This window comes from Thalassospira mesophila (genome assembly GCF_002115755.1).
Lineage (GTDB): Bacteria > Pseudomonadota > Alphaproteobacteria > Rhodospirillales > Thalassospiraceae > Thalassospira > Thalassospira mesophila.
In genome coordinates this window covers 173015-228795 of the sequence record NZ_JFKA01000006.1, presented here as the reverse complement: position 1 = coordinate 228795, position 55781 = coordinate 173015, and the positions used below count along the sequence as shown (strand labels likewise).

Here is a 55781-nt window from a genome sequence, read left to right as displayed (position 1 = left end):
AACCTGTAAACACCTTTTTGTAGAAAAAAGGCAAAAAATGTAACGACGCAAAAATTTAGCGTTCAAATCCATATATGCGCCACATATGACCCCTTCAAGGGCCTTGATGGTGGAAATTTTGCCTGACGTCTTTTGCGCCATAGATTACAAATAAGAACTGCTTTTCCATTGCGGCCTTCCCGCCCTGCCCTGTTCCTTTATCGGAGACGGCCCTTATGCCTGATTGCCCTGAGACTTTGTTTTTCCCCGGCCAGCAGAACCCGGTTGATATCATTGATATGCATACCGGCGGCGAGCCATTGCGGATTATTACCGGCGGACTTCCGCCCGTATTGGGCAATGATATTCTGGCCAAACGGCGTTACGTTCGCGAACATCTTGACCATTTGCGGCAGTTTTTGATGTTCGAGCCGCGCGGACATGCCGACATGTATGGCGCCTTGCTTGTGGAACCTAGCCTGCCTGACGCCGATCTTGCGGTACTGTTCTTGCATAATGAGGGCTATTCCACCATGTGCGGCCATGCCATGATTGCCCTTGGTCGTTATGCTGTGGATTACGGGCTGGTCAAGGCCGTTGAACCCGTCACCGTGGTTAATATTGAATGCCCATGCGGGCTGGTTCGAACCGAGGTTGAAGTGACGAACGGGCGCACGGGGAATGTCAGCTTTTCTTCCGTCCCGTCGTTTTTGTTTGGTCGGGATTACCAGTTAAGCCTGAGCAATGGACAACCCTTCACGTGCGACGTCGCCTATGGCGGGGCGTTTTATGCCTTGGCTGACGCAGGTCAGTTTAATCTGTCGGTTCGACAATCGAACGTCCGCGATATGGTTGATATTGCCGGGCAAATCTGTGACGCGGTGAATAAGGCCGTAAAGTTGCATCATCCTGATCATGACGACCTTGCTTTTTTATATGGCGTCATATTAACCGACGGGAACGACGCCGACATTCACACAGCAACAGCCAATATTTGTGTGTTTGCGGAAAATCAGGTCGATCGTAGTCCGACCGGGTCCGGGGTGAGCGCCAGACTGGCCGCACAATTTGCCAAGGGGCAAACTGGCCAACATCAGCCCCGCATGTTTGAAAGTGTGATCAGGTCGCAATTTACCGGCGAAATAGAAGCCGTTACCAGGTGCGGCGATTTTGATGCCGTTATCGCCCGGGTGAGCGGCATCGCCCATTATAGTGGGCAAAGCCGGTTTTGGCTGGATGAGGGCGACGAAATTGGCAAGGGATTTCGAGTCCGATAGAACCCACCCCCGCATCATTGCCGTTTGCTATCCCTGGAATTCAGGCGTCGTTCCCGGCACGGGCGACACGCAGACATTCGATCAGGCTTTTGCAAGAATCAGAAATGTGCTGATCGAGTAATGAAACCGCGAGCGCCACATTCCCGGCACGGCAGGCATCGAGAATGTCGTGATGTTCACGCTCTGCCTGCTCTGTCGCCCCGGAAAGGGCGAGTTGGGCGCGGGTGAAGCGCACAGTGTTGTTGCCGATGGTACGAACAATTTCGAGTGTTTTGGGGCGATTGGAGGCCTGATACAGCCGTTCATGGAACTGGCGGTTCAAATCCCCCCAGCGGGCAATATCACCGGCACGCAAGGCATCATCATAAATATCAAGAATTTCGGTGGCCGCACGAATATCGTCCGCGCTGAGGCGTGGTACCGAATGGCGCAGCAATTCACATTCCAGCAAACGCCGCACTTCAAACAATTCTTCAATTTCGTCAAGCGAGAGTTGCGCGACAATGGCCCCTTTATGCGGCTGGAACGTGACCAGCCCTTCGGCATCCAACCGTTGCAGGGCCTCGCGCACCGGGATCCGCGATACATTATATTCGGTTGCAATGGCATCCTGCCGCAATTGCGTTCCCGCCAGAAAATCACCGGACAAAATACGTTCGCGCAGATCTTCGGTAACCTGGTCGGTTATCGTCCGTCGGGTAAAGCGGGGGGATGCAACCATGTTGTTTTGTATCTATCTTATTGCCTTGGCCAAGATGGAAGACCGCGCAGTGGCCTTCCTTGGGAATAGTCATAACGGCGGGACTGGTATGTGGCAATAAAATTACCGGTTTAAGCCGACCGCGGTGACAAATAATCCCTGTTCCTGGCTATTTGACGATGAAACCATGCGCGTAGGGATCGCGGTCATCGATAAAGATAGTGTTGAACCCGTGAATACGCGCCCAGCCACCAACGGAGGGTACAATCGCCGGGTAATCCCCGACCATTGTGTGTTCAACGACAAAAGCTTCAAACTGCGAACCAATGATGCTTTCGTGGATAATTTTGCCATCGTCTGGCAAGCGCCCCTGCGCGGCAAGCTGTGCCAGACGGGCCGATGTGCCCGTTCCGCAAGGCGAACGGTCGATACCCTTGTCACCGTAAAACACAGCATTGCGGTGTGTGCTGTTGGGTTGAGTTGGCACCCCCGTCCACTGGATATGAGACAGCCCGTTAATCTCGGGATGCAGCGGATGGATGAAGGTTTCAATATCATTGAGGCGGCGGCGGAGTTCGGGGCTGATGCACTGAAAGTCCCCCACCGTGAAATCGGCCATATCGCGGAAGTTTTCCTGTGGTTCAACAATGGCGTAGAAATTGCCACCATAGGCCACATCAACCCGGATCGGCCCGAGATCGGGACAATCAACTTCGATCCCTTCTTTATAAAGAAACGACGGAACGTTGGTCAGGCGGACATTTTCAACATATTCGCCAACCTGGCTATAGTGCGCAATGACCAGTCCGGCGGGGGTATCAAGCCGCAAGACACCCGGCGTTTTTGGTTTTACCAACCCCTGTTCGATCGCCATGGTAACAGTACCAATGGTGCCGTGCCCGCACATCGGCAGACACCCCGATGTTTCAATAAACAGGATGGCAACGTCGCAATCATCGCGAGTTGGTTCATAGAGGATGGAACCGGACATAATGTCATGCCCGCGAGGTTCAAACATCAGCCCGGTACGGATCCAGTCATATTCCGCGAGAAAATGCGCGCGTTTTTCGCGCATATTGGCACCCGAAAGGCGCGGCCCGCCGCCCGCAACAACCCGCACCGGATTGCCGCATGTGTGACCATCAATACAAAAGAAACTGTGCTTTGCCATGTCTGGCGTGCTCCGCCTAAAAACGGTTAATGCGATAAGGGGTCAGATCGAGGGTTGCCGGGTTACCCGCAACCAGATCGGCCAGCAACCGCCCGGTTGTGGCCGCCATCGTCAGGCCCAAATGGCCGTGACCAAAGGCAAAAAAAGCATTGTCGTGGCGTGGGCTTGAGGAAATAACCGGTTTGGAATCCGGCATTGAGGGGCGAAAGCCCATCCATTGGGTGCCGCCCTCATCACGCAACCCTGGCAGCACCTGTTGGCCCTTGGCAAACAAAGCTTTGGCACGGTCGTAATTCGGGGCGGCTTTTAACCCGGCCAGCTCAACCGCCCCACCAACCCGGATGCCCATTTCCATCGGGGTCAGCACAATGCTGTCATCGGCACTGATCACCATGTGATTAAGCGTTACGCCATGATAGGGCACGGTCGTGTTATAGCCCCTTTCGGTATCGAGCGGCACCTTGTTGCCCAGACGCGCGGCCAAATGTTTGGACCACGCCCCGCAACAGATTACGACCTTGTCGAACGATATGTTGTCGCCACCACGATTAATTGCCGCATGCGGACGGCCATCGCGATACACAAAATCGGTAATTTCGGCAGTCTGGAATTTCCCGCCACGATCGAGAAACAGCTGATAAAGACCGGTTACAATTTTAAACGGGTCCAGAACCCGACCCCAGTCTTCTTCCAGCACACCACAGGCGAAAATCGGCGCAAGGTCTGGCTCGATCTCGTGAATTTGGTCGCGGGAAACATCTGTTAGGGTAACGCCATTACGACGGCGCAAATCGATAGAATAGTCTGCCGCGCGACGCCCCTGATTGCTGCGATAAACCGCCAGCGCACCATCACGAAAAACGGCATCTTGCAATTTGGCATCGCGGATCAGGGGATCGTAATCATCCCAGGCGCAATGAAGCAGTGCAGCCAGTTCGGTTGCGATTTTTTCAACCCGCCCCCGTCGCCCCGCTGCAACAAAACGCACCAGCCACGGCAATAGATACGGCAGATAGGATAAGCGCAGCGACAGCGGCCCGTTTGGATCCCTCAACCAGCCGGGAACATGGCGCAACGTGCCGGGCATGGAGATGGGCGCACATTCGGTAGCGGCAATGGCCCCGGCATTGCCAAAGGATGTGCCTTGCCCCGGTTCGCCGCGATCCGCCAATGTAACGGCAAACCCCTGTTTTTGCAGGGCAAGGCCGACATTAACACCGACAATCCCGGCACCAATGACAAGAACGTGCTGTGGCTCAGACATGGCACCTCATCCGTCAAACAAGGAGGTTAATCCGATAGATGAAGCCCCGCCGGACTATGATTAGCATTAAGAAAATACCGGCAGGGCTTCAATAACTTACATGCAGGCAATCACACTGATGGGCGCGTGTCGATGGCCTTCTGGATAATTTTAGTGATGGTTTCGCGTTCTTCGCCGACCAGTGTCAGACGCGGGGCGCGCACATATTCCTTGCCAACACCGGTCATGGCCTGTGCCAGCTTAATGTACTGAACCAGCTTGGCATGTACATCCATATGCAGCACCGGGGCAAACCAGCGATAAATGGCCAGGGCTTCAGTGTATTTACCTTCAGAAAGCAGTTTCCACAAACCGACTGATTCTTTGGGGAAGGCATCGGTGAAACCTGAAATCCAGCCAACAGCGCCCAGAACCTGGGTTTCCATCACAAGATCGTCCATGCCGCAAAACAGAACGAAACGGTCGCCACAGGCATTGTAAATGTCGGTAATGCGGCGCGGATCACCGGAACTTTCCTTGATCGCGACCAGATTTTTAACATCGGCAAGCTGGTTGAACTCTTCGGGTTTAATATCGACGCGGTAGGCCCCCGGGTTGTTATAGATCATGATCGGAAGCGACGTTTTGGCAGCAACCGCACGGAAATGTTCAAGGTTTTCGCGGGTATCGGCGGTATAAATCATGCCGGGCAGCAGCATCAGGCCATTGGCACCCAGATCTTCACATTTTTGGGCATATTTGATGGCGGCTGCCGTGGTCGTTTCGGCAACACCGGAAAGAACAGGGATACGGCCCTTGGTAAGGTCAACCGCGAGTTTGAGAACGGCGATTTTCTCGTCCATTTCAAGGGCGGTGTTTTCACCGACAGACCCCAGCATGACCAGCCCGTCAACACCGGCATCGATCAATGCTTCGATCTGGGTGGCGGTCATATCATAGTCGATAAAACCATCTTCAAACATCTGGGTTGCGACAGCGGGAAATACGCCAGTCCAGTTTACCTGCATGATCAAAAATCCTTTTGTTGGTGCGAGGCCACACCAAACTGTGAGCCCGCAATTCATTGCCTGACATCACATATCTCACATTTGAATATTGTATACAATATCAAAGGCGTTAAATTATCTCATTTTTTAAAGGACTGATCCGCCTCTATTACAGCAAGGGTCTTCTCGACCACAATCGCGTCACAAAGTTCATCCTCAACCATTTTCCGGGCTTGCTGCCCAAACCGGCGACGAGACGCATCGTCTTCCATAAGGGTTTCAATTGCATCTGCTAACGCCGGTTTATCACCCATGGGGACAAGTAAACCGGTTTCTTCGTGCTTCACAATCTCGCGGCATCCCGGCACGTCGGTTGCGACCATGGCAAGGCCACAGGCGGCCGCTTCCAACAGCGATTTCGGCAACCCTTCGCGCCACGATGGTAAAATCGCCAAATCGGATTGGGTCAACAGCGCCGGGATATCGCTGCGTCTTCCCAGCCATTCCACCAGTCCGTCATTTTGCCATTGCTCCAGATCGCTGACATTTGCGCTATCGGGGTTAGCAAGATCGACATCCCCCACCAGCCAAATACGATAATGACGCCCTTTTTGCTGAAGCAACCGGGCTGCACCAATAAGCTCGCCCAATCCTTTCGACCACAACATACGGGCTACAAAAATTGCTGTCTTGGGATTATCACCTTCCCGCATATCCGAAACGGGAAGGTATTTTTGCAGATCAACGCCAGAGCCCTTGATCAACGACAGTCCGGATTTTGAAAACCCCAACTGGCGCATCAATTCGTAATCATCATGATTTTGCACGATCACTTTGATCGACGGGAAAAGGGCATAGACGCGTAAAACAGCCGAAATAATCGCCCGGACGATACGGGCTTTGCGACCGTTAGAAACAAAAACAAAACCCAAGCCGGTGACCATATTTACCGACCGGGAAACCCCTGCAAGCAACCCCGCGAGGGCAGACAGAATAACGCACTGAATGGCGACATTTACAACAATATCAGGTTTTTCTTGCCGCATCAGTCGCCACAAAGAAAAAACCGTTGCCAATGACTTCACCGGGTTTAATCCGCCACGCGCGATATTCAGATCAATCACCCGAAAACCTTCTTCGCGAAGGCCGATTGCCGCTTCATTGGCGCGACAGGCAACGATAATTTCCCAACCGCGCACCTGTGCCGCACGGGCCAGCGCCATGCGGTGCGAAACGAAATACCAGTCCTCGCTACAGACAAAAAGCAACTTCTTGCGCTTTTTCGGCGGGGCATCGGCAGATGAGCGGGACATGGCGACTTCCGGGCTGCGGCCGGTACAACAACGACGTTGCGACAGGCCATTAAATTTAAGTTTATGTGCTGTTGCTACTGAGGGTTCGCTCATCCGTCAATGACAGATCGACCCCGACATAGCAGTATGGTTTAATTCGATCTGAAAATTACACCCTCTACGGGTACAAATCGGGGAAGAAAAGACAGCAATGACGACCATGCGCGCCTTGTTACGGTTTCCGGGTGAAAAGCGAATATCGGTTACCGATTGCCCTGTCCCTGTCCTGCGCCCCGGTTGCATTCTGGTCAAAACCACCCGATCCCTGATCAGCACGGGCACCGAAACCATCCAAAACCACGAAACCCGCCTGCCCCTGATCGCCAAAGCCTGGCAACGCCCCGATTTAACCGCGCAGGTGATCGATAAAGTGCGTCGGGACGGCATCACGGCAACACGCAATGCCGTTTCGCACCGGCTGGACCGCCCGATTGCCGCGGGATATGCCAGTTGCGGCATTATCACTGCCGTTAGCGCCGATGTGCAAGGCTTTACGCCAGGTATGCGGGTCGCCTGTGGTGGTATTAACCATGCCTGTCATGCCGAATGGAATATCATTCCACAAAATCTGGCCTGCCCTGTGCCATCCGGTGTCGCCGACGATGATGCCGTTTTCACCACATTGGCCAGCATCGCCTTGCATGCATTGCGCCAAGGTGACGTTGGCATTGGCATGACAATCGCCGTGATTGGCTGCGGGCTGGTCGGCCAGTTGGCCCTTCAACTGGCACTCGCCGCCGGGGCCCGCACCATTGCCATTGACCCCCAAATATCCCGGCAGGATCTGGCACGCCAAAATGGTGCCATCGCCAGTTTTACCGAAGCGAGCGCCGTCGCCGATCATACCCTTGGCGCGCTAACCCATGACATCGGCTGCGATGCGGTTTTGATTTGCGCGCCAGACCGGCACGGCACACTGATTGACGCAGCAGCACGCCTGTGCCGTGACCGCGCCACCATTGTGTGCGTTGGCGATGTAAAACCCCAAGCCACCCGTAATTTGCTGTTCCGCAAGGAAATAACCCTGCGCCAGGTGCGATCCTATGGGCCCGGTCGATATGATGACAATTACGAACAGCACGGGCAGGATTACCCGGCCGGATATGTCCGCTGGACAATAAAGCGCAACATGCGGGCGGTTCTGGACCTGATGGCGGATAACCGCATCAATCCGTCCGCATTGATTGGTGCCAGAATAACCCTTGAAGAGGCCGACAATCCGGCATCAACCGACACTGCCCCGTTGGCGACCGTTATTTTATATGACACCGTGCTGCAAAGCCACACGCACACTGCGGACACGATTCTGCCAAAGACTTCAGGCCCAAAACCGCCAAAGCGCTCCCCAAACTCAGCGGTCACGCTTGCCCTTATCGGGGCGGGGAATTTTGCCGGGGCGACCTTGTTACCCGCGCTGAAATCCATCGCCGATGCGCAAGTTTCCTATGTTGTCAGCCCCAACGGCCTGGCCGCAATGGGGGCCTGTCGCCGCATCCCGCATGCAATACCGGCCAGCGATAGCGAGGATGTTTTAAATGATGCAGCGCTTGATGCCGTCATAATTGCCACGCGCCATGACAGTCATTGCACCCTTGCGACCCGCGCACTGGAACAAGGCAAACATGTGTGGGTGGAAAAGCCCCTCGCAATTGACCTTGCGCAATTAGCGATACTGGAAAAAACCGTCGCCAAACATCCTGATCGTATTTTGATGGTCGGCCATAATCGCCGCTATGCCCCGTTCACCAAAACCATTGCGGATCATTTGCCCGACGGTCCCAAACATTTCACCTATCATGTCCGCCTGTCGCCATTGCCATCCGGTCACTGGCTGCGCCACCCGGCACAGGGTGGGCGCGCCATTGGCGAAGTCAGCCATTTTATCGATGTTATCTCAAAACTGGCAAAATCACCGTTGATCGACCTGCAATGTTACTGGGTTGACCGTGCAATCGGCGACAGTATCTGGAACATGCGATTTGCCGATAACAGCCACGCGAGCCTGCATTATGGCCAAGGCGGCACAAAACGGGATGCCAAGGAAACGCTGATTATCACAGCACCCGATACCACCATGACCCTGACGGACTGGCACCGTTTAACGATCCATCAATCAGGCAAAAAAACAATCCACAGAACAGGGCGCTTTTGGGGCCGCGGCCCGCAAAAGGGCCATCAGCAAGCGCTGCAGAATTTTATCAGTCGCATTCACCACGCCAGCGGCACCGTCGTCATGGCAACCGACATTAACAATCATCCCTCCGCCGCCGATGAAATCGGTTTATGCCGCATGATCTTGCATGCTGCTTATGGTGCACCGGCATAAAGAACGAGCAAAGGCAGCGTAATCACACTGATCAGGGTGGTGATCAGGATGGTTGTGGCGGAACGGTCAATGCAAATTTGATAGTTGCCAGCCAAAATTGCCACATTGGCACCCGCAGGCAAGGCCGCCATAAGGGTCACCACCGCCAACCACAGCGGCGGCAGATCAAAGATGAAATAAGCAACCGAAAAAACCAGCAGCGGCTGGATGAACATTTTAGCACAGGTGCAAATCAGGCTGGCCTTTAAATTCCCGCGAATGCTTTGCCCGTAAAGGCCGCAGCCAACCAGCAACAAGGCCACCGTTGGCCCGGCAACACGAAAGCGTTCCAGCGTATTATTGGCAATTTCGGGCAATTTCAACCCGACCAGTGATGCCGCAACACCGGCAATAATCGCGATGATGATCGGATTTTTCAAAACCCGAACCATGCTGATGGCAACATTGGCCAACCGGGTTTCGCCCGACGTACGGCTCCCTTCAACCAGAAAAATCGTGATGCCCAAAAGCGTTAACGGATGGATCGCCAATACGATCAAAAGCGGCACCAATCCTTCTTCGCCGTAAACAGCCTGCACCAGGGGAATGCCCAGCAAAACGACGTTTGAAAACACACCCCCAACGGCCGTAATCGCCGCTTCGTCATTTTTGGCATTCAACGTGAAACGGGCGATGAAATACACCAGCGCATAATTTAGCAGCGCCCCGGCATAATAGGCCCCCCACAGGCGCAAATCGAAATGAGCCCGGATATCGGATTGCGACAGGGTTTGAAACAGCATTGCCGGAATGAAAACATTCATCGCAATCCGGGCGAGAACCGGGATACCCTCGCGCGATAAAATGCGGGTCCGCATCAGTAAATAACCGCACAGGATCGTCAAAAAGACGGGCCCCACTTTACTGAAGATCAAATCCAGCATTCTTCCCCCAAACGCATCATCAAGCTGCGCATCACCCCATTTATCAACAGAACATCGTTGCTGCTGCACAAATTAAAGGCGGCACAGCGACTGTGCCACCTGATTTTGCATGATCTTATAGGGGGTTTTGCTTTCTGACCAGTCAGCTTGACGCAACCCTAATCGTCGTAGCTGCGCACCCTTTCAACCGCGCCCTTCCAACCAGCAAGGGCGTGATCCCGCTGGGGTTGTGCCATTTTTGGAGAAAACCGCGCATCAAGCTGCCAGCGACTGCGAATTTCGTCCAGATCAGCAAACAAACCGGCCTGCAAACCGGCAAGGCAGGCTGCCCCCAGCGCCGTTGTTTCGGTAATTTGGGGCCTCTCCACATCAATCGCCAGAATATCGGCCAGATATTGGCAAATCCAGTCATTGGCGACCATACCGCCATCGACCCGCACGGCCTTTGGTGCCACACCATCGGCTGCCATGGCTTCAAACAGATCAAAGGTTTGATAACAAACACTTTCAAGGGCCGCGCGCACAAATTCGCGCGGGCCGGTATCGCGGGTTAGCCCAAAAATAGCGCCGCGTGCATCAGCATCCCAATAGGGCGCGCCAAGCCCGGTAAAGGCCGGGACCATGTAAACACCACGATTATCGGCAATATCGGCGGCCAACCCTTCGGTTTCGGCAGCAGATTTGATAATACCCAAACCATCGCGCAACCATTGCACCGCCGCCCCGGCAACAAAAATGGCCCCTTCCATCGCATAGCTGATTTTGCCGTTCAGGCGATATCCGATGGTGGTTAACAAACGGTGTTGCGATGTCACGGCTTCATCGCCGGTATTTAAAATCACAAAACAGCCCGTACCATAGGTGCTTTTAATCTCGCCCGGGTTAAAACAGCACTGGCCAAATGCGGCCGCCTGCTGATCCCCGGCAATACCGGAAACGGGAATTGCCGACCCAAACAAATCGGCATCTGTCACACCAAAATCGGCGGCACAATCCTTTACGTCGGGCAACATCTGGCGCGGAACGCGGAAAATGTCGCACAGCTCCGTATCCCAGCGATCTTCGCGGATATTGTAAAGATTGGTCCGTGCGGCATTGGTGGCATCGGTCGCATGTGCACGGCCCGCCGTCAGGCGCCATAACAAAAAGCTGTCCACGGTACCAAAGGCCAAATCACCCTGTTCGGCCCGGGCACGCGCGCCCGTCACATGGTCTAAAATCCAGGCAATTTTGGTGGCCGAAAAATACGGGTCAATCAACAAGCCGCTTTTGGCATTAATATGCTGTTCAAGCTGCGCATCCTTATGGCGCAAATCCCGGCACAGGGCAGCGGTTCGGCGATCTTGCCACACTATGGCATTGTAAACCGGCTTACCGGTTTTGCGATCCCAGACAATGGTGGTTTCGCGCTGATTGGTGATGCCAATCGCCGCAATCTCATTCACATCAATATGGGAAATGGCTTCGCGGCAGGTTTCAACCACCGTATCCCATAAATCTTCGGGGTCGTGTTCAACCCAGCCGGAATTGGGAAAATGCTGGGGAAACTCACGTTGCGCAACGGCAACTGATTTGCCATCCCGGTTAAAAATAATCGCACGCGAACTGGTCGTTCCCTGATCAATCGCAAGGATGTATTGTTTATCGGACATTTTATTCCTCCCGGTGCGTCGAGCCACGTTACAACTGGTTGCAGACCGCGCACATTTGGTTTTTCTAAAAGTCAGATAACATCACCGCCAAGTCAAGGAATTTTCATTAATCAACACAAAAACACATAACTGGTTCATTATCGAAAATTATACGCCGACACGGCGAAATCAAGAAACAAACCCTCGTGACCAGATGAACATTTATGCATACTCATCAATGCGTTAACACCTGAGATATAGATAAAGTCCATTTTTATGATTGTTGATCTGGTCTATGGCACGCGCCCCAACATCATCAAGGCCGCCGCCCTACATGCCCAATGGCGCGAAACCCGCGAACAATGGCCCTTTGAACTCCGCCTGATCGACACCGGACAGCATTGGGACGACACTTTGTCGGCCGATCAATGTCGCGCACTTGGGCTTCCAACACCTGCCTTTAATTTGCAGGCAGGGCACCGCCAAAGCCATAACGGGAATATAGCCGGATCGCCGCACACATCCCAACGCAGCCCCTTCATTAGTACGGTGGCGCAGGCCTATGGGGCCTTGCTAACAACAATACCTCCGACCGCCACGATTGCCATTGGCGACGTTAATGGCTCGGTCGGGGTGGCGCGGGCCGCGCATCAGCATCATGTACCCTTATTTCATCTTGAAGCCGGTTTGCGCGGCGGTATTGATGCAAAGGCCGAGGAAGCCAACCGTTATGAATTGGACCAGATATGCGATTATTTATGGGCACCAGACGATGTTGCCGCAGCCAATTTAGGGAGCGAAAACATTCCCAAAAACCGCATTACGGTTACCGGCAATATCATGATCGATGCCCTGCTGCGATTTGCTCCGCTTGTTCCACCCGATGACATCACCCAGCGTCCAAACAGGTCCTCCGTTCTGGTTACCCTGCACCGGGCGGAAAATATTGATGACCCCGTCCGTTTTAAATCCATTGTCCGGTCAATCACTGAAATCGCGCAAACCCGCCGGGTCATCTGGCCACTCCACCCGCGCACAAAACCGGTGTTGACCCAACTTGGCCTGCCCGCGACAACCGGCTTAACCCTGCTGCCGCCCCTGCCCTATCCGGCTTTTACGGCGCGGTTAAATGCTGCATCAATCGTCGTTACAGATTCCGGCGGGATACTGGAAGAATGTGCCTATCTTGGCAAACCCGCCGTAATCGTCCGCCCACACACCGAGCGCCCCCATGCCGTGGCCCATTGCGGGTTTGAACAGTGCGAACCGACCGATATGGTAAAACATCTCGACCAAGCGCTGCGCTGCCCGCCAACGCCCTTTCGCCCACAGGGCTGGGATGGCAAAGCGGCAATGCGGATGTTGCAGGATTTAACAGCAAGGCTGCAAAACCTGCCTGCTTAACCGGCATGTAAATTGCTTATATATCGGCTAATTCAACCATATATGGCAATTTTTACCGGGATAACGCCATGACTGCATTTCAACCTGTATCGGGTTTACTCAGCACCGCTTCGCAAACCACCAGTACGTCTACAAATGGGCCGGTCGCGTCGAGCAGTACCGGTTACGCGCCAAAATCGGCTAAAAACCAGCATTCCGACGAGGTCAACTATATCCGCGAGCATGGCTTTACCGCCTATGTGAAGGAGATAGAAGAACAAAAAATCAAGGAAATGCGGGAAAAAATTTTGCAATCGATGGGTCTGGACGCGGAAAAACTTGCCGCCATGCCGGCCGACCAGCGCGCAGCCATTGAAACCGCCATTACCGAACGCATTGCGCAACAGTTAAACGGCGGCAGCATCGCCAATCAGTCAGATGATGACGATAACAAAGCTGGCACCAGCAAACTTGATCAAAACGTTGCGCAAATATCGTTTGATCCAAAAATGTATGCTGTTTTGACCATGATTCAGGAACAGGACCAGCAGGCTGACGCGATGGCACATAATCAGCCTTCGGATGCGGATAAACCGGCAGCCTGACAATTTATTTGATCCAGATATTGGTATGTCACATGAGACAAAAGCCCCAAACGACTATTTCGTTTGGGGCTTTTCGATATTAATCGTTTAGTTGACGGTCAGAATATCAAGCGTCGAGACCACCCATGCAGACATATTTGGTTTCCAGATAGTCTTCCATACCGTATTTGGAGCCTTCACGCCCGTTACCGGACTGTTTATAGCCGCCAAACGGCGCAACCTCGGTCGAAATCACCCCGGCATTTACACCGACCAGACCACTTTCAAGACCCTCGGCCATTTTCCAGATCCGGCCAATATCACGGGAATAGAAATAGGATGCGAGGCCAAACTCGGTATCGTTTGCCATTTCAAGCACTTCATCATCGGTTTTAAACCGGATCAGCGGTGCCATCGGGCCAAAGGTTTCCTCGCCAAACACCTGCATATCGCGGGTGGCATCCACAATCACGGTCGGCTCAAAGAAGGTACCACCTTTTTCGTGGCGCTTGCCGCCGGTCAGAATACGGCCACCTTTTTCCAGCGCGTCCTTGATATGGCTTTCCACCTTTTGCACCGCTTTTTCCGTAATCAGCGGCCCAATTTCAACGCCATCCTCGGTGCCTGCACCGACTTGCAATTTGGCCACTTTGGCTGCCAGCTTTTCAGCAAACGTGTCATAAACCGCGTCATGAACAAAAATGCGGTTGGCACAAACGCAGGTCTGGCCGGTATTGCGATATTTCGATGCCATCGCCCCTTCGACAGCCGCATCCAGATCGGCATCTTCACAAACGATGAACGGCGCATTACCGCCAAGTTCGAGGCTGACTTTTTTAATGGTATCGGCACATTGACGCATCAGCAAACGGCCCACCTGGGTCGACCCGGTAAAGGTCAGTTTGCGGACAATGTTGCTTTCGGTCATTTCCAGGCCAATTTCCTTTGCATCCCCGGTCACGATAGAAAGCAGGCCCTTGGGCACCCCGGCCCGTTCGGCCAATACTGCCATTGCCAGCGCCGAATAAGGCGTTTCAGATGCCGGCTTTACCACCATTGAACAGCCAACAGCCAACGCCGGTGCCGCCTTGCGCGTGATCATGGCGGTGGGAAAGTTCCACGGGGTAATTGCGGCGCAAACACCGACCGGTTCTTTTAAAACGATAACGCGTTTATCGGCGGCAAAAGTCGGAATAACGTCGCCATAAACCCGTTTGGCTTCTTCGGCAAACCATTGCAGGAACGACGACCCATAGGCAATTTCACCGCGTGCTTCATTAATCGGCTTGCCCTGTTCGGCAGTCATCAACTGCGCCAGATCTTCCTGATTTTCCATCATCAGGTCGTACCATTTCATTAAAACACTGGCACGGTCCTTGGCTGTCCGTTTTTTCCACAATTTCTGGGCTTTTTCAGCCGCTTCAATCGCCTGTTTGACAATATCACGCCCCAGAACAGGGATCGTTCCCAGCTTTTCACCGGTGGCCGGGTTGGTGACATCTTCCGTCTTGCCATCGGCCGCATCGACCCATTCACCAGCCACATAGGCCTGTTGACGAAACAGCGACGGATCTTTGAGCGAAACCATGTTTCCTCCTGATATTTTGAAACCTGGGGCACGAAACGGCCCCGTAACATGATCGGTATGTGACGCGGTTTCAGGCGGTTTTGCAACCCAAATTGCCACGATCATCCTGAAAATACATGTCCGAGAAACGCAAGCGGCCAGACGCAGTTCCAAAAACCGGGAAAATTAACGGCCCCGTTGGCAGCACACCACACAACCCGACCTGACCGATAAAACATCGCTGCCGCCACAGATGCCACACGAGCACGTATCATGATCGCCTTGCGACAAGACTGGTCGCATGATACATTTAAAACCGTCATATGAAGATACCGACCATCGAGAGAACAGGCCATGACCGTTCAAACAGCTATCGCCCTTAACCCGATTTACTCCTTTGTCGGTTTGCCAGAACGCGATACGTCGCCGCACGCCCTGCTTGACCAGATTGAAAAGGGTATTCCGGTTGCCGGGGTCCGTAAACTGGCGGAATTTCTATTTCCCGATGCTGGCAGTCGTGCCGTCGAACATCTGGTGTCACGCTCAACCATGGAGCGGATCAAACGCAGAAAAAACCTGCGTTTTTCACGCGCAGCAACCGAACAAATCTATCCCGTTATCAAGGTAACGGCCAAGGCGATGGAACTTTACCCTGATGAGCCGGAAAAAGCGGTCCGTTTCCTGCAAAAGCCGCACCCGATGTTAGGCGGGATCTCCCCGCTTGAACTTGCGCGTAAATCAGGCGCAGGGGCAGATATGGTTATGAATTTGTTTAACAGAATTCAGGCGGGTCTGCCGGTATGACCTCCCGCCAGTTACCGGGCACCCGTTATGGCTATCGCATTGGTGACCCGCATGGAATTTATCCGGTATATTCCGCGCAAGGTGCCCGCCTGTTTGCCGGGCGCTGGCACGATATTGGCCAGCCGGTGATTTACACCAGCGAACATTATTCAACCGCGATGCTGGAAAAGCTGGTGCATTTCAACGGTGAAGTGCCCAAAGGCCAGCATTTCATCAAAATCACCTATCCGGTCGGGCTATCTTACGAAGTTTTTAGTTCCGGCCATCACCCCGGATGGCACGACGCAAATGAACAAGCCGCCCGTCAGTTTGGCAGCACGTGGTTTCGGGAGGGACGGTCCTGTATCTTGTTTGTTCCTTCTGTTGTCGCCCGCGAAGAACATAACGTTCTGATTAACACCACCCATCCCGACTTCCCCCAAATTACCACCGATCTTGAACAGCCGATCTGGTGGGATGAACGCCTTTATCGGTGAGGCAATAAATCCGTCGCGACACCCACTCCGCCCCCTTTGGTAAACTCCCCGGTAGTCCCCCCAAAACGGCCTCGCTCGTTAGGGTGTCACAAGTGACATGCTTCATTTGTGAATAAATCATGAGCCCAAAACAAAGGGGTGGCACGCGGCCACCCCTTTAAAATTGTGAAATGCGAAAACGGATATCCAATCCGATAATCACACACCCGCAGGCATATTTTCCGCTTTGCGTTCCACCCTGCGCGGGGCCGTAATTTCTTTCCATTTGGAAAGCGCCTTGTTCACGGCAGGAAAAGCATCACGGCGGACAAATTCGCCATCACCACATTTGGCAACAACAACGCCTTCTTCGGCAGCAATCCGCCCCCGGCAGATGGTGTAACGCGGCAAACCGGTGACTTCCATGCCTTCAAACACGTTATAGTCAATCGACGAAACCTGATGTTTGGCCGTAATGGTTTTTGACGCCTTGGGATCCCACACTACCAGATCCGCATCGGCCCCAACCAGAATGGCACCTTTGCGCGGATAGATATTCAAAATTTTGGCGATGTTGGTTGATGTTACGGCAACAAATTCGTTGGGTGTCAAACGGCCGGTATTTACGCCATTGGTCCACAGAAGCGGCATGCGGTCTTCAAGGCCACCGGTGCCATTGGGGATTTTGGTAAAATCGCCCATCCCCATGCGCTTTTGTTCCGATGTAAAAGCGCAATGGTCGGTTGCCACCACCTGAAGGCTGCCCGAGGCAAGCCCGTTCCACAAACCATCCTGATGCAGTTTGCTGCGGAACGGCGGCGACATAACACGGCGTGCCGCGTGGTCCCAATCGGCATTGGCATATTCGCTGTCATCAAGCACCAGATGCTGGATCAGCGGCTCGCCAAACACACGCTTGCCGTTCTGGCGCGCGCGGCGAATGGCTTCGTGGGCCGGTTCGCACGATACATGCACAATATAAAGCGGCACATTGGCCATATCGGCAATCATGATGGCGCGGTTGCATGCTTCGCCTTCCACATCGACCGGGCGGGAATAGGCGTGCGCTTCTGGCCCGTTATTTCCCGCATCAAGCAACCGTTGCTGCAAGGTGGCAACCACATCGCCATTTTCGGCATGCACCAGCGGCATCGCACCGAGTTCCGAACAGCGCGAGAAGGATGCAAACATTTCATCATCATCCACCATCAGGGCCCCTTTATAGGCCATGAAGTGTTTGAAGGTGTTAATACCCTTTTCCTCGACGACGATTTTCATTTCGTCAAAAATCTGCTCGCTCCAGGACGTAATCGCCATGTGGAACGAATAATCACATACTGCTTTCGATGATTTGTTATCCCATGCCTGCAAGGCTTCCAGAAGCGACTGGTCGGGCGATGGCAAACAGAAATCCACCACCATGGTGGTGCCCCCCGCCACAGCGGCCTTGGTGCCATGTTCAAAATCATCGGCGGAATAGGTGCCCATAAAAGGCATTTCCATATGGGTGTGCGGGTCAATCCCGCCGGGCATGACATAACAGCCGTCAGCCTCAATCACCTTGTCGCCCGAAAGGCCCTTGCCAATCGCGGCAATCTTGCCGTCTTCAACCAGAATATCGGCTTCATAGGTCAGGTCTGCGGTAACGATGGTTCCGCCACGAATAACCATGGACATGGGTGGCTCCTTATCTATCGGGATCGGGGATGGAGGGGTGCTCGCGGGCACCTGTTCCCTGAAAAATCAGGGAAGATCACCCGGCAACAAACGGGGCTGTCGCCGGGTGTCATGGAAATTATAATATGCCCGCAGGCTTACATCTTGTCGGTAACCGCGTGGGTCCAGGCACCTTCCGGTTTTTTGGTAATAACCGGGGCCGATCCACCCGACATCAGGCTGTCAACGGTGCGGGTATAGGCATCTTCACTTAAAACACCATCATTACTCAGAAGTTTGCCAACTTCCTTCATCATGCGGATCTGGTGTTTTTCGGTCTGGGCGCCGGTGGCATCATGATCAAGAACAATCATAGCCGCATCTTCGGGGTGTTCCTTGGCCCAGGCCCAACCCTTCATGCTGGCATTAACAAACCGGGCCATTTTATCAACAAAAGCCGGTTTTTTCAGTTTGTCTTCCATCACGTAAAGGCCGTCTTCAAGGGTGGCGACACCCTGGTCTTCATATTTGAAAACAACCAGATCATCGGCTGGAATACCGGCATCAATAACCTGCCAATATTCGTTATAGGTCATGGTTGAAATACAATCGGCCTGCTTTTGCAAAAGCGGGTCCACGTTAAAGCCCTGTTTCAGAACCGTAACGCCTTTGTCACTGCCATCGGTGGGAATACCCAGTTTCGACATCCAGCTTAAGAACGGATATTCATTACCAAAGAACCACACACCAAGCGTCCGCCCCGGAAAATCCTTGGGCGAGGTAATGCCGGTATCTTTCAGGCAGGTCAGTTCCATGCCCGATTTGGCAAAGGGCTGGGCAATATTAACCAGCGGCACACCTTTTTCGCGCGCAGCCAATGCTGATGGCATCCAGTCCACAATCACATCGGCCCCGCCCCCCGCAATGACCTGCGCCGGGGCAATATCCGGGCCACCGGGATTGATGGTAACATCAAGATCGGCGTCTTCGTAAAACCCTTTGTCACGGGCGACATAATAACCGGCAAACTGGGCCTGCGTGACCCATTTCAGCTGCAAGGTTATATCATCTGCTGCCATCGCCGAAAACGATGTCAGGCCAAATGCCATCCCCAGAGCCGTCGCAAACACTTTTTTCATTTTGTTGAAGCCTCTCCACAGGTTGAAGTTCATTCCTCCCGACGGGTCGTCTTTTTTGCCTTAATGGCGACGTACCCGAAAAGACGGATGCCACGACGTTACCTTGCGCTCGGCAAGGGCCACGGCCCCGTAAAAGGCAGTCCCGGCAAGGGCTGCCAATGCAATTTCCGCCCAGACCATATCAAGGTTCATCCGCCCGACTTCTGTCGAAATGCGAAAGCCCATGCCAACGATCGGGGTGCCAAAAAATTCCGCCACAATCGCGCCAATCAGCGCCAAGGTGGAATTGATTTTAAGGGCGTTAAATATAAACGGCAAAGCCGCCGGGAGCCGCAACCGAAACAGGGTCGACCAATAGCCAGAGGCATAGGTCGCCATTAAGTCCCTTTCCAGGCGCCCGGCCGCATTCAAACCCGAAACCGTATTCACCAGCATCGGAAAAAACGTCATGATCACGATGACCGCGGCCTTTGACTGCCAGTCAAAACCAAACCACATCACCATGATCGGCGCGACACCGATAATCGGCAAAGCCGATACCATATTTCCCAGCGGTAAAAGACCCCGTTTTAAAAACGGCACCCGGTCCACGGCAATGGCAACAATCAACCCGCCGCCACAGCCCAAAACATAACCGGCAATCACGGCTTTTAAAAATGTCTGGCGGAAATCATCCCACAGGATACCGGTGGAATTAACAAAGCGAACCCCGATCATGCTGGGCGGCGGCAACAATACCTGTGGCACGCCACACCCTGCCGTGGTCACTTCCCACAAAAACAATAACCAGATGCCAAAGGCAACCGGCACAATAAGATTAGCCGTTTGCTGTTTGCCATTTTCCAGCGTGTGATAATTGGCAATTACGTCAATCGCCCGCCATACCAGCGCCCATAACGACAAAATAAACATCCAGAAACCATAGGATGCGTATCCGGCCAGGCCGCCATGATAAAGGGCCGCGACAGCCTGCCATGCGCCAAACACAACAATCAGCAACAAAATGCTGGCCCGGACCACACTGGTGACCCCGTACCAGGTAAAAATGACCCCCACGACAACGCAGGCGACCATGGCACTGGCCAGCCCCGGCAGGTCGGCAACAAAGGCGACGTTTTTGCCGGTCTCGATATGCACACCCGATAACGGAAACACCAGCGACAGCAGCGCAAATACCGCTGCAACCAAACAGAATTTATCAAGCTTCCCGGTCATGCCCGCACCCCCATGCGTTCAAGAACCCGTTTTTCCATAAGGCCGACAATCACCACCAACATCGCCGCAACGAAGGCAGCGGTTAACAAGGCCGCCCATATTTGCACCGTTTGCCCGTAATAGGACCCGGCCAGCAAACGCGCGCCAAGGCCCGATTGCGCCCCGGTCGGCAATTCACCGACGATCGCGCCAACAAGGCTAATGGCGATGGCAACCTTTAGGCTGGCAAACAAAAACGGCATCGCCGATGGCCAGCGCAAGGCAACAAATGTTTGCCAGCGCGAGGCATTATAGGTACGCATCAGATCAAGCTGGATATGGTCGGGCGAACGCAAGCCTTTAACCATGCCGATGGTAACGGGGAAAAAACACAAATAGGTCGATATCATCGCCTTGGGGATCAAACCCTTAAGGCCAATTGCCCCCAGCACCACAATGATCATCGGCGCGATGGCCAAAATGGGAATGGTTTGAGAGGAAATCACCCATGGCATCAGGCTTTTTTCAAGCGTTTGCACATGAACAATCCCCACAGCCAGCACAATGCCCAGCAATGTGCCCATGCCAAAGCCCAAAAGGGTAGAGGATAACGTCACCCAGGTATGATAAACCAGCGAGCGTTTGGAGGTGATTTTGGTGGCGAAAATGGTTTTATACATTTCCACCGCCACCTGATGCGGAGCAGGCAGCACCGGGCGGTCCTGAGCAAGCGTTGCTTCAATCAGTTGCGACGCCGTCCAGTCCTGTTTGGCGCGCGCGTAACGGTCGATCTGGCCAGGCATGTTTAAAAAAACCGCCCCGACATACCACAGCACAAACAACCCGATCAGCATCACGCAAACCGGTCCGGTCTGGCCTTTCATCATCCGGCCCCACAGGGTTGGCCCGGCAGCAGCAGTTGGCAAGGTTGCGGCATCAATCGTCATAGCTGTGCCCTGCCCGCAACCCTTCGCGAACGCGATGGGCTACTTCCAGAAATTCCGGTGTTTCGCGCACATCAAGGGTGCGGTCCCTGGCGAAATCGGTTTCAATAATATCAATGATCCGGCCCGGACGCGGCGACATCACCACAATTTTCGACGACAGAAAAACCGCTTCGGGGATCGAATGGGTGACAAACGCCACGGTCTTGTTGGTGCGCGCCCATAATTTCAACAGCTGTTCGTTCAAATGATCGCGGACAATTTCGTCAAGCGCGCCAAACGGCTCGTCCATCAGCAACAAATCAGCATCGAAGCTAAGCGCACGCGCAATCGAGGCGCGCTGCTGCATCCCGCCCGATAGCTGCCACGGGAATTTCTTTTCAAACCCGTTCAGTTCCACCAGTTTCAAGGCGTCATGGCCGCGTTTGATGCGTTCTTCCCTGGAAATCTCCATAATTTCCAGCGGCAGGGTCACATTGCTTTCAATGGTGCGCCACGGCAGCAATGCTGGTGCCTGAAACACATAGCCATAGGCACGCTGCTCGCGCGCTTGCTGGGCCGGGACCCCGTTGACCAGAATATCACCGCCCGTTGCCCGTTCCAGATCGGCAATCACGCGCAAAAGCGTTGTTTTGCCACAGCCCGACGGGCCAATGAACGATACAAACTCGCCGCGACTGATCGTCAGATCCACCTCGGAAAGGGCATAAACCGGGCCATCTGCGGTTTGAAATGTCAGCGACATTTTTTGAATATCAACAACCACATCCTTCGATGCGGTCATCGGCGCCACATTATTGACGACTGCCTTTAACGTCATGGGTGTTCCCCTGATCGATGTCTCTCAAAAACCTCCCTCAGGGACATTGCCCCGAACTTTGCCGGTTTATTTTATGGCCCCCTTCGTATCAACGACGTGCGGGCACTTTACCGGTCAAAGCAGTCCGGCGAACAGGCGGGCTGTTCACCTTAAATTTTGTTTAGTTCCCGTCGGTTAAACGGGTATAGGTCGACGGGCGACGGTCGCGGAAGAACTGCCAGTTATTGCGGGCTTCACGGACCATATCCATGTCCATGTCATGCACAATCAGTTCGTCCTGATCGCGTGATGCCTGTTTTTCAATGACGCCGCGCGGATTAACAAAATAGCTTTGCCCGTAAAACTCGCCAATATCCCACGGCTGTTCACGGCCAACCCGGTTAATCGCGCCAATATAACAGCCATTGGCAACGGCGGATGCCGGTTGTTCCAGCTTCCAGATATATTCCGAAACCCCGGCCACCGTGGCCGACGGATTGACAATATATTCCGCGCCATTAAGGGCCAATGCCCGCCAGCCTTCGGGAAAATGGCGGTCATAACAAATGTAAACACCCAGCTTGCAATATTGGGTTTCAAAAACCGGCCAATTTGATGCACCGGGCTTGAAAAAGAATTTCTCCCAAAAACCGGACACCTGCGGGATATGGGTTTTGCGGTATTTACCCAAATAGGTGCCATCGGCATCAATCACGGCGGCGGTGTTGTAATACACCCCGGTAATGTCTTCCTCATAAATCGGAACAACAATGACCATCTTGTATTTAGCCGCCAGTTCACACATCAGCTGTGTGGTCGGTCCATCGGGAATTTTCTCTGCTGCCGCGTACCATTTGGTATCCTGGCTGGGGCAGAAATAGGGTTGGGTAAATACTTCCTGAAAACACAGAACCTGCACGCCCTGTTTGGCAGCATCCGCGATATAGGGCAGGTGCGCCTCGATCATGGCCTGGCGAATTTCTTCGGGTGACTGGTCCGTGCTGCCCTTAAGCGACATCTGGATCAACCCGCCTCTCAGCATCGACATGCGAGATACCTCCTTGATAATTTTTCGTCCCTGCCCGCTTGTGCCGGTCTGTCTGGACGTTGGTGTGATGTTCGCCGATCAAAATGCCCGCGACCATCAAAGCAAAGGCCGATACGCAAAACAGTACCGGCAAACAAAGCGGCGCGGCCCGATAGGGGCCACGCCTGCCTTTTTACCCGTTCGACGGGAAGTTAAATTCCGCACCCGCACGAATGCCGGTTGGCCAGCGCATGGTGACGGTTTTCAGTTTGGTATAAAAATGCACCGCTTCGGGGCCGTAAATTCCGTGTGACCCGAAAATGGAGCGTTTCCAGCCGCCAAAGCTGTGATAACCGACCGGCACCGGGATCGGCACATTCACGCCGACCATGCCAACCTGAATACGGTCAATAAAGTTACGCGCCGCATCGCCATCACGGGTGAAAATCGCGGTGCCATTGCCATATTCATGCTTGTTGATCAAATCAACCGCCACGTCATAGCTTTCAGCGCGCACAACCGACAGAACCGGGCCGAAAATTTCGTCTTTATAAATCGACATGTCCGGGGTGACGCGGTCAAACAATGTGCCGCCAACAAAATAGCCGTTTTCATAGCCCTGAAGCGTAAAGCCCCGGCCATCAACCACCAGATCGGCACCTTCCTTGATGCCTGCGTCAATGTAACCCAGCACCTTGTCCTTATGCGCCTGGGTAATCACCGGGCCCATATCGGCATCACTATCGGTTGAGGGGCCAATTTTAAGGGCGGCAACCTTGGGTGCCAATGCCTTAACCAAACGATCGGCAGTTTCTTCGCCCACAGGTACGGCAACCGACACCGCCATGCAGCGTTCGCCCGCCGCACCATAACCAGCGCCCATCAGGGCATCAACCGCTTGGTCAATATCGGCATCGGGCATGACGATCATGTGGTTTTTGGCACCACCAAGCGCCTGAACCCGCTTGCCGTTCGCCGTGCCGGTTTTGTAAACATATTCGGCAATCGGGGTGGAGCCAACAAAGCTGATCGCCTGAACATCAGGGTGATGGAGCAAGCCATCAACCGCCACCTTGTCGCCGTGCAACACGTTACAAACGCCCTTGGGCAGGCCTGCTTCATGCAGCAGTTCAACAATCAGGTTCGCCGCAGACGGGTCGCGTTCCGATGGTTTAAGGATAAAGGTATTGCCGCACGAAATCGCCATCGGGATCATCCACAACGGCACCATGGTCGGGAAGTTAAACGGGGTAATCCCGGCAACAACACCTAAAGCATGGCGATCAGCACAGGCATCAACAGCGGTTCCCACATTGCGGCTGAACTCGCCCTTTAACAAATGCGGAATGCCACAGGCAAATTCTACCACTTCTAACGCACGCGCTACTTCGCCCAAGGCGTCGGGGTGGGTTTTGCCATGCTCGGCGGAAATAGCACTGGCAATGTCATCGGCCCGTTTTTCCAACAGGCCCTTAAAGGCAAACATTACCTGGGCGCGTTTGGCCGGCGGCACGCTGGACCAGCTTTCAAACGCTTTTTTGGCTGTCGCAACAACGGCGTTTACATCGGCTTCGGATGCCAAAACAACTTCGCCGGTTTGCTCGCCCGTGGCAGGATTGAAGATGGCGCCGGTGCGCGTGCTTTCACCGCTGGTATGTTCGCCGCCAATGATATGTTCAATACGTTTCATAATTCTTCTTTCCGTGCAGGATCAATCAAGGTTTTTCAGAACGTCGCGAAGGGTTCCAAACAACTCGTCGATATGGGATTTTTCAATGATCAGCGGCGGTGACAGCGCAATGATATCGCCCGTGGTGCGGATCAGGATGCCTTTTTCAAAGGCCTGCAAAAAGGCCGAAAAGGCCCGTTTGGTCGGCTGGCCTTCGATGCTTTCAAGCTCAATCGCACCAATCAGGCCCAAATTGCGCACATCTTTGACCAGTGGCAAATCGGCCAGGCTATGCACCGCATCTTCCCAGTATTGGCCCAGTTCGGCCCCCCGGGTTAACAGCCCTTCTTCTTCGTAAATTTCCAGTGTCGCCAAACCGGCCGCACAGGCAACCGGGTTGCCCGAATAGGTATAACCGTGGAACAGTTCGATCATGTTTTCCGGGCCGGTCATGAAGGCATCATAAATGGCGTCGGTGGCAAAAACCGCCCCCATCGGAATGGTGCCATTGGTCAGGCCCTTGGCCGTCGTCACCATGTCCGGCTGCACATCGAAATAATCAACCGCAAACGGCGTGCCGATCCGGCCAAAACCGGTGATGACTTCGTCAAAAATCAGCAAAATGCCGTGTTTGGTGCAAATTTCGCGCAGGCGCTTCAAATAGCCCTTCGGCGGAATCAACACACCGGTCGATCCTGCAACCGGCTCGACAATGACGGCAGCAATGGTGGACGGGTCATGCAGGGCGCACAGACGTTCAAGGTCTTCGGCCAGCCACACACCGTTTTCCGGCTCGCCGCGGACAAACTTGTTTTCTTCGGGCAAATGTGTATGGCGGATATGGTCAACCCCGCCCAGCATGGTGCCAAATGTTTTACGGTTGGTTGGAATACCGCCCACCGAAATGCCGCCAAAATTTACCCCGTGATACCCACGCTCCCGGCCAATCAGGCGGGTGCGCTGGCCCTCGCCGCGGGCACGATGATAGGCAATGGCGATTTTAAGCGCGGTTTCAACCGATTCCGACCCGCTATTGGTATAGAAAACATGGTTGAGGTCGCCCGGCATTAACTGGGCAAGGCGGGTTGCCAGTTCGAACGCCTTGGGATGGCCCATTTGAAAGGCCGGGGCATAATCCAGCTCGTCGAGCTGGGCGCGAACGGCTTCGTTGATTTTGGCGCGCTTGTGCCCGGCATTGCAGCACCACAAACCAGCGGTTCCGTCCAGTATCTGGCGATTATCGTCGGTGGTGTAATACATGCCTTCGGCAGCGACCAGCATACGCGGGGTTTGCTTGAACTGGCGGTTGGCCGTAAACGGCATCCAGAAGGCGGATAAATCATTGGGGCGGTTGTTTGACGTGGCGGCGGTCATTTGTATCAGGTCTCCCGAACCCTGTTTGGCTTTGCTGGCAACCATATGCCAGTCAACTGATCGATCTTGGCACAACCGGAATTTAACAAGCAATTACAATTACCTGCCATCCGGCAACAGAAATGTGTCACGCAGGACATCTTGCGATCAAGACATGCAAAACTACAGCACAATGACTGTAACTGTCAGTACTGTTTTCGTACAACTAACCCGTATGAGCATGACATCGAAGCGATCCCTGTTTTTTTATTGTTTGCGACACAATTATGTCTATCTTCACTGCCCGGCGCGGTTGCATCCGCAGTGTCGGGTGGCAAAGTGCCTCGCAAATTTAACCTTGCTTTTTAGCGGCTAAAACAGAGATTATTTTAACCTGACCAAACGGTCAAGATAAATACATATAAACACGGGACAGGGTTTATGACCGCATCAGGCAGACCGGCAAACAGCACCCACAAAGCCGCGATCCGACAAGAAAACGAAGCACAAATTCTCGCCGCCGCCGAGCGGGTTTTTGCCGATTACGGCTTCAAGGGGGCCACCACAGCGCGCATTGCCGAGGTCGCCAACGTGCCCAAGGCCAATGTGCATTATTACTTTGCCACCAAAGAGGCGCTGTATCGCCGTGTCATAGAAAATGTCTGTTCGCAATGGCTCGAAGCTGCGATGACATTTGAAAACACCGCCAACCCCGCCACAATCCTGCGCGGCTATATCGAAGCCAAAATGGATTTATCGCGCAGCAACCCCTATGGCTCGCGCGTCTGGGCCCACGAAATTGTCCGTGGGGCCAAATTCTCGTCGGATTATATCTCGACTACGGTCAAAGACTGGCTCGATGGCCGCGTGCGCATCATCCGCCGCTGGATCGCAGAAGGTAAAATGGACGATGTCGAACCCTACAGTCTGATGTACATGATCTTCGCCACCACCCAGCACTATGCCGATTTTTCCAGCCAGATTGAAATTTTCAACGACAACCAGCCGTTGAGCGATGCACAATTTGCGGATGCGAAGGAGAATGTGGTTAGGATTATTTTGCGGGGAGTGGGGTTAATTTAAAAAATATGCATTGATATTTAAATCAAAAACAACTCACCCATAGCACCAAAGTTATTTAATAATTTAAATATATTTTTGAGGTTGAAAATGAGAGACTAGCCAACAAGGACCGATAAATATCACGATGTTTTCAACAAATCATTAGAGTTTCAGGTTAGGTCAACTCCAATTTTAGGCCCTGTTACTGGCGTACTATTTGATGGGACGCGAGACACCGAAATGGCTACAGAGAGTGGTGAACTGGAAAAACTGTCCGCAGAAGCCAATCGGCAAGATTGATCCTTGCACATGGCGAAGATACAAGCACAGGTGGCGCAAGAGCTTGCATTCGCGCATCGTATTGAAAATGCCGAAGAAGTTGAAATTGAGGAATATTACGAAGGTGAAGGCAAAGATGGCTTGGGTGCCAAATGCTGTCTGATCAATTTCCTCACCGGGGATGGAGGGTTTGCAGTCCTCGTTCCATAAGTTCTCGCATGAAGCGTTGATATTTTATTCCGCGCTTGCTGGCTTCAGCCTTGATGCGCTCTAACTGGCTCTCTGGCAAGCGCATGGTCACACGGGCAGATTTATCCTCGAACTCATAGCTCACAGCTTCAGCAGCACCCCAGTCAAAGCTGGAAAGATCTGCCTCTTCTACAAACCGCTCAGCCGCTTCATCTGTTGGTAGACTTGGCCATTGCTGTTTTGACGTGTTCATATTCTTCCACCTCTTTGTCATGCATATAACGAGCACTTATTGGCCGTAAATACATGTCGTCTTCTCTGGCGCGATGCATGTAAACAATGAAAACATGACGCCCCCCGCCGTTTTCGCCAGCTGTTCGATAGCGGGGTTCATCACGGTGAGGATCAGGTATCCGAAAGGTCATTGTTTTAAGCACATGCTCTATTTCGTTCTGGGATACGCCATGCTTGCCGCACTTTGGCCAGTTCCCCTGATCCCATTCAAAACCCGCAACCTTCATGACGTTAGTATGCACCTTTGTATGTACAATCTCAAGAGGAACATATTCGGACAACTCGGAATCAACGCCAGATCGATAAGGAGCCTTGCCAGAAAATTTGCGCGTGAACAGACACTTGCCGAACCTTAAATGGTGTGGAATCCATCACGGATTTTAAAATCAGAAACGGGTTAACAGCAATAAAAAGCACTTCTATTGGACGCTAAACATTCCAATATAATTGGAAGATACCATAATCGCGGCAGGGCAAAGTCTGTGCGGAACAACCATTAATACACGACCTTATGCCACCGTAAAAAACGCGGGCCGTGTGTATAGCTAGCCCGAGGGAAATTTATTTTCAAAATCGACATCGCTCCCTGCAATTCCCATTCTTTTGCATAGTTGTACAACCCCTAAACGTGCCAATTTAACAAAGATGATTGGACTGTATAGGCGACGGTTGTATGGAATACAGATGCAAGTTCTCGTTAGCGTTGTTTTCAGCAATCCTGCTAACTAGCCCCGCAAGGGATGTTGCGGGTGCAGACGTTTTGTTGCCCGTTAACGGGCACGTTTCAAGCCCGCAAGATCCGTCTTCCAACCCACAAATTACCACCATGCCCTTTGGCAACAAAAACCAGCACAACCCGCCTTTACCGCCCGCACGGTCCGCCATTGCCGATGCCATACAGGGCCCAAACGCAACAAAGTGTACAACACTTCGCGTCAGCGGGGCATGGGGATGGGAACCTGTGACATATCTTGATGGTCAGAATGTCGCACGCGGTGTTGCCATTGATATTTTGCAGGAATTTGCGCGCCAAAACCGGATCGAACTGGAGGTGAACCTCGACATCCCCTGGACCCGGGCGATGTTAATGCTAGCCAATGGCGAGATTGATGCTATGGCCGGTGCCTATTTTACCGAAGAACGCGACAAGGAATTTTTGTATTCCCTGCCCTTCGCATCCGACGACATCATGGTGTTTCAAAATGCCGACCATACATTTGTCGTTAACGAAACCCGCGACCTGATCAATCATCGCGGTGCGCGGCCCCAGGGCGGCAGCTATGGCGATTTTCTGGATCATTATGCGGCTGATTATCTGGATATTATTTTTTCGCCCACCGGCAATCGCATCATGGATTTACTGACCAGCCACCGCGTTGATTACGTGATGCTGGGCCGCTATGACGGGTTGGCAAATATTGCCAATGACCATATCAGCCGCGAAATTCATATGGTGGAACGCCCGCTGGTGGCGAACCCTGTCATGTTTATGTTCTCGCGCAAATCGCCATGTATGAAAATGGTGCCTAAGCTTGATACTTTCATCCATCATCTTGACGAAACCGGGCGCCTGACCAAAATGACCGAAACCCACCTGCCTGCCCCACCACAAAACTGAAACTTACGCGCAACAAAAAACGGGCCACCGGTAAAGGCGGCCCGCAAGGGAGGGGTGTTATGTGATTGCGAAGGTTTCCCTTCGAGCAAACTGTTCACGAAGCCGTTGCCGCCTGTTTTTCATCTGCCTTTGCCAGAACCGCATCGAGCAGCACCTGCCCACCGGCATCTGACCAGTGTTTATGAACTTCCTCGATCTCATTATGGGAAATACCATCGACACAGGGGATAAAGATCATTGCGGTTGGGGTGACATGGGCGAGATAGCAGGCATCGTGCCCAGCACCCGATACGATTTCGCGGGCCTTATAACCACCGCGTTCCGCGCCCTTGCGCACGGCATCGACACAGGATGTGTCGAACGGCACCGGGGCATAATAGAAGATCTGCTCGAACGCGCAGTCAAGGCCGATGCCGGATTTTATGTCTTCCACCCCTTTGCGGAGCGCAGCATCCATATCGGCGAGAACCGCGTCATCCGGGTGGCGAAAATCGACCGTCAGGAACACCCGACCGGGGATAACATTGCGCGAATTGGGGTGGATTTGCATCATGCCGACCGTGGCACAGGCCAGCGGCCCGCGATCGAGGCCAATTTTATTGACCAGTTCAATGATGCGTGCCGCGCCCAAAAGCGCATCCTTGCGCGAGGTCATCGGGGTGGGTCCGGCATGGGCTTCCACCCCGGTCAGGGTGATTTCATACCAGCGCTGGCCTTGGGCATCGGTCACAATGCCAATATCCATGCCTTCATCTTCCAGGATCGGCCCCTGTTCGATATGGGCTTCAAAATAGGCCCCCATCGGGTGGGCATCAATCGTGGCGTCGTCTTCGCCCATATAGCCGATGCGTTTAAGTTCCTCGCCCATGGTTTTGCCATCAACATCAGCGCGGGAATGACCGTAATCGAGGTCAAACACCTTGGCAAACACACCCGATGCCACCATTGCCGGGGCAAAGCGCGAGCCTTCTTCGTTGGTCCAGCAGGCGATTTCTACCGGGGCTTCGGTTTCGTATTTGGCATCGTTAAGCGCACGGATCACTTCCAACCCGCTTAACACACCATAAACGCCGTCATATTTGCCGCCGGTCGGCTGGCTATCAAGGTGGCTTCCGGCGACAATCGGCGGCAGGTCAGGATTTTTGCCTTCCCGGCGGGCAAAAATATTGCCCATTTTATCAATCCGGATCGAACAGCCTTCGTCCTTGCACCATTTGATAAACAAATCGCGGCTTTCGCGGTCCAGATCGGTCAGGGCCAGACGACAGACGCCATCCTTGGGCGTCTTGCCGATTTTGGCCATTTCCATCAGGCTATCCCAAAGCCGGTCGCCATTGATCGTCAGGTTGCGGGCAGTTGACGCAGCAGTCATTGCAGAATTTCCTTTCATATGTGGGGCATATAAATACGGTGGTGTCAGCCTGCTGCGGTTACTCGGCAGCGTCGCGCATCGGGTTCAGCGGATGTTGCGGCCAGCTCATATAGGGTTTGTCGGTTTTAACCGGCTCCATCGTAATACAATCAGGCACCGGGCAAATGTGGTAGCACAGGTTGCAGCCCACACATTCCTCATCGATCACAACAAATTCCTTGCCGCCTTCGGGCTTGGCATTCATCGCAATTGCCTGATGCGAGGTATCTTCGCACGCAATATGGCAACGGCCACATTCAATGCATTTGTCGGGGTCAATCACGGCCTTGGTGTCGAAATTCATGTTCAATTCGTTCCAGTCGGCCACCTGGGGCACGGCCTTGCGGGTGAATTGTTCAACACTGGCATAGCCTTGGTCATCCATCCATTGCGACATGCCATCAATCAGGTCATCAACCACGCGGAAACCGTAAATCATCGCTGCCGTACACACCTGTACTGCGTTGGCACCCAGCGCCATAAATTCAGCGGCATCCTTCCAGGTGGTAATGCCACCAATACCCGAAATTTCCAGCGCCTGTGTTTCCGGCGTGCGGGCAATTTCAGCAACCATATTCAACGCAATCGGCTTTACCGCCGACCCGCAATAGCCCCCGTGGGTTCCTTTGCCATCCACCATCGGTTCGGGCACCATTTGGTCCAGATCGACCGAGACGATAGAGTTAACAGTATTAATAAGCGATACCGCATCCGCCCCGCCCTTGAGCGCAGCTTCGGCAGACCACAGGATATTGGTAATATTCGGCGTTAATTTGGTGAAAACCGGAATATCGACCGCTTCCTTGACCCAGCGGGTGACTTGTTCCACCAGTTCAGGCACCTGACCAATGGCCGAGCCCATGCCGCGTTCGCACATGCCATGCGGGCAGCCGAGGTTAAGCTCGATACCATGAACCCCGCTTTCGGCAATTTGCTGGGCCAGGTCTTTCCACACCCGTTCTTCAATCGGTGCCATCATTGATCCGATAATGACATGATCGGGCCATTCTGCCCGGCATTCGCGAATTTCCTGCAAATTTACCGCCAAAGGCCGGTCGGAAATTAGTTCGATATTATTAATGCCCAACAGGCGGCGGTTTTGATCGTGATGCGCCCCATAGCGCGATGACACATTGATTACCGGCGGATCAATGCCCAGCGTTTTCCACACCACACCGGCCCAACCGGCCTGAAAGGCCCGCACCACGTTGTATTTTTTATCGGTCGGCGGGGCAGATGCCAGCCAGAACGGGTTCAAACTCTCAATCCCGGCAATTTTGCAGCTTAAATCAGCCATGTTCTCTCTCCTTGGCGGGCAATGCTCAGGCGGTTTTTAAAAAGGCATCAATGGCGATGGCGGCACATTTGCCATCTTCAACCGATTGAACGGTTAAATCCTCGCCGCTTTTGATGCAGTCGCCCCCGGCAAAAATACCCGCTGCCGTTGTTTGATATTTGTCATCGACCACAATCTTGCCGCCGGTAATTTCCATACCCGCAAGGTCATCGGTTTTAATTTTTTGCCCAATGGCTTTTAAAACCTGATCGGTCTTGATCTCGAAGGTTTCACCGGTGCCAACCAGCTTGCCACTGGCATCAAGGGCAGTTTTTTCAAACACCATGCCCATCAGGCGACCATTAGCCTTAATCGCCACCGGTTTGGCCCAATAGCGCACGATAACACCGTTGATTTTGGCCAGTTCCTGTTCAAATTCGGTGGCCGACATATTTTGCGGACCACGGCGATAAACCAGCGTTACATCTTCCGCCCCCAGGCGCTTGGCCTGCACGGCGGCATCAATCGCGGTATTGCCGCCACCAATCACCACAACCGATTTGCCGACCGGCATGGCGGATTTATCCACCGATTGACGCAGGTTTTCGATAAAGCCAATAGCATCATCCACACCCCCGGCTTCTTCGCCCGGCAAACCCAGATTATTAGTGGCCCCAAGGCCAACGCCGACAAACACGGCATCGAACTGGTCGCGCAGCGCGCCTAGCGTCACATCACGGCCCAGCACCTTGCCATATTCAATTTCAATGCCGCCAATGCCCAGCAAAAACTCAACTTCGCGCTGGGCAAAATCGTTGGTCATTTTATAGGCCGCAAGGCCATATTCATTTAGCCCGCCCGGCTTTGCCTTGGCTTCAAACACCGTCACATCATGGCCCAACATTGCCGCCCGGTGCGCGCAGGACAAACCGGCAGGGCCCGCGCCCACAACAGCAATTTTCTTGCCTGTCACGGCGGCGCGTTTAAACGGATGGGGTAAATTGCGTGCCATTAAATGGTCAACGGCATAGCGCTGCAAACTGCCAATTTCAACGGCTTCGTCCTCGGCCACATTGCGCACGCAGGCCTGTTCGCACAAAACTTCTGTCGGGCAGGCGCGCGCGCAGGTGCCCCCCATGATGTTGGCCGACAAAATGGTTTTCGCCGCCCCATCGGGGTTTTGGGTGCTGATTTTACGGATAAAGCTGGGAATATCAATCGATGTCGGGCACGCCGTAACACAGGGTGCGTCATAACAATAAAGGCAGCGGTTGCTTTCGGCCATCGCCTGCAAGGTCGAAAAGGCTGGATGCAGATCGTTAAAATTATCGTCGATGGCAACCGCCGACATCTGGCCGGTTTGCAAAGCGGGCTTTGCCTGCTGGGTCGTCATTCCATGTCTCCCTGCGCTAAAGGCGTCCTCTCCTGCGTCAGCGAAAGACATGTTCGCATTGAAATACACAGCACAGATACATCACGGGCGTTCATGACACAGCAAAGCCTGCCACCGCTGACATATCCGACAAATGTATTCCTGGCGTTTTTCAACAAACCCGATGCAATGGCGTGCGGCGGGTTGTCGATCCCATTTTATTCTGCCGCGTTTTTGTCATTAAAACTTGCATACGCGGTCAGAAGCCTCTCTCTGACCTAAGCAGGATGACCAATCCTGATCATTTGGTCAAGATTAAAAATGCACCACCCGAATGATCCTGAAAAATAAGGCATCCCGCCATTTCACAGTCCGGATACCGCGATAATCGCAAACCACAACCAATTTTATTTAAAATCACAGATAGTTTTTCGGGAACATCTTACAACCAGCAGCGTTCATCCCCAATTCCAGGGGGTTAGACGTTCGGGCAAAACCACATCCGCCACCCGGTCTTCCGTCCTTCTGGCCAAATCAAAAGCAGCAAAACACCTGCCATACCGCGACAGCACGACCGGGGTTCAGTCCATGTTTCCACGCACCGCACCTCCCCGCTCCCACACTTGTTTTGTCACGGGAAAAACGGCCCGTTTTGCCGCCACACCGTTGGCCGGGGAATATCGCCGTCACCAAACATGCAGGGAGTATTACGCACACAATGACATTTCATCCCGTCCCTTTTTTACGGAGCATTCACCATGTCCGAGCATCCCATTCTTGTCGGGTTTGACGGCACCGACGCGGCCCACCGGGCCGTAAAATTTGCCGGCATCCGCGCCGAAGCCGAAGGTTGCCCCATTCACATTGCCTATATTCTGGAATGGTCCCCCTACAGCTTTTTATCCGCTCAGGAACTTGAAGAACGCCACCAGCGCCGCAGCGAGGAACTGGTGCGCGCCGAAAGCACACTCAACCCCGCCCTGGAAATTCTGAAAAACAAAAACATCAAGGTCACCTATGAAGTCCGCTACGGGCATTCGGGCGAACTGATGTGCAAAATTGCCAAGGAACAACAAGCCACCCAGATCATCATTGGCCGCAAGGGCGGATCGGCGCTTGGCGCACGGTTGCTTGGCAGTCTGGCCCTGACACTGGTGCAGGCCGCCCCTTTGCCGGTAACGGTTGTCCCATAAGCCGACGGCACCGCGAACAGGAACACGCGTAACCAAAAAAGACAAAATCAGGAGCACCTCATGTTTTCGTCCAAATGGATTCCTGCCTCCGTGGCCGGTGTCGCCATTTTATTCTACGCCCAACTGGCCCAGGCGCAGGAAAGCGGCATGGACAAGGCCATCAACGAAACAATCGCCCCGATCTCGAACGTGATCGCCGGGGCGATTTTTTATTCCGTCTCCATCGGCGACATCGAATTTCCTCTTATTGTCGGCTGGCTGGTGCTGGCGGCCACCATTTTCACCCTGTATTTCGGTTTTGTGCAGTTTCGGATGTTTGGCCACGCCATTGCGCTGGTCAAAGGCGATTATTCCAACCCCGATGATGCGGGCGAAGTTTCGCATTTTCAGGCATTGACCACCGCCCTTTCGGGCACTGTCGGCCTTGGCAATATTGCCGGGGTTGCCGTTGCCATTTCCATTGGCGGGCCGGGCGCCACATTCTGGATGATTTTGGCCGGGCTTTTGGGCATGGCCTCAAAATTCACCGAATGCACATTGGGCGTTAAATATCGCAATGAATATCCCGATGGTCGCGTTTCGGGCGGGCCGATGTATTATTTGACCAAAGGCCTGTCCGAACAGGGTAAACCCGGTCTGGGCCGGATATTGGCAATTGTATTTTCCATTTGCTGTATTGGCGGGGCGGTTGGCGGCGGCAACATGTTTCAGGCCAACCAGGCGTTTCAGCAAATTGTAAATGTTACCGGCGGCGAACAAAGTTTCATCGCCAATAGCGGCTGGCTGTTCGGGCTGATCATGGCGGCGATTGTGGGGATGGTGATTATTGGTGGCATCAAATCCATTGCCAAGGTCACCGAAAAAATCGTGCCCTTTATGGCGGTGATTTATATGGTGTCAGGGTTGATCATTATCGGCATGAATATCGAACATGTCGGCGACGCCTTTTACCGCATTTTTGACGGTGCTTTTACCGGTGCCGGTGTGGCTGGCGGCACTGTTGGCGCATTGATCCAGGGCTTCAAACGGGCGGCATTTTCCAACGAAGCGGGTATTGGCTCGGCCGCCATTGCCCACTCTGCCGTGCGGACCAAGGAACCCATTACCGAAGGCTATGTTGCCCTGCTGGAACCGTTTATTGATACGGTGGTAATTTGCACCATGACCGCTGTGGTCATTACCATTTCCGGGCAGTTGCAAACCGATTTGACCGGCGTTGAACTGACATCGGCGGCCTATGCCACGGCCTTCACATGGTTTCCGCTGGTTCTGGCCGTTGCGGTGGTTTTGTTTGCCTTTTCCACCATGCTGTCATGGTCCTATTACGGGTTAAAGGCCTGGACCTATCTGGTGGGTGAAGGCAAAGGCAAGGAAATGATCTTCAAGGGGTTTTTCTGCCTGTGCGTCATTCTTGGTGCCAGCATGAATTTGGGCCCGGTGATCGACTTTTCCGACGCCATGATCTTTGCCATGGCCCTGCCTAACGTGATCGGCCTTTATTTTCTGATGCCGGTCGTAAAACGCGAGGCAAACCAGTATTGGCAAAAAATCGACCGTGGCGAAATTCGCAAGGTCAAGGATATCGAAGCCGAAAGTGCGCGCGCCCGCTAACATCTGGCGCATACCTCATCCTGTCGTATCAGACACCCGCCGTGGCACGCCGTGGTGGGTGTTCTGGTGCGTGCCCTTCCCGTCTGCCAGTATCAAATCACCGGCTTTGCAGAACTGCCTTGCAACACATCCCCTATGCAATCGGCGCGAAATATGCAATTTTGGGCGCAATCAGGCGTGCATTTGTGATATGACGCGCCGATAGAGAGAGAATTTCCCCGCACCCCTGAAAAAAAGACCCGACGATATGAGTGATCAATCGCGCCGTTCCGAATTGTTGATGCCTGCTGGCTCTTTGGAAAAGCTGAAAATTGCCGTGCTGTATGGGGCCGATGCCGTATATATGGGCACGCCCGATCTGTCGTTGCGGGTCAAAAGCCAGATGACGCTGGATGATGTGGTCGAAGGCATTGGCTTTGCTCACGCACATGGCGTGCGGGTTTATCTGACGCTCAACCTGTTTTCGCACAATAAAGACATCGCCAAACTGCCGGAATATGTTGATACCGTGCGCAAGGTGATGCCCGATGGCTTGATTGTCGCCGACCCCGGCGTTTTCATGTTTGTGCGCGAACATGCCCCGGAACTTGATTTGCATGTCTCCACCCAGGCCAATGTCTGTTCGTGGCAAAGCGTTAAATTCTGGCAGCAAATCGGCGCGAAACTGGTGGTGCTGGGCCGCGAGGTTTCCTACGAGGAACTAACCGAAATTCGCGAAAAATGCCAGGACATCAAACTGGAAGCCTTCGTGCATGGCTCCATGTGCATGACCTATTCCGGGCGTTGCCTGCTGTCAAACTTCATGGCCGAACGCGGGGCGAACCAGGGCGCATGTGCCAATTCATGCCGCTGGAAATACAAGGTCCATATGAAACTGAAAGACGGCACGGTTAAAGAGCTGAAGCTGTCTGAAGAAAACATGGAAATGTTTGATTTCTTCCTTGAAGAAGAAATGCGCCCCGGCGAATTGATGGAAATTCAGGAAGACGAACGCGGGTCTTATATTTTGAACTCGCGCGATCTGTGCATCATGCCGAAACTGGAAGATTACCTGAAAATCGGTGTCGATAGCCTGAAGGTCGAAGGACGCGGCAAAAGCCCGTATTATGCCGGGCTGGTCGCGCGCGCCTATCGCATGGCGATTGATGACTGGTACGACGACCCCGAAAACTGGTCGCCCGAACCCTATATGAAGGAACTGGCAACCATCCCCAACCGGGGCTACACGCTGGCCTTCCATGAAGGCCGTCTGACCAATTACGCACATGGCTATGACAATGCCTCGAACGTGTCGGACTGGGAATTTGCCGGGCTGATTGACAGCGTTGAAGACGATGCCTTTGTCATTTCAGTTAAAAACCGCCTGCTGGCGGGCGATGTTTTGGAAATTGTGCCGCCCAAGGGCCGCAAAACCATTTTCATCCGCATGTATGAATTTATCGATGCCAAAACCGGCAAAGTCGGCGAAGCGGTTCATGCCGGCGCCAAACCGACGGTCCGCATTCCGTTTTCACTGTTTGAACTGGAAGACCCGGACTATCTGCGCACCGCCTTCCCGCCGCTAACCATCATCCGCAAGGAAAAGGCCCTGACGCCCGATGAATGGCAGCGCATGAAACTGGATCAGGAAGGCCATAAAATTGAAATGGGCAAGGGCAACCCGGAACGCTATGACGCCAAACGCGACGCCTTGCAAACCGCCCTTGATGACCGCGAGAAAGACCGCACCTTCCGCACCCCGCGTGTGGGAACACAAGGCTGTTGTGGCCGGGGCTGCAACGGCTGCCTGATTTTCTGGCACGACCCGCAATACGCCAAAGCCCGCGAAATCCTTGGCAAACGCAAACAGGGCGAAATGCTGGAACATGACGGGAAGACGGTGGCGGCGGAGTAAACACTCGCCTGATATGCCAGCAACCCGCCTTATAAAAACCCGCAATTGTTCAATGACGATTGCGGGTTTTGCATTTGTCTTAAACGGAAAATTACAACGAGCGTCGCGCTGCTTCTTCGAGAAAGCCGGAAATGGCACGTTTGCCATACTTTGCTTCAATCTGATCAATCAGATTGGCATCCAGCGTCAGATTAATACGTCGTTTCTTGCCCGGTACGGACACAGTAATTGCAACAATTCCAGCCGCGTCTTTCGGCACTTCAACCAGTTGCGTTGGCACAGGAATTGGTTCGCCGTCTTCATGCATCCCGTCGATATGAAACGTCAGGGCTTCCGTCCCCATTTCCACCAGTTCGCTCATGTTTGATGCCGCACTGACGCAGCCGGGAAAATCGGGGAATGATATTCCGAAATCACTACCGTCATCTTTATGCACCAAACCCCAATAGGTTTGTTTCATTTTGGTATTCTCCGCAATCACGCTGCTATCTGTTATCGGGAAAGCCACCTAGCGCAGCTTGACCCCGGATTGTTCTTCAATGCTTTTGACTGTTTTTATCGGAAGGTCTCGCTTTGGATGCGGCACCGTCACTCGTCCCGGTTTTGTCGGGTGCCTCAATTGATGATGGCTACCTTTTGTGCGAATAATTTCCCAACCATCGGCCAAAAGACACTTTAAAACATCCCGACTGTTCATAACTTCCTAACCGTCAATATATGCGCATTATGCGCATCATTCAAGACCCGCCATCCCATAACGCCATGTCACCCCAACTCAAACCGGATATCCTGCGCCCCTTCCCACAGGGTCATTTTGCCCAGTTTCACCACATCATCGAGATTACTGGTGATGGTAATGAAATGATTACCTGCAAGCTGACCGACCTTCGATGCAAAATGAACCCCGCCATAGGCCAGCAAAATTTCAGTTTCGCTGATCCCGCCGGGATAAAGAATGATCTGGCCGGGTGCCGGATAGCTGGTGTGGTTTTCATAATCGACACCAAACTGATAATCGCCCAGCGGCATCCATACCCCCTCGCCGCTCCAGCGGACGTGAACGGCTTTGCTTTCAAATGGCAAGCGTTCAAGAAACTTAGCACAGGTTTTAGGTGCGGCTTCGGTTTCCAGTTTGGCATCAAACACAAACGGGCCAGCCGTGATTTTCAATTTGGTCATTCCCAGTTTCTTTCTTTATGGGGTGTAACGCCGAGCCAACAGACCATACAGGCGGGCATCAGGGATGGGCGACCGTACGATCACTACATTGCCCCTGCTTTAGGGCATAGCTTAACCAGCCCAGTTGCCAACCGGTTTTGTCCAACACTGGAAGATGTTCATAACATATTGTGGCATTGGGCGATTTGGGCGGCGGATAAGGTGTTGCAGTATACACCGGGCCAGGCACATTATCGGGCACCGCCTGATCAAACAATACCGGTTTGCTTTTACCCGAGGGATCGCTGACACAGCGCATATAGCTGCCGCTATCGCCCATCATATCAATCACAATCTGCCCGTCCCCATTTTGCCCCGCATCGACCACACGCGCCGGTGGTGTCGGGTCGGCATTCAAACAGCCTGCCACCTGATTATAAATAACCGGTAATCCGTCTGACCAGTCGTCAGCCATGGCCGGGCGGCTGGGCATGACAAGGGTGGGGGGCAAACGATCGGGGCTGGTGGCAACATCGCCCGTCGGCAATGTTTGACACCCGGTCAGAACAAAAGGTGATATGCCCGCCAGCGCCAGACAGACTCTGGACAATCGGGTTGTCGTGATCATGCGTAGCAGTTCCTGTTTTGCGGCCCAAAGACGGATAAAGCCCATATCGACACGGATGGTGACGACAGTGTGATCGTATTTTTCGGTATTGGCAATGCTGGCTTGTATGCCATCACTATTTCAAAAAACGGCCCGTTTTCTGATAGTTGAGAACATGAAAATCACGCCAAAAACCAAGGGGATGCCACGGTTTTTCGGGGTATGCCAAAAAACATGTTTCGGTGATAAAAAAACCGCTTGCACCAAATAAAAAACAGGCGTAAATCCCGGCTTGCCCAAAGTCGCACGTGCCTGTGGTGGTCCGGATCAGGAACCCTGTAGGACTTACTTAAAGCAACGACGGTGTAGGGCTTTTTTGGTCTCAGGTGGTTGTCCAAATACCACCGACACTGAAGAGGCACACCATCATTGCCCGCCGTGCGGAATGGCATTTCCCATTCTTATATCGAGGCAACTTTCGCGAACCCGGATCATCGGTGTTCACGTCTGGCATGACGATAGACCGCATTTTGCGCCTCCACCGCGTCAGAATGCATCAGGTGTCGCTATGCTCTTTATAGTGGAATGGGAGAACGCCCCCATGGCAACGCAGCGTATTATTGATTTTCTTGCCCAGAACCGACCGGAAGGTCCGTGCCTTGTTGTTGATCTGGATGTCATCCAACGCAATTACGAAACCTTTACCCGTGCCCTGCCGGACTCGCGCATTTTTTATGCCGTCAAAGCAAACCCGGCACCGGAAGTTCTGAGCCTTCTGGCCGATCTTGGCAGCAATTTCGACACCGCATCGGTGCCTGAAATTGAAATGGCAATGGCCGCTGGTGCCTCTGCCGAACGCATTTCATTTGGCAACACCATTAAAAAAGAACGCGACATTGCCCGTGCCTATGCACTGGGTGTGCGTCTGTTCGCCGTTGATTGTGTTGAAGAAGTTGAAAAAATTGCCCGTGTTGCCCCGGCATCACGCGTGTTTTGTCGCATCCTGACCGACGGTTTTGGTGCCGAATGGCCACTGTCGCGCAAATTTGGTTGCGCACCGACCATGGCGCTCGACGTGTTGCAACATGCCCATCACCTGGGCCTGGATGCCTATGGTGTGTCGTTCCATGTGGGGTCACAGCAATGCAACCTTGATGCCTGGAACACTGCGCTAGGCGAAGCCGCGATGATTTTCCGCACCCTGGCGGAAAAAGGCATTACGCTGCGTATGGTTAATATGGGCGGCGGTTTCCCGACCCGTTACCTGCGCGATGTGCCGAAAACCGAAGCCTATGGTGCCGCTATTGTTGATGCCCTTCATGATCATTTCGGCAATCACATGCCCGAAACCATCATTGAACCGGGCCGTGGCATGGTCGGCGATGCAGGCGTGATCAAAGCCGAAGTGGTGCTGATTTCGCGCAAGCACGAAGACGATCCGGTGCGCTGGGTGTACCTTGATATTGGTAAATTTGGCGGCTTGGCCGAAACCATGGACGAAGCCATTCGCTATCCCATTACCACCATCCATGATGGCGGCGCTGTGGCCCCGTGCGTTCTGGCCGGTCCGACCTGTGATTCAGCCGATGTGATGTATGAAAAGAAACCCTACGATCTGCCGATTGCCTTAACAATTGGCGACGAAGTTCTGATCGAAGCCACGGGTGCCTATACCACAACCTATGCATCGGTGGCGTTTAACGGCTTTTCGCCGTTAGCCGCCTATATCATTTAGGCACCCCGCCAATGATTGTCATTGATCGCGAAGGTGCTTCGTCCCACATCGATCGGGAAAAGCTTCTGGATCGCGTGATGGGACCGGACCGGTTTAAAAAATCGTCCGAACTGATCCGTGCGGGCCGCCTTCCGGCCGACGGGCTGGCCTTTGTTGCCCACAATGGCAAACACATAATCGGCACCGTCCGGTTATGGAATGTCGATGCGGGCAATGCAGGTTCAGCCCTGATGCTGGGTCCGCTTGCCGTGGAAAAGGTCTATAATGGTTCCGGTGTCGGGGCGGGTTTGATGTATGCAGCCATCAATGCCGCCCATGATGCAGGCCACCGCGCCATTCTTCTGGTCGGCGACCCACAATATTACGCCCGGTTCGGCTTTGTTGCCGCCCCGGCAGCGGGCCTGTCGATGCCTGGTTATTTTGACCGTCACCGGTTTTTGGGCTTAAACCTTGGCGAAAATGTTCTGGATGGAACCCGTGGCGTTCTGCGCCCGACCGGACGTTACAAGGCCCATTAAAATCACGCTACCATGCCTTCCACCCATAAAAATCCCCGCCAAAAATCATTGGCGGGGATTTTCCATAACTCAGTTTATGGCAGCATAATCACGTCGAGCAAATATCAGCTTTCACAAGCATTGCGTGACAACCAGCCAATAAACACGCCATCCTTTTCCAGCTTTTTATGCTGATAACACGCATCAGCCGGATAGGCCCCCGATGCGGGGGTGAACATGACATCGCGTTCGCCGGGCAAAACATTGGTTGCCCCTTCGACTGCTTCAACATGAATGTCGCCCAACCCTGTCGTCGGGGCGAGGCAATCATAGCGCCCGCCGTTAATATTAACGGTGCGAACACCTACCGTCCCATGGTTCATCGGCCACGCCTTCAGCACTGAAGGCAAATCACCGACCGGACGCTGCAAGCACGCTTTGATCGCGGGCATCATATCATCAAAATAACGGGTCCATTCCGCATTACCGCTTTGCATCAAAGAGGCCACCGTAACGACCTCGAAATCCCCCGGGGCCAGCACCAGCCCGGCAATTTCGGCCGAAACGCTACAGCCGGTCTTGCTGCCATCTGCCAGCGACGACCAGGTCGCGTTTTGGCCTTTGCCGCGCAATTCATAGTCGTCATTGCCATACATAAAGCCCGATGCCGCCCGTTTTTGCGGCAAAATTAACGGCTCGCGCCCTAAAAATTCGATCCGGACCTGATCATTATCCTGATCAAAGCTGGCATAAAACCGCGATTGATCATCGCAAACAAAGGTTTGCCGACCGTCAGGTTCAGACATTTCAGTCGCCGCCAGCTCGGTTTTCAGCCGGGTTTGCACCAGCTTGGCCTGGGTTTGCGCGCTGCTGATTTCGTGCTTGTCGGGCGCACTGACATTGCCATTAATGCGTTTTTCGCCGGTCTGATACTTGCCTTTGGCAAAATCAAGCTGCAGTTCATATTCCAAAACGGCGCCCTTGGCCGCAGCATTGGCAACTGTACTGCCGAAATTGCTGCGTGTTGCGCGCTCTTGAAACCGCAATAACGTGCCATTGCTAAAATAAAACGCAATATCCGACGCACCATAATCCGCCAGATCGCGGCTTTGGCGAATCAAAACCGGCTGGCCTTCATCGGTGACAAAGGCTTCAAAACTGCCATCGCCCTGGTCTGCCGCATATTTCCTGGCGATTTTGCGATATTGCGACAGGCTTTTATCAATTTTGCCGGTTAGCTTGTCGGTCCGGGATTTTTGCGCCTGATGCCCCTTGTCGACACCGGGTTGCTGGCGCAACATTGCGACTTCAATATTAACCGCATCCGGGTTGCCGCCAGTTAACACCTGATAGGATGTTTCGTTGCGAAACAGGTTTTTACCCGCCCCGTCCGAAATAACAGCCTCAACCGCATAGCGATGATCAGGGTCAATGCTGCTCGTTTGATAAGGCAGTTCAAAAACCATCGGCGGATTAGTCGCCGGTTGGGATTTTGCCGCAATCTCGCTGGCGGGCACATCGGCCCGCGACATATCAAGCAACCTTACCGTCAGGATATTGGACGGTGTCATCGCAATGCGTTCGCGATAATAAACCGTCCCTGCAATCGTATCTGTTTGTGGCGCAGGCAGGCTGCACGCAGCGACCGACATGATCGCTGCAAATGCCATACCAACACGCACCTTGTCCCATCGGAAAGGTGAGATCTTCATTTTGTCCTCGGATTTGCTCGTTCTTCTAGACCCGTTTCTAATGTTGATCGCAAAAGACAAGAAAACCAAGACCAAAAAACGGCAAAGTTGCTTCTTTTCTAAAACATTACAAAACTGCCATCGACCAACTATGAATGATCAGGCCGCAGATAACGCAACATAAAACTATCGATGCGCGATATTCAACCTACCCGGCAAAAGCATGACACGGGGCACCAGCAATACCGGTTTCAATCGATAACACCGCACCTTCAAGCGGCCGTTCGCCCGATGTGCCTGCCGCCGCGGATGTGATAAACAAAGTGGTCATATCCGGGCCACCAAAAACACAGCTGGTCGGGTTGGTAACCGGCAAATCGATAATCCGGTCAACCTCGCCCGTCGGATCAAACCGGATCAGGCACGACGCCCCATAGCGCGCATTCCAGATATAACCGTCACAATCCATGGCCGACCCATCCATGCCGCCCCGCCCCTCAACCGAACAAAACAGGCGCGGGTTGCTGGCGGTGCCGGTTTTCATATCAAAATCATAAACATCCATCCGGTTGGCCAGGGTATCGCCAAAAAACATTTTGGTGCCATCGGCGGACCATAACAAGGTATTGGTAATACCAACATTTGCGGCAAACCGTGTCACGGTGCCATCTGCATCCACCCGGTTTAAGGTGCCGCTATGGCCGGTGATGGCCACATCTTCGCCGTTCGGGCCGATATTGTTTTGCATTGTGCCATGCCAGAACCGCCCCATCGGGTCGACACGGGCTTCGTTCGACCGGTTTTGAACATGGTCTTTATCAGGGGCCACAAACGCTGTCAGCTTTTCACTGGCCGGGTCAAAAAACGCCAGTTCATCGTGTAGCGCAAGCAGGAAACCGCCTTGCGTGCGTGGTACAATCGCCGAAATCAATTTATCAAACTGCCAGGTTTGCAAGTGATTGCTGGCCGGGTGCCAGCCAAAGGCCGCCTTGCCGATAATATCCACCCAGTACAATGTTGCGTTGGACTGATCCCAGAACGGGCCTTCGCCCAACTGGCAGCGAAGGTCTGGCAATGGCGTGTTTATCTGTGTCATGGCGTTTCCCTGATTATGCCCTTTAACGGCTTGATACTGCGTTTGGCGGTGTTTGGCTGATGAAAGCGGCGTACAAAATACCCCGAAAACCCGCATCGTTATTGCTAACGCGGGCAGCGCCGGCTGAAAAGCCATAAAATAATACAAAAGGACACACACGGCATTTTCGATATGCAATCGCAACTCGGTTGCATTTAGGCCACGTTATTGATAAGCATTCTCATAATTGTAGCTGACAGCGTTTCCGTGCCCGTTCCCCGTCATGCGGCCATGCCCCAACCGAGTTTAATAAGCGATGTTTGATCTAAAGGATGTAGGCTTTCGCACCGAAGGCAAAGCCGCCAAAACCCTGCTGTCTGATATTACCGTATCGTTTCCCACCCGCGCGTTTTCGGCCATTGTCGGGCATAACGGGTCGGGGAAAAGCACGCTTCTTAAAATACTTGCCCGCAAATACCGCCAGTTTAGCGGTGATATTCGCATGGGGACGGTCGCATTGACCGATCATTCCATCCGCGATTTTGCCCGCAAGGTGGCCTATCTGCCGCAAAACCCCACGGTACCACCGCATCTCAGCGTGCGCGAACTGGTCGGTTTCGGGCGTTATCCGTGGCGTGGGGCGTTTGGCCGTTATCGTGCGTCTGATTACGAAAAAATCGATCAGGCAATGGTGCAAACCCATGTTGACGGCTTTGCCGACCGGCTGGTTTCCAGCCTGTCAGGCGGCGAACGCCAACGGGTGTGGCTTGCGATGTTATTGGCACAAGATGCGCCCATTTTGCTGCTTGATGAACCAACAAGCGCCCTTGATGTCGGCCACCAACGCGACATTTTGCACCTGGTGTCGGATTTGAAAAACACCATCGGCCTGACCGTGATTGCCGTTTTGCATGATATCGACATGGTAGGGCGTTTCGCCGACCATATCTTGGCCTTGCGCCACGGCACAACCTGCTGGCAGGGCGATGCCCGGGACTTTATGCAGGCCGATACATTACAGCACATTTACGATGCCGACATTGGCGTAATCACCGTGCCCCAATCCAACATTTCCATCAGCTACATCGCATAGAGGGCCACCATGCGCCGTACATTTATGTTTGCCATTTTTACCATCGGCACCCTCTGTGCCATGGCGTTCCACCCCCTGCCGGTGCATGCTGAAAGCAAAACTTACACCCATGAAATGGGTAGTGTTGCATTCGAAACACCCCCCACCCGCATCGCGGTGACCAACTGGTCCCTCACCGAAACCGTAATTGCGCTGGGGCTAGCCCCGGTTGCCATTGCCGACCCGCAAGATTACCGCGAATGGGTGGTCAAACCCGACCTGCCTGCCGGTTTTGTTGATATCGGCCAGCGCCAATCCCCCAATATGGAAGCCCTGCGCAAGGCAAAACCTGACCTGATCCTGATCAGCAAGGAACTGGCCATGGCCTATGATGCCTTGTCCGAAATTGCCCCGACCATGGTGATTTCAACCTTTAACAACGCCAAACCGGCCCTGCAAAGCATCATCAACACCACACGCCAGATTGCGGCAGTGACGGGGCGCGAACAACGCGCCAACGAAATCCTGCAATTGCTGGACGAAACGCTGGCGCAAGACGGCGCGCGTATTCGCGCCATTCTTGGCCCCGATCAACGCCTCGCCGTTATCCGCATCAATTCCGATGCCCAAATTAATGTGTTTGGGCCCCCGTCCCTGCCCAATACCGTGCTTGCCGCCATGAACATCCCGACGGCCTATAACGGCGAAACAACCGGCTGGGGCTTTGCCCGCGGCGGGTTGGAACTGCTGGCCCCCTTTGCCAACGATACCATCGCCTTTATCGAGCCCACCCCCGCCCCTGTACGCCAGCGTATTGTGTCGTCGCCGCTGTGGAAAATGCAGGGCTTTGCGCGCAACAACCGGGTTTATCAGGTGCCCCCTGTCTGGACCTATGGCGGGGTATATTCGGCCATGCGCTTTGCCGATTTGCTGGCGGCCCAAATCGAAAACGGGCCTTATAAATGATCATGCGTCCCGCCCGCGCCGCGACCATTATTCCAGCCCTGTTTGGCTTATTGGCAATTGGCAGCATATTTGTCGACCTGTTGCCGTTCCTTCAAGGCGGCACCGCATGGCAAGCACTGTTTACGCCCGACGACAGCCGGTTTGATCAGATATTTTTCCATTACAGCACCCTGCCGCGCACGGCGATGGCCTTTATGTGCGGGGCCGGGCTGGCCGTTGCCGGGGCCGCCATTCAAACCATATTTCGCAATCCGCTGGCCTCGCCAACAACCCTTGGCGTCGGGGCCGGGGTTGAACTGGCATTAACCATTTTTCTGGTCATGGCCCCGGCCAGCCTTGCCCCGTTTCAGGATGTTTTCACCCTTGCCGGTGGCATGATTGCGCTGGGCATTGTTTATCTGATCGCATCGGGGCGCAGTAACGCCACCCTTTGGCTGATCCTGGCGGGTATGATTGTTAATTTGCTGCTGCATTCGGCAACGCAAATTTTTATGCTGTTTAACCAGCAATATCTGGATTCAATCTTTATGTGGGGGGCGGGCGACCTTGCCCAAAACGGCTGGGACAGCGCCTGTTATCTTGCCCCCCGGCTGGTACTGGGCATTATTGCCATTTTTGCGCTGACACGCCCACTTGATATTCTGGCATTGGGCGATGACACCGCCAATTCGCTTGGCGCGCCGGTTAAATGGCTTCGTCTGATCATTCTGACCATCGCCATCTTTATCACCGCCAGCATAATTTCCGCGGTTGGCATGATCGGCTTTATCGGCCTTGCCGTTCCCGCCACCCTGCGCTTTGTCGGCTTTACCCGGTCAAAATCCTTGTTGCCCATGTCGCTTCTGGTTGGCGGTTGCGGGCTGGTGGTGATTGATTATGTCATGCGTCAGTTTGCCGGTACCGGCGGCGACATTTTCCCGACCGGGGCGGCAACCGCCCTGATCGGGGCCCCATTTGTTATTGTCATCCTGCGCAAGGCCCGCATCATGCCCGATGGCAATGCCAACAGCCAGGATCACCCGGCGGATTATAACCTCGCCGCGAAACATGTCTTGATGGTGCTTTTGTTTGTCGGGTTGCTGGCGGGCCTGGCACTGTCGCTGCTGGTATCACTTGATGGGCAGGGTGATGTCGTTTTCACCCCGATAGCAGATTTATTTGCCTTTACCAGCACCGTTGGCGATCGCGCCCAGCGCACGCTTGCGGCCATTGTCTGCGGCGCGGCCCTTGCCGTATCGGGGACGCTGATCCAGCGGGTGGGCCATAACCCCATGGCCAGCCCCGAAATAACCGGCGTCAGTTCGGCCACCGCATTGGCCATGATCATTGCCATGGTTTATTTTGGTATTGATGGCCGCACCGACCTTATGCTGATCGGGGCGGTTGGCGGCGTTATTGCCCTGATGGTGCTATTGGGCCTGTGCCGCAATTTCAGCCACGCGCCGCATTATTTATTGCTGAACGGTTTGGCAATTACCGCCATTTTAGGGTCTGTCGTGCGCATTGCCATGACCCATAGCGGAACAAAGGCCACCATGCTGATTTCGTGGCTGGCCGGAACAACCTATTTCACCCGCATGGATGAAGTGATCGCCGTTGCCATGATAACCGCGATCCTGACAATTCTCACCCTGCTGGCACGACGTCCGCTTGAACTGGCATCGATGGGGCCAGACCAGGCGGTGTCGCTGGGGTTGGGTATTTCGATGTTCCGTCTGGCAATGATGATGGGGGCGGCAATATTGGCCGCGGTATCCACCCTGCTGGTTGGTCCGCTTAGTTTTGTCGGGTTAATGGCACCGCATCTGGCGCGTATTGCCGGTTTTCGGCTGGCGGGCGCGCATTTGATCGGCGCAATCCTGATCGGGGCCAATGTGATGATGGTGGCCGAATGGCTGGCGCGTAATATTTTATATCCACAACAACTGCCCACCGGGCTTATTGCTGCGTTGATTGGCACAGGATATTTTCTGGTTCTTTCGGCCCGGCGACGTTAAGGAAACTCAAGCATGATGTTGCCCCAGCGCGACCAGACGCTGCGGATCGCTGACCACAATATGCTTGCGACGGCTTTTCACCAGCCCTTGCTTTTCCCATGCACTTAACAATCGGCTGATTGTGTGCAGAGTTGTGGCTGTCATCTCGGACAAATCCTGCCGGGTAATGGAAAAATCAACTTCAATACCGCCTTCAACCTTGCGGCCCGTCTGATTGACCAGCCGTAACAGCGTATTGGCAACCCGCTGCTCGACCTGCTGTGTCGCCAATTCGACCACACGCATATTCAACTCCCCCATCCGCTCGCCCACAACTTTATAAGTCTCGGTGGCAAAACCGGGATAATTAACCACAAAATAATCCCAGATCTGTGTCGGCCAACTCAGGATAATTGCCTCGGATGCCGTTACCGCCGTTGCCGGATAGGCATCCCGACCGATGGCCTTGGCAATGCCAAACAACTGACCACTGGGAATATGCAGTGCAATGACCTGCTCGCCGCACGGCGTAATGCGCAAGACCCGAATATAACCATCGAGCACCATAAAAAACCGCTCTGCAGGGTCGCCCTCGCAAAACACGGGCACCCCTTCGGCATAGCGGCGCACCGTCGCGTGATCAAGGATCTCGCGGATCTGGCTGTGCTCAAGCAACGAAAACGGCGGTATGTGCGCCAGCAGACTTTCATCAAGTCTGGTCAATGACTTGAACTGAATATGATCGTCCATGTCCTCTCCATCCCCACTACGGAACAGAAACTCCCATACCGTTTGATTTTTGTCGCCTTAAATTCACAACAAAGGTTGTGCTAGCGCAAAGTTTATATCTGCCGGCGGCGTATTTTGACCCTCAACACACGAAAAAAGAACAAGGAAAGGGTCTGAAAATGCTTCGTACACTGACAACCGCGCTACTTTTTGCTGCTCTTATGGGCGGAACCGCAATGGCCGACACCTTTGAAGTCAAGATGCTGAACAAAAGCGGCAATCAGACAATGGTGTTTGAACCCGATTTTTTGCGGATTGCGCCCGGCGACACGGTTAAATTTATCCCCACCAGCAAAGGTCATAATGCCGAAAGCATAAATGCCATGATCCCCGCCGGGGCCGAACCCTTCGCCGGGCGGCTGAGCAAGGAAATCGACGTCAATTTTGATGTCGAAGGCTTCTATGCCATCGAATGCAAACCCCATTTCGCAATGGGCATGGTCATGACGATTGTTGTCGGTGACGCAACAACAGCCCCTGCCGATTTTCTGGCCGGCCGTCTCCCCAAAAAGGCCAAAGACCGCTTCGAAACCCAACTTTCGAAACTCTGAACCCGGAATTTTCCAGCACACCTGCCAAGCAGCCTTGGCACACCGAATTATTGGAGGCAACAATGCGTAAACTGTTCAACCCGGAAGACCTTAAAATCAATCGCCGCAACATCCTGAAGGGTGGTTTTCTGGCAGGGGCCGCCGCGGCCGCGTTTAGCACAGGGGCGAGCGCCCAGCCGATAGCCGCCCGCCCCAAACTGGTAACACCGCGCAACGTCCCGGTTCATCTGGCCAAGGCCGAAGCCAACAGCCAGGCCAAAGCCAAACCGGCCGATTTGACAGGCTATACCCGCGTCAAACAGGAACTGGTCGCACCGCCCTTCGTTCCCCAGCACGACCAGGTCGCAACCGGCGGCCCGAAAATCGTCGAAGTCACCATGACGATTGATGAAAGGCTTTTGACAGTTGATGAAGATACCGGGGCCAGCATTTGGGCGCTGACATATAACGGGTCGGTTCCCGGCCCCATGATCATTGCCCATGAAGGCGATTATATCGAACTGACACTGCGTAACCCCGCATCCAATGCGATGGAACACAATATCGATTTTCATGCCTCCACCGGTGCGCTTGGCGGCGGCGGGTTAACCCATGTTTATCCGGGCGAAGAAACCATCCTGCGCTTTAAAGCCATAAAGCCCGGTGTCTTCACCTATCATTGTGCGCCCGGTGGGGCGATGATCCCCTATCATGTCACCCATGGCATGAATGGTGCTGTCATGATTTTGCCGCGTGACGGGTTAAAAGACCGCGACGGCAAAGCCCTGCGCTATGACAGCGTTTCTTATGTTGGCGAACAGGATTTCTACCTGCCGCACGATGAAAACGGCGACTATAAAACCTATAAAGCCGCAGGCGACGATTACGCTGACAGCGTCGAGGCCATGCGGACCCTGATACCGACCCACTCTGTCTTCAATGGTTCGGTTGGGGCCTTAACCGGCGATCACGCCCTGCGGGCCAAGGTCGGCGAAACGGTTTTGATCATCCACAATCAGGCAAACCGCGATACCCGACCGCACATGATCGGGGGTCATGGCGATTATGTCTGGGAAACCGGCACATTTGGCGACGCCCCGCAAACCGGGCTTGAAACCTGGTTCATTCGCGGCGGCAGTGCCGGTGCCGCGATGTACACCTTCAAGCAGCCCGGCGTTTACGCCTATGTGAACCACAACCTGATCGAAGCTGCCCTTTTGGGGGCCACCGCCCATTTTGTGGTTGAAGGCGAATGGGACAACAGCCTGATGGAACAGGTCGCCGCACCCCGCCCGTTTAGCGCATAGCAGGAGATAAAACATGAAACCCACCGCCACTCAGGCTGGTTCTCGCGCAACACATGTTGCCGTTGCCGGACTGCTGGCGGTGGTCATGCTGATCGGGGCGGCGTGCCAGGAGCGCGGCCCCGATTTGCGCTATGTTCCCCAAATGGCGGAACATCCGGTAACGCTGCCTGATGGCCATAAAATTTATGTTCAAAAATATGAATTAAGCATCGCTGAGTGGAATGCCTGCCATAACGATGGCGCGTGCAGCGAAAAACGACGCCCGCCTGTCGGGCGCGACCCCGCCAAAGTTCCGGCAACAGATTTGAACCATCTTGATGTTTCGCAATATCTTGCCTGGGTTAACGCCAAATCCCGCCACCCGTTTCGCCTGCCAACGACCAAAGAATGGGCATTTATGGCCGCTAAAGTCCTGCCCGAAAAACACGCCCCGGCATTTACCAGCCCTGAACTAAAATGGGCTTCAACCTATTTGACCGCAGACTTGCCACCCCGCGCCTTGCGCGATCAGGGCAGCTTTTCAACCACGGCCGAAGGCATTGCTGACCTTGATGGCAGTGTGTGGGAATGGACAGATGATTGTTATGCCGGAAATGAAAACGCAGCCCCTGTCAGCAAGGATCGCTGCCCGGCTTTTTATGCAGCCGGTGAACATATGGCAGTTATCCCCTATCTGGTCCGCGACCCCGCCCGGGGTGGCTGTGCCGTTGGCACGCCGCCAGCCCATCTTGGTTTCCGGCTGGTAACAGACAAAAACCCGCTTTAAATTTCCATTGCAGATAAGCCAACAGGCCCGCCTGTAAATAAGACGGGCCTGTGCGCGTCAATTTCAAAATTTGGGTCAGGTTTTAAAAACCGTTATAATCAGTCTTCAAAATGGCCCCGGGCGGCAAATGCCCCGCCCTGATAAATCACAGCCGGGTCGCGGCGGTTTTCTTCCGGGAATTTGGCTTCCACATCGGCGCGAAACGCCTCCGAACTATCCTTGGGTTCCCAGCCAATATAGGCGGCGTGATCGTTGCTCCACCACACCGCTTTGTTGGGCGAAACACCATACATCACGGTATGGCCGGTCATCGGGGCATTAAAAATTGCCTCGATCAGGGAAATAAAGTCCCGTGGGCTCATCCAGGTGGACAACATCCGGCGGTCTTTGGGCTCGGGAAAGCACGAGCCGATACGCACACTGACGGTTTCCAGATCGAACTTGTCGTAATAATAACTTGCCAATGCCTCGCCATAACATTTTGCGACACCATACAGGCTGTCAGGCCGCAATTCGGATTTTTCATCAAGCATTTCCGTGCGCTTGTGAAAACCGATGGCATGGTTGGAACTGGCAAACATAATGCGTTTTACGCTGTGTTTGCGTGCCGCTTCATAAATATTATAGGTGCCAAGGAAATTGGCCTGCAGCAAATCATCAAATGCGGCTTCAATCGAGATCCCGCCCAGATGCACGATCCCGTCGCAATCCTTAACCAGTTCATGGACCGCAGCACGATCTGAAAGGTCGCATTTGACCACTTCTTCGTTTGGCCCGGCCGCATCCATATCGGCAATGTCAGACAAGCGCAGGACATCGGCATAGCCTTTAAGCCCCTCGCGCAGAATTTTACCCAGATTACCGGCAGCGCCGGTGATAAGAAGCCGTTTCATAACGATCTCCTGTTCGCAAATTTCAGCCAAATATCAGCAACAATCAATTGCCGAAAACCAGATTGGGCAATGTCAGCGACACAGCAGGGACATAGGTTGTCAATGCCAGCGCCACCAGAATTGCCAGATAAAACGGCCAGATCGTTAATACCGCCTTTTCAATTTTCACCCCGCCAATCGCACAGCCCACAAACAGGCACGACCCCACAGGCGGTGTACACAGGCCCAAGCCCAAATTCATCATCAGAACCATACCGAACTGGATCGGATCCATACCAAACTGCACGGCCAATGGCAAAAAGATCGGCGTACAAATCAGGATTAAGGCGGCCATGTCCATCACCATCCCGGCCACCAGCAACATGACGTTGATCAACAGCAGGATTGTGGTGGGGTTTTGGGTATAGCCGGTGATGAAACCGGCCAGCGCCTCTGGCACCTGATAAAACGCCAGCATATACCCATATGCCGCCGCACAGCCGACCAGTATCATCACAAGCGCAGTTGTTTTTGATGCCTGGCGAACCGCCATGACAAAACCGGCCCAGGTCAATTCACGGTAAACCAGCCCGGTAATAACCAGCGCATAGGCCACCCCGATGGCCCCGGATTCCGTCACGGTGAAAATGCCGCTTAACACGCCACCAACAATAATAACGGCGGTAAAAAAGCCCGGCAACGCCCGAATGGCGGTTTGCCCGACCACTTTCCAACCCGGAAACGGCACCGACGGATAACCATGGCGCACGGCAACAATCCAGGCGGCAAAACCCAGTAACACGCACATCAGCACACCGGGCACAACCCCGGCCATAAACAGCCGCGATACCGAAATACCGCCTCCGGCCGCCACCGCATACAGGATCATATTATGGCTGGGCGGGATCATGATGCCCGCAATTGACGATGTTACCGTTACATTCACCGCATAATCGGCCCGGTAACCTTCCTTTTTCATAATCGGAATAAGGATCGACCCCAATGCCGAGGTATCCGCCACGGCAGAACCGGAAATACCGCCAAACAGCATGGACGAAAACACGTTCACAATGCCAAGCCCGCCCCGGCGACTGCCGACAAGGGCTGTGGCAAATTGCACCAGACGGTTGGCGATGCCGCCATGCAGCATTAATTCACCGGCAAAGATGAAAAACGGAATGGCCAGCAGTGAATAGGTGCCGACCCCCGATGACAGGCGCTGAAAGGCAACAAAATGTGGCAACCCTTCGTAAAAGAACGCCGACAGGGCCGCCAGGCCCAGCGCAAAGGCCACCGGCATACCGATGATAATCCCCAGCGCAAACAGCCCTAAAAGAAGTGTCATGCCCATTTAATTCGCATCCTCGTCAAGCAGGTCGTCACTGTAAAAAGCACTTTGGGAAATTTTATGCCAGCCACACACAATGCGCAGGATATGCACAATCGAAAAGAACACCATGCCACTGCCGCAAATCACCATCGGGATAAAACGCCACCCGTCGGAAATGTGAATGATCGGAATAATTTTGGTCCAGCTAAAAGTTGTCAGCATCAACCCGCTTTCGGCCATGAAATACCCGAACACCGCCATGCCGACATAACTGATAATTGCAAAAACAGCGGAAACCCGCGGCGGCATTGAATCGCGGACATAGGTAACGGCCAGATGGTTATTGGCGCGCACCCCGGCTGCTGCAACCGGAAAGGTAATAAAAACCATCAATAAAAGCGAAACTTGCTCGACCCAGGTTGGCGTTGAATTCAGGACATAGCGCCCGTAAACAAGCCAGGCAAAACTGGGGATCAACAAAACCAGCGCGATACCGCCGATCAGATTAAGGACTTTTGACAAAACCGCCCCAAGGCGATCAAGCATCCGGGTACATTGCGTCAGCATTGCGCCGCCATCTGGAAATGAGAATTAATCGGGAAAAGAATAAGGAAGGGCGGCGATGTTATCGCCGCCCGCGTCAAATGAAACGACTTATTTCTGAGCTTCCTGGATCGCCGTAACCAACGGTGCCACGTCCGGGTTTTCTTTCATGAACTTGTCGTAGATCGGCTTCATTGCCGCCTGGAAAGCCGATTTGTCTTTGATTTCGTTGATCTTCACGCCCGAAGCTTCAACTTCCTTCTTGGACTTTTCAGCACCTTCTGCCCAGGCTGCACGCTGAACTTCTGCCGATTCCATAGCCGCATCATTAACGATTTTCTTGTCTGCATCTGACAGGCCGTCATAAAGCTTTTTGTTCATGCACAGGCATTCCGGCAAAATCAGATGCTGGGTGACGGAATAATATTTCGCCGCTTCATAATGACCCGATGAATCATAAGACGGATAGTTGTTTTCCGCCCCGT

Annotated in this window: 52 protein-coding genes (1 of these 52 cut by a window edge); 20 read left to right on the top strand and 32 right to left on the bottom strand. The window is 53.6% G+C overall.

Annotated features, from left to right (window positions below):
- Window positions 1-215 precede the first annotated feature (215 nt).
- Complete coding sequence (locus TMES_RS14940; RefSeq protein ID WP_245835447.1) at window positions 216-1256, top strand: proline racemase family protein; 1041 nt, start codon at window positions 216-218, stop codon at window positions 1254-1256.
- A 40-nt stretch (window positions 1257-1296) separates the two neighbouring features.
- On the opposite strand, the gene TMES_RS14935 is transcribed toward TMES_RS14940, so the two are convergent.
- The 5 genes from TMES_RS14935 to TMES_RS14915 all read right to left on the bottom strand — a co-directional run bounded on the left by TMES_RS14935 (window position 1297) and on the right by TMES_RS14915 (window position 6690).
- Window positions 1297-1977 carry a GntR family transcriptional regulator gene (locus TMES_RS14935; protein WP_085583927.1) on the bottom strand — a complete coding sequence of 227 codons (681 nt, stop codon included), beginning with the start codon at window positions 1975-1977 and terminating at the stop codon, window positions 1297-1299.
- Window positions 1978-2125: 148 nt separating this feature from the next.
- Window positions 2126-3127 carry a 4-hydroxyproline epimerase gene (locus TMES_RS14930; protein WP_085583925.1) on the bottom strand — a complete coding sequence of 334 codons (1002 nt, stop codon included), beginning with the start codon at window positions 3125-3127 and terminating at the stop codon, window positions 2126-2128.
- A 16-nt stretch (window positions 3128-3143) separates the two neighbouring features.
- Window positions 3144-4391, bottom strand: coding sequence for an NAD(P)/FAD-dependent oxidoreductase (locus TMES_RS14925; RefSeq protein WP_085583923.1), 1248 nt, complete (start codon window positions 4389-4391; stop codon window positions 3144-3146).
- A gap of 110 nt (window positions 4392-4501) precedes the next feature.
- The gene (locus tag TMES_RS14920) at window positions 4502-5398 is read right to left on the bottom strand and encodes a dihydrodipicolinate synthase family protein (RefSeq protein ID WP_085583921.1); all 897 of its coding nucleotides are present in this window, start codon (window positions 5396-5398) and stop codon (window positions 4502-4504) included.
- A 119-nt stretch (window positions 5399-5517) separates the two neighbouring features.
- Window positions 5518-6690 (bottom strand): glycosyltransferase family 4 protein, encoded by a 1173-nt coding sequence (locus tag TMES_RS14915; protein ID WP_158091246.1) that lies wholly within the window; start codon window positions 6688-6690, stop codon window positions 5518-5520.
- A 190-nt stretch (window positions 6691-6880) separates the two neighbouring features.
- Between TMES_RS14915 and TMES_RS14910 the strand changes: the two genes are divergently transcribed.
- Window positions 6881-9055, top strand: a complete 2175-nt coding sequence (locus tag TMES_RS14910; protein ID WP_085583918.1) for a bi-domain-containing oxidoreductase — start codon at window positions 6881-6883, stop codon at window positions 9053-9055.
- On the opposite strand, the gene TMES_RS14905 is transcribed toward TMES_RS14910, so the two are convergent.
- Window positions 9037-9978 (bottom strand): AEC family transporter, encoded by a 942-nt coding sequence (locus tag TMES_RS14905; protein ID WP_085583967.1) that lies wholly within the window; start codon window positions 9976-9978, stop codon window positions 9037-9039. The genes TMES_RS14910 and TMES_RS14905 overlap by 19 nt on opposite strands.
- 158 nt (window positions 9979-10136) lie before the next feature.
- Window positions 10137-11630 carry a glycerol kinase GlpK gene (glpK, locus tag TMES_RS14900; RefSeq protein WP_085583916.1) on the bottom strand — a complete coding sequence of 498 codons (1494 nt, stop codon included), beginning with the start codon at window positions 11628-11630 and terminating at the stop codon, window positions 10137-10139.
- Between the two features lie 255 nt (window positions 11631-11885).
- On the opposite strand from glpK, the gene TMES_RS14895 reads away from it, so the two are divergent.
- Window positions 11886-13013 carry a UDP-N-acetyl glucosamine 2-epimerase gene (locus tag TMES_RS14895; RefSeq protein ID WP_085583914.1) on the top strand — a complete coding sequence of 376 codons (1128 nt, stop codon included), beginning with the start codon at window positions 11886-11888 and terminating at the stop codon, window positions 13011-13013.
- A 68-nt stretch (window positions 13014-13081) separates the two neighbouring features.
- Window positions 13082-13597: a hypothetical protein gene (locus tag TMES_RS14890; protein ID WP_085583912.1), complete on the top strand. Its 516-nt coding sequence runs from the start codon at window positions 13082-13084 to the stop codon at window positions 13595-13597.
- Window positions 13598-13703: 106 nt separating this feature from the next.
- On the opposite strand, the gene TMES_RS14885 is transcribed toward TMES_RS14890, so the two are convergent.
- Window positions 13704-15164 (bottom strand): NAD-dependent succinate-semialdehyde dehydrogenase, encoded by a 1461-nt coding sequence (locus TMES_RS14885; protein ID WP_085583910.1) that lies wholly within the window; start codon window positions 15162-15164, stop codon window positions 13704-13706.
- A 333-nt stretch (window positions 15165-15497) separates the two neighbouring features.
- On the opposite strand from TMES_RS14885, the gene TMES_RS14880 reads away from it, so the two are divergent.
- Window positions 15498-15947 carry an antitoxin Xre/MbcA/ParS toxin-binding domain-containing protein gene (locus TMES_RS14880; protein ID WP_085583908.1) on the top strand — a complete coding sequence of 150 codons (450 nt, stop codon included), beginning with the start codon at window positions 15498-15500 and terminating at the stop codon, window positions 15945-15947.
- Entirely contained in the window at window positions 15944-16423 is a 480-nt protein-coding gene (locus TMES_RS14875) for an RES family NAD+ phosphorylase (protein WP_085583906.1), read from the top strand. Before TMES_RS14880 ends, TMES_RS14875 begins: the two co-directional genes overlap by 4 nt.
- Window positions 16424-16621: 198 nt before the next feature.
- Here TMES_RS14875 and hydA read toward each other — a convergent pair whose 3' ends face one another.
- The 8 genes from hydA to aptA form a co-directional block, all read right to left on the bottom strand.
- The gene (hydA, locus tag TMES_RS14870; RefSeq protein WP_085583905.1) at window positions 16622-18079 is read right to left on the bottom strand and encodes a dihydropyrimidinase; all 1458 of its coding nucleotides are present in this window, start codon (window positions 18077-18079) and stop codon (window positions 16622-16624) included.
- 137 nt (window positions 18080-18216) lie between these two features.
- Complete coding sequence (locus tag TMES_RS14865) at window positions 18217-19197, bottom strand: ABC transporter substrate-binding protein (RefSeq protein ID WP_085583903.1); 981 nt, start codon at window positions 19195-19197, stop codon at window positions 18217-18219.
- A 60-nt stretch (window positions 19198-19257) separates the two neighbouring features.
- The gene (locus TMES_RS14860) at window positions 19258-20412 is read right to left on the bottom strand and encodes an ABC transporter permease (RefSeq protein ID WP_085583901.1); all 1155 of its coding nucleotides are present in this window, start codon (window positions 20410-20412) and stop codon (window positions 19258-19260) included.
- Window positions 20409-21338, bottom strand: a complete 930-nt coding sequence (locus tag TMES_RS14855) for an ABC transporter permease (protein ID WP_085583899.1) — start codon at window positions 21336-21338, stop codon at window positions 20409-20411. Before TMES_RS14855 ends, TMES_RS14860 begins: the two co-directional genes overlap by 4 nt.
- Window positions 21328-22119, bottom strand: coding sequence for an ABC transporter ATP-binding protein (locus tag TMES_RS14850; RefSeq protein WP_085583965.1), 792 nt, complete (start codon window positions 22117-22119; stop codon window positions 21328-21330). Before TMES_RS14850 ends, TMES_RS14855 begins: the two co-directional genes overlap by 11 nt.
- 196 nt (window positions 22120-22315) lie before the next feature.
- Window positions 22316-23182 (bottom strand): nitrilase-related carbon-nitrogen hydrolase, encoded by an 867-nt coding sequence (locus TMES_RS14845; protein WP_085583897.1) that lies wholly within the window; start codon window positions 23180-23182, stop codon window positions 22316-22318.
- Window positions 23183-23354: 172 nt separating this feature from the next.
- Window positions 23355-24851 (bottom strand): CoA-acylating methylmalonate-semialdehyde dehydrogenase, encoded by a 1497-nt coding sequence (locus tag TMES_RS14840; protein WP_085583895.1) that lies wholly within the window; start codon window positions 24849-24851, stop codon window positions 23355-23357.
- Window positions 24852-24872: 21 nt separating this feature from the next.
- Window positions 24873-26204 carry an omega-aminotransferase AptA gene (gene aptA / locus TMES_RS14835; protein WP_085583963.1) on the bottom strand — a complete coding sequence of 444 codons (1332 nt, stop codon included), beginning with the start codon at window positions 26202-26204 and terminating at the stop codon, window positions 24873-24875.
- Window positions 26205-26624: 420 nt separating this feature from the next.
- Here aptA and TMES_RS14830 point away from each other — a divergent pair, with 420 nt between their 5' ends.
- Together TMES_RS14830 and TMES_RS22650 are read left to right on the top strand one after the other, a co-directional pair.
- On the top strand, window positions 26625-27266 hold the full coding sequence (locus TMES_RS14830) for a TetR/AcrR family transcriptional regulator (RefSeq protein WP_085583893.1): 642 nt from the start codon (window positions 26625-26627) through the stop codon (window positions 27264-27266).
- 288 nt (window positions 27267-27554) lie between these two features.
- Window positions 27555-27734: a hypothetical protein gene (locus TMES_RS22650; protein ID WP_143589673.1), complete on the top strand. Its 180-nt coding sequence runs from the start codon at window positions 27555-27557 to the stop codon at window positions 27732-27734.
- Here TMES_RS22650 and TMES_RS14825 read toward each other — a convergent pair.
- Both TMES_RS14825 and TMES_RS14820 read right to left on the bottom strand, forming a co-directional pair.
- Window positions 27697-27966, bottom strand: a complete 270-nt coding sequence (locus TMES_RS14825; RefSeq protein ID WP_085583891.1) for a CopG family antitoxin — start codon at window positions 27964-27966, stop codon at window positions 27697-27699. The two genes, TMES_RS22650 and TMES_RS14825, sit on opposite strands and share 38 nt — an antisense overlap.
- The gene (locus TMES_RS14820) at window positions 27923-28234 is read right to left on the bottom strand and encodes a BrnT family toxin (protein ID WP_085583889.1); all 312 of its coding nucleotides are present in this window, start codon (window positions 28232-28234) and stop codon (window positions 27923-27925) included. The genes TMES_RS14825 and TMES_RS14820 overlap by 44 nt, the downstream gene beginning before the upstream one ends.
- A 599-nt stretch (window positions 28235-28833) precedes the next feature.
- On the opposite strand from TMES_RS14820, the gene TMES_RS14815 reads away from it, so the two are divergent.
- Complete coding sequence (locus tag TMES_RS14815; RefSeq protein WP_085583887.1) at window positions 28834-29625, top strand: substrate-binding periplasmic protein; 792 nt, start codon at window positions 28834-28836, stop codon at window positions 29623-29625.
- Window positions 29626-29719: 94 nt separating this feature from the next.
- Here the strand turns inward: TMES_RS14815 and TMES_RS14810 are convergent, their stop codons facing one another.
- Genes TMES_RS14810 through TMES_RS14800 form a run of 3 tightly spaced genes read right to left on the bottom strand, consistent with a single transcriptional unit; the run spans window position 29720 to window position 33705 of the window.
- On the bottom strand, window positions 29720-30997 hold the full coding sequence (locus TMES_RS14810; protein WP_085583885.1) for a Zn-dependent hydrolase: 1278 nt from the start codon (window positions 30995-30997) through the stop codon (window positions 29720-29722).
- Window positions 30998-31055: 58 nt separating this feature from the next.
- Window positions 31056-32333: an NAD-dependent dihydropyrimidine dehydrogenase subunit PreA gene (gene preA, locus TMES_RS14805; RefSeq protein WP_085583883.1), complete on the bottom strand. Its 1278-nt coding sequence runs from the start codon at window positions 32331-32333 to the stop codon at window positions 31056-31058.
- 25 nt (window positions 32334-32358) lie between these two features.
- The gene (locus tag TMES_RS14800; RefSeq protein WP_085583881.1) at window positions 32359-33705 is read right to left on the bottom strand and encodes an NAD(P)-dependent oxidoreductase; all 1347 of its coding nucleotides are present in this window, start codon (window positions 33703-33705) and stop codon (window positions 32359-32361) included.
- 737 nt (window positions 33706-34442) lie between these two features.
- Between TMES_RS14800 and TMES_RS14795 the strand changes: the two genes are divergently transcribed.
- From TMES_RS14795 to TMES_RS14785, 3 genes are all read left to right on the top strand, one after another.
- Window positions 34443-34877 (top strand): universal stress protein, encoded by a 435-nt coding sequence (locus tag TMES_RS14795; RefSeq protein ID WP_085583879.1) that lies wholly within the window; start codon window positions 34443-34445, stop codon window positions 34875-34877.
- Between the two features lie 60 nt (window positions 34878-34937).
- Window positions 34938-36488, top strand: coding sequence for an alanine/glycine:cation symporter family protein (locus TMES_RS14790; RefSeq protein WP_085583877.1), 1551 nt, complete (start codon window positions 34938-34940; stop codon window positions 36486-36488).
- A gap of 247 nt (window positions 36489-36735) precedes the next feature.
- Window positions 36736-38382: a peptidase U32 family protein gene (locus TMES_RS14785; RefSeq protein ID WP_085583875.1), complete on the top strand. Its 1647-nt coding sequence runs from the start codon at window positions 36736-36738 to the stop codon at window positions 38380-38382.
- Window positions 38383-38473: 91 nt separating this feature from the next.
- Here TMES_RS14785 and TMES_RS14780 read toward each other — a convergent pair whose 3' ends face one another.
- The 4 genes from TMES_RS14780 to TMES_RS14765 all read right to left on the bottom strand — a co-directional run bounded on the left by TMES_RS14780 (window position 38474) and on the right by TMES_RS14765 (window position 40168).
- A complete protein-coding gene (locus TMES_RS14780) occupies window positions 38474-38842 on the bottom strand; it encodes a type II toxin-antitoxin system HicB family antitoxin (protein WP_085583961.1) in 369 nt (122 codons plus the stop codon).
- 48 nt (window positions 38843-38890) lie between these two features.
- A complete protein-coding gene (locus TMES_RS14775; RefSeq protein ID WP_085583873.1) occupies window positions 38891-39079 on the bottom strand; it encodes a type II toxin-antitoxin system HicA family toxin in 189 nt (62 codons plus the stop codon).
- Between the two features lie 68 nt (window positions 39080-39147).
- On the bottom strand, window positions 39148-39561 hold the full coding sequence (locus TMES_RS14770) for a DUF3830 family protein (protein ID WP_085583872.1): 414 nt from the start codon (window positions 39559-39561) through the stop codon (window positions 39148-39150).
- A gap of 58 nt (window positions 39562-39619) precedes the next feature.
- On the bottom strand, window positions 39620-40168 hold the full coding sequence (locus tag TMES_RS14765; RefSeq protein WP_085583870.1) for a hypothetical protein: 549 nt from the start codon (window positions 40166-40168) through the stop codon (window positions 39620-39622).
- Between the two features lie 580 nt (window positions 40169-40748).
- On the opposite strand from TMES_RS14765, the gene TMES_RS14760 reads away from it, so the two are divergent.
- Window positions 40749-41882 (top strand): type III PLP-dependent enzyme, encoded by a 1134-nt coding sequence (locus tag TMES_RS14760; protein ID WP_085583868.1) that lies wholly within the window; start codon window positions 40749-40751, stop codon window positions 41880-41882.
- An 11-nt stretch (window positions 41883-41893) separates the two neighbouring features.
- The gene (locus TMES_RS14755) at window positions 41894-42400 is read left to right on the top strand and encodes a GNAT family N-acetyltransferase (RefSeq protein WP_085583866.1); all 507 of its coding nucleotides are present in this window, start codon (window positions 41894-41896) and stop codon (window positions 42398-42400) included.
- A gap of 104 nt (window positions 42401-42504) precedes the next feature.
- Here TMES_RS14755 and TMES_RS14750 read toward each other — a convergent pair whose 3' ends face one another.
- Complete coding sequence (locus tag TMES_RS14750) at window positions 42505-44091, bottom strand: YbaY family lipoprotein (RefSeq protein WP_085583864.1); 1587 nt, start codon at window positions 44089-44091, stop codon at window positions 42505-42507.
- Between the two features lie 187 nt (window positions 44092-44278).
- Window positions 44279-45166: an SMP-30/gluconolactonase/LRE family protein gene (locus TMES_RS14745; protein ID WP_085583959.1), complete on the bottom strand. Its 888-nt coding sequence runs from the start codon at window positions 45164-45166 to the stop codon at window positions 44279-44281.
- 295 nt (window positions 45167-45461) lie between these two features.
- On the opposite strand from TMES_RS14745, the gene TMES_RS14740 reads away from it, so the two are divergent.
- Genes TMES_RS14740 through fhuB form a run of 3 tightly spaced genes read left to right on the top strand, consistent with a single transcriptional unit; the run spans window position 45462 to window position 49180 of the window.
- Window positions 45462-46238 carry an ABC transporter ATP-binding protein gene (locus TMES_RS14740; protein WP_085583862.1) on the top strand — a complete coding sequence of 259 codons (777 nt, stop codon included), beginning with the start codon at window positions 45462-45464 and terminating at the stop codon, window positions 46236-46238.
- Between the two features lie 9 nt (window positions 46239-46247).
- Window positions 46248-47183: an ABC transporter substrate-binding protein gene (locus tag TMES_RS14735; RefSeq protein WP_085583860.1), complete on the top strand. Its 936-nt coding sequence runs from the start codon at window positions 46248-46250 to the stop codon at window positions 47181-47183.
- Complete coding sequence (fhuB, locus tag TMES_RS14730; RefSeq protein ID WP_085583858.1) at window positions 47180-49180, top strand: Fe(3+)-hydroxamate ABC transporter permease FhuB; 2001 nt, start codon at window positions 47180-47182, stop codon at window positions 49178-49180. Before TMES_RS14735 ends, fhuB begins: the two co-directional genes overlap by 4 nt.
- A 6-nt stretch (window positions 49181-49186) precedes the next feature.
- Here fhuB and TMES_RS14725 read toward each other — a convergent pair whose 3' ends face one another.
- Entirely contained in the window at window positions 49187-49909 is a 723-nt protein-coding gene (locus tag TMES_RS14725) for a Crp/Fnr family transcriptional regulator (RefSeq protein WP_143589672.1), read from the bottom strand.
- Window positions 49910-50067: 158 nt separating this feature from the next.
- Here TMES_RS14725 and TMES_RS14720 point away from each other — a divergent pair, with 158 nt between their 5' ends.
- From TMES_RS14720 to TMES_RS14710, 3 genes are all read left to right on the top strand, one after another.
- Complete coding sequence (locus TMES_RS14720) at window positions 50068-50499, top strand: pseudoazurin (RefSeq protein ID WP_085583856.1); 432 nt, start codon at window positions 50068-50070, stop codon at window positions 50497-50499.
- A 62-nt stretch (window positions 50500-50561) separates the two neighbouring features.
- Window positions 50562-51785: a copper-containing nitrite reductase gene (gene nirK / locus TMES_RS14715; protein WP_085583854.1), complete on the top strand. Its 1224-nt coding sequence runs from the start codon at window positions 50562-50564 to the stop codon at window positions 51783-51785.
- Window positions 51786-51798: 13 nt separating this feature from the next.
- Window positions 51799-52551 carry a formylglycine-generating enzyme family protein gene (locus TMES_RS14710; protein ID WP_211275928.1) on the top strand — a complete coding sequence of 251 codons (753 nt, stop codon included), beginning with the start codon at window positions 51799-51801 and terminating at the stop codon, window positions 52549-52551.
- 98 nt (window positions 52552-52649) lie between these two features.
- On the opposite strand, the gene TMES_RS14705 is transcribed toward TMES_RS14710, so the two are convergent.
- From TMES_RS14705 to TMES_RS14690, 4 genes are all read right to left on the bottom strand, one after another.
- Entirely contained in the window at window positions 52650-53444 is a 795-nt protein-coding gene (locus TMES_RS14705) for an NAD-dependent epimerase/dehydratase family protein (RefSeq protein WP_085583852.1), read from the bottom strand.
- Between the two features lie 43 nt (window positions 53445-53487).
- Window positions 53488-54774 (bottom strand): TRAP transporter large permease, encoded by a 1287-nt coding sequence (locus tag TMES_RS14700; RefSeq protein WP_085583850.1) that lies wholly within the window; start codon window positions 54772-54774, stop codon window positions 53488-53490.
- The gene (locus TMES_RS14695; protein ID WP_085583848.1) at window positions 54775-55320 is read right to left on the bottom strand and encodes a TRAP transporter small permease; all 546 of its coding nucleotides are present in this window, start codon (window positions 55318-55320) and stop codon (window positions 54775-54777) included.
- A gap of 87 nt (window positions 55321-55407) precedes the next feature.
- A protein-coding gene (locus TMES_RS14690) for a TRAP transporter substrate-binding protein (RefSeq protein ID WP_085583846.1) crosses the window boundary here: on the bottom strand, window positions 55408-55781 show its 3' end. 622 nt of this gene lie beyond the right edge of the window; only the last 374 of its 996 coding nucleotides appear in the window; its start codon lies beyond the right edge, outside the window; it ends in the stop codon at window positions 55408-55410.

Excerpts from the sequence above, each read along its gene's own strand:
- TMES_RS14940 (WP_245835447.1), top strand. The coding sequence starts at position 216 with ATGCCTGATTGCCCTGAGACTTTGTTTTTCCCCGGCCAGCAGAACCCG.
- TMES_RS14935 (WP_085583927.1), bottom strand. The coding sequence starts at position 1,977 with ATGGTTGCATCCCCCCGCTTTACCCGACGGACGATAACCGACCAGGTT.
- TMES_RS14930 (WP_085583925.1), bottom strand. The coding sequence starts at position 3,127 with ATGGCAAAGCACAGTTTCTTTTGTATTGATGGTCACACATGCGGCAAT.
- TMES_RS14925 (WP_085583923.1), bottom strand. The coding sequence starts at position 4,391 with ATGTCTGAGCCACAGCACGTTCTTGTCATTGGTGCCGGGATTGTCGGT.
- TMES_RS14920 (WP_085583921.1), bottom strand. The coding sequence starts at position 5,398 with ATGCAGGTAAACTGGACTGGCGTATTTCCCGCTGTCGCAACCCAGATG.
- TMES_RS14915 (WP_158091246.1), bottom strand. The coding sequence starts at position 6,690 with ATGTCCCGCTCATCTGCCGATGCCCCGCCGAAAAAGCGCAAGAAGTTG.
- TMES_RS14910 (WP_085583918.1), top strand. The coding sequence starts at position 6,881 with ATGACGACCATGCGCGCCTTGTTACGGTTTCCGGGTGAAAAGCGAATA.
- TMES_RS14905 (WP_085583967.1), bottom strand. The coding sequence starts at position 9,978 with ATGCTGGATTTGATCTTCAGTAAAGTGGGGCCCGTCTTTTTGACGATC.
- glpK (WP_085583916.1), bottom strand. The coding sequence starts at position 11,630 with ATGTCCGATAAACAATACATCCTTGCGATTGATCAGGGAACGACCAGT.
- TMES_RS14895 (WP_085583914.1), top strand. The coding sequence starts at position 11,886 with ATGATTGTTGATCTGGTCTATGGCACGCGCCCCAACATCATCAAGGCC.
- TMES_RS14890 (WP_085583912.1), top strand. The coding sequence starts at position 13,082 with ATGACTGCATTTCAACCTGTATCGGGTTTACTCAGCACCGCTTCGCAA.
- TMES_RS14885 (WP_085583910.1), bottom strand. The coding sequence starts at position 15,164 with ATGGTTTCGCTCAAAGATCCGTCGCTGTTTCGTCAACAGGCCTATGTG.
- TMES_RS14880 (WP_085583908.1), top strand. The coding sequence starts at position 15,498 with ATGACCGTTCAAACAGCTATCGCCCTTAACCCGATTTACTCCTTTGTC.
- TMES_RS14875 (WP_085583906.1), top strand. The coding sequence starts at position 15,944 with ATGACCTCCCGCCAGTTACCGGGCACCCGTTATGGCTATCGCATTGGT.
- hydA (WP_085583905.1), bottom strand. The coding sequence starts at position 18,079 with ATGTCCATGGTTATTCGTGGCGGAACCATCGTTACCGCAGACCTGACC.
- TMES_RS14865 (WP_085583903.1), bottom strand. The coding sequence starts at position 19,197 with ATGAAAAAAGTGTTTGCGACGGCTCTGGGGATGGCATTTGGCCTGACA.
- TMES_RS14860 (WP_085583901.1), bottom strand. The coding sequence starts at position 20,412 with ATGACCGGGAAGCTTGATAAATTCTGTTTGGTTGCAGCGGTATTTGCG.
- TMES_RS14855 (WP_085583899.1), bottom strand. The coding sequence starts at position 21,338 with ATGACGATTGATGCCGCAACCTTGCCAACTGCTGCTGCCGGGCCAACC.
- TMES_RS14850 (WP_085583965.1), bottom strand. The coding sequence starts at position 22,119 with ATGACCGCATCGAAGGATGTGGTTGTTGATATTCAAAAAATGTCGCTG.
- TMES_RS14845 (WP_085583897.1), bottom strand. The coding sequence starts at position 23,182 with ATGTCGATGCTGAGAGGCGGGTTGATCCAGATGTCGCTTAAGGGCAGC.
- TMES_RS14840 (WP_085583895.1), bottom strand. The coding sequence starts at position 24,851 with ATGAAACGTATTGAACATATCATTGGCGGCGAACATACCAGCGGTGAA.
- aptA (WP_085583963.1), bottom strand. The coding sequence starts at position 26,204 with ATGACCGCCGCCACGTCAAACAACCGCCCCAATGATTTATCCGCCTTC.
- TMES_RS14830 (WP_085583893.1), top strand. The coding sequence starts at position 26,625 with ATGACCGCATCAGGCAGACCGGCAAACAGCACCCACAAAGCCGCGATC.
- TMES_RS22650 (WP_143589673.1), top strand. The coding sequence starts at position 27,555 with ATGGCGAAGATACAAGCACAGGTGGCGCAAGAGCTTGCATTCGCGCAT.
- TMES_RS14825 (WP_085583891.1), bottom strand. The coding sequence starts at position 27,966 with ATGAACACGTCAAAACAGCAATGGCCAAGTCTACCAACAGATGAAGCG.
- TMES_RS14820 (WP_085583889.1), bottom strand. The coding sequence starts at position 28,234 with ATGAAGGTTGCGGGTTTTGAATGGGATCAGGGGAACTGGCCAAAGTGC.
- TMES_RS14815 (WP_085583887.1), top strand. The coding sequence starts at position 28,834 with ATGCCCTTTGGCAACAAAAACCAGCACAACCCGCCTTTACCGCCCGCA.
- TMES_RS14810 (WP_085583885.1), bottom strand. The coding sequence starts at position 30,997 with ATGACTGCTGCGTCAACTGCCCGCAACCTGACGATCAATGGCGACCGG.
- preA (WP_085583883.1), bottom strand. The coding sequence starts at position 32,333 with ATGGCTGATTTAAGCTGCAAAATTGCCGGGATTGAGAGTTTGAACCCG.
- TMES_RS14800 (WP_085583881.1), bottom strand. The coding sequence starts at position 33,705 with ATGACGACCCAGCAGGCAAAGCCCGCTTTGCAAACCGGCCAGATGTCG.
- TMES_RS14795 (WP_085583879.1), top strand. The coding sequence starts at position 34,443 with ATGTCCGAGCATCCCATTCTTGTCGGGTTTGACGGCACCGACGCGGCC.
- TMES_RS14790 (WP_085583877.1), top strand. The coding sequence starts at position 34,938 with ATGTTTTCGTCCAAATGGATTCCTGCCTCCGTGGCCGGTGTCGCCATT.
- TMES_RS14785 (WP_085583875.1), top strand. The coding sequence starts at position 36,736 with ATGAGTGATCAATCGCGCCGTTCCGAATTGTTGATGCCTGCTGGCTCT.
- TMES_RS14780 (WP_085583961.1), bottom strand. The coding sequence starts at position 38,842 with ATGAAACAAACCTATTGGGGTTTGGTGCATAAAGATGACGGTAGTGAT.
- TMES_RS14775 (WP_085583873.1), bottom strand. The coding sequence starts at position 39,079 with ATGAACAGTCGGGATGTTTTAAAGTGTCTTTTGGCCGATGGTTGGGAA.
- TMES_RS14770 (WP_085583872.1), bottom strand. The coding sequence starts at position 39,561 with ATGACCAAATTGAAAATCACGGCTGGCCCGTTTGTGTTTGATGCCAAA.
- TMES_RS14765 (WP_085583870.1), bottom strand. The coding sequence starts at position 40,168 with ATGATCACGACAACCCGATTGTCCAGAGTCTGTCTGGCGCTGGCGGGC.
- TMES_RS14760 (WP_085583868.1), top strand. The coding sequence starts at position 40,749 with ATGGCAACGCAGCGTATTATTGATTTTCTTGCCCAGAACCGACCGGAA.
- TMES_RS14755 (WP_085583866.1), top strand. The coding sequence starts at position 41,894 with ATGATTGTCATTGATCGCGAAGGTGCTTCGTCCCACATCGATCGGGAA.
- TMES_RS14750 (WP_085583864.1), bottom strand. The coding sequence starts at position 44,091 with ATGAAGATCTCACCTTTCCGATGGGACAAGGTGCGTGTTGGTATGGCA.
- TMES_RS14745 (WP_085583959.1), bottom strand. The coding sequence starts at position 45,166 with ATGACACAGATAAACACGCCATTGCCAGACCTTCGCTGCCAGTTGGGC.
- TMES_RS14740 (WP_085583862.1), top strand. The coding sequence starts at position 45,462 with ATGTTTGATCTAAAGGATGTAGGCTTTCGCACCGAAGGCAAAGCCGCC.
- TMES_RS14735 (WP_085583860.1), top strand. The coding sequence starts at position 46,248 with ATGCGCCGTACATTTATGTTTGCCATTTTTACCATCGGCACCCTCTGT.
- fhuB (WP_085583858.1), top strand. The coding sequence starts at position 47,180 with ATGATCATGCGTCCCGCCCGCGCCGCGACCATTATTCCAGCCCTGTTT.
- TMES_RS14725 (WP_143589672.1), bottom strand. The coding sequence starts at position 49,909 with ATGGACGATCATATTCAGTTCAAGTCATTGACCAGACTTGATGAAAGT.
- TMES_RS14720 (WP_085583856.1), top strand. The coding sequence starts at position 50,068 with ATGCTTCGTACACTGACAACCGCGCTACTTTTTGCTGCTCTTATGGGC.
- nirK (WP_085583854.1), top strand. The coding sequence starts at position 50,562 with ATGCGTAAACTGTTCAACCCGGAAGACCTTAAAATCAATCGCCGCAAC.
- TMES_RS14710 (WP_211275928.1), top strand. The coding sequence starts at position 51,799 with ATGAAACCCACCGCCACTCAGGCTGGTTCTCGCGCAACACATGTTGCC.
- TMES_RS14705 (WP_085583852.1), bottom strand. The coding sequence starts at position 53,444 with ATGAAACGGCTTCTTATCACCGGCGCTGCCGGTAATCTGGGTAAAATT.
- TMES_RS14700 (WP_085583850.1), bottom strand. The coding sequence starts at position 54,774 with ATGGGCATGACACTTCTTTTAGGGCTGTTTGCGCTGGGGATTATCATC.
- TMES_RS14695 (WP_085583848.1), bottom strand. The coding sequence starts at position 55,320 with ATGCTGACGCAATGTACCCGGATGCTTGATCGCCTTGGGGCGGTTTTG.